This is a genomic window from Acinetobacter rudis (assembly GCF_000829675.1).
In the GTDB taxonomy this organism is placed as follows: Bacteria; Pseudomonadota; Gammaproteobacteria; order Pseudomonadales; family Moraxellaceae; genus Acinetobacter; species Acinetobacter rudis.
In genome coordinates, this window is sequence record NZ_BBRX01000001.1 from 1 (window position 1) to 57,671 (window position 57,671).

52 protein-coding genes and 1 pseudogene (1 of these 53 running past the window's edge) are annotated in these 57,671 nt (G+C 40.3%); 37 read left to right on the forward strand and 16 right to left on the reverse strand.

Features of this window, described 5'->3' with window-relative positions:
- The 6 genes from Aru01_RS00005 to Aru01_RS00030 form a co-directional block, all read left to right on the forward strand.
- A partial coding sequence (locus tag Aru01_RS00005) for an efflux RND transporter periplasmic adaptor subunit (RefSeq protein WP_042111022.1) occupies positions 1-692 on the forward strand: 692 nt, incomplete at its 5' end.
- Positions 689-3,793 (forward strand): efflux RND transporter permease subunit, encoded by a 3,105-nt coding sequence (locus Aru01_RS00010; RefSeq protein WP_016656032.1) that lies wholly within the window; start codon positions 689-691, stop codon positions 3,791-3,793. The genes Aru01_RS00005 and Aru01_RS00010, both read left to right, overlap by 4 nt.
- Positions 3,790-6,927 (forward strand): efflux RND transporter permease subunit, encoded by a 3,138-nt coding sequence (locus Aru01_RS00015; RefSeq protein ID WP_016656033.1) that lies wholly within the window; start codon positions 3,790-3,792, stop codon positions 6,925-6,927. The genes Aru01_RS00010 and Aru01_RS00015 overlap by 4 nt, the downstream gene beginning before the upstream one ends.
- Positions 6,924-8,366 (forward strand): efflux transporter outer membrane subunit, encoded by a 1,443-nt coding sequence (locus Aru01_RS00020; protein WP_016656034.1) that lies wholly within the window; start codon positions 6,924-6,926, stop codon positions 8,364-8,366. Before Aru01_RS00015 ends, Aru01_RS00020 begins: the two co-directional genes overlap by 4 nt.
- Before the next feature lie 201 nt (positions 8,367-8,567).
- Positions 8,568-10,982: a glycerophosphodiester phosphodiesterase family protein gene (locus tag Aru01_RS00025; protein ID WP_016656035.1), complete on the forward strand. Its 2,415-nt coding sequence runs from the start codon at positions 8,568-8,570 to the stop codon at positions 10,980-10,982.
- A 474-nt stretch (positions 10,983-11,456) separates the two neighbouring features.
- A complete protein-coding gene (locus Aru01_RS00030; protein WP_162183591.1) occupies positions 11,457-13,271 on the forward strand; it encodes a glycerophosphodiester phosphodiesterase in 1,815 nt (604 codons plus the stop codon).
- Positions 13,272-13,430: 159 nt separating this feature from the next.
- On the opposite strand, the gene yddG is transcribed toward Aru01_RS00030, so the two are convergent.
- On the reverse strand, positions 13,431-14,315 hold the full coding sequence (yddG, locus tag Aru01_RS00035) for an aromatic amino acid DMT transporter YddG (RefSeq protein WP_040331259.1): 885 nt from the start codon (positions 14,313-14,315) through the stop codon (positions 13,431-13,433).
- 135 nt (positions 14,316-14,450) lie between these two features.
- Complete coding sequence (locus Aru01_RS00040; protein WP_016656038.1) at positions 14,451-15,860, reverse strand: MFS transporter; 1,410 nt, start codon at positions 15,858-15,860, stop codon at positions 14,451-14,453.
- 99 nt (positions 15,861-15,959) lie between these two features.
- Between Aru01_RS00040 and Aru01_RS00045 the strand changes: the two genes are divergently transcribed.
- Positions 15,960-16,604, forward strand: a complete 645-nt coding sequence (locus Aru01_RS00045) for an ArsR/SmtB family transcription factor (protein ID WP_016656039.1) — start codon at positions 15,960-15,962, stop codon at positions 16,602-16,604.
- Positions 16,605-16,668: 64 nt separating this feature from the next.
- Here Aru01_RS00045 and Aru01_RS00050 read toward each other — a convergent pair whose 3' ends face one another.
- The 4 genes from Aru01_RS00050 to Aru01_RS00065 form a co-directional block, all read right to left on the reverse strand.
- Entirely contained in the window at positions 16,669-18,069 is a 1,401-nt protein-coding gene (locus Aru01_RS00050; RefSeq protein WP_016656040.1) for an aminotransferase-like domain-containing protein, read from the reverse strand.
- 76 nt (positions 18,070-18,145) lie between these two features.
- A complete protein-coding gene (locus tag Aru01_RS00055) occupies positions 18,146-18,268 on the reverse strand; it encodes a DUF2474 domain-containing protein (RefSeq protein ID WP_370736874.1) in 123 nt (40 codons plus the stop codon).
- Positions 18,269-18,350: 82 nt separating this feature from the next.
- On the reverse strand, positions 18,351-19,355 hold the full coding sequence (gene cydB, locus Aru01_RS00060) for a cytochrome d ubiquinol oxidase subunit II (protein ID WP_016656042.1): 1,005 nt from the start codon (positions 19,353-19,355) through the stop codon (positions 18,351-18,353).
- On the reverse strand, positions 19,348-20,814 hold the full coding sequence (locus Aru01_RS00065) for a cytochrome ubiquinol oxidase subunit I (protein WP_016656043.1): 1,467 nt from the start codon (positions 20,812-20,814) through the stop codon (positions 19,348-19,350). Before Aru01_RS00065 ends, cydB begins: the two co-directional genes overlap by 8 nt.
- Positions 20,815-21,148: 334 nt before the next feature.
- Between Aru01_RS00065 and Aru01_RS00070 the strand changes: the two genes are divergently transcribed.
- The 3 genes from Aru01_RS00070 to Aru01_RS00080 all read left to right on the forward strand — a co-directional run bounded on the left by Aru01_RS00070 (position 21,149) and on the right by Aru01_RS00080 (position 23,152).
- Positions 21,149-21,976 (forward strand): hypothetical protein, encoded by an 828-nt coding sequence (locus Aru01_RS00070; RefSeq protein WP_016656044.1) that lies wholly within the window; start codon positions 21,149-21,151, stop codon positions 21,974-21,976.
- Positions 21,977-22,091: 115 nt separating this feature from the next.
- Positions 22,092-22,472 (forward strand): CidA/LrgA family protein, encoded by a 381-nt coding sequence (locus tag Aru01_RS00075; RefSeq protein WP_016656045.1) that lies wholly within the window; start codon positions 22,092-22,094, stop codon positions 22,470-22,472.
- Positions 22,466-23,152: an LrgB family protein gene (locus tag Aru01_RS00080; RefSeq protein ID WP_370736875.1), complete on the forward strand. Its 687-nt coding sequence runs from the start codon at positions 22,466-22,468 to the stop codon at positions 23,150-23,152. The genes Aru01_RS00075 and Aru01_RS00080 overlap by 7 nt, the downstream gene beginning before the upstream one ends.
- 92 nt (positions 23,153-23,244) lie before the next feature.
- Here Aru01_RS00080 and Aru01_RS18805 read toward each other — a convergent pair.
- Both Aru01_RS18805 and Aru01_RS18810 read right to left on the reverse strand, forming a co-directional pair.
- A pseudogene (locus Aru01_RS18805) lies at positions 23,245-23,367 on the reverse strand (copper resistance protein CopC); the annotation flags it as partial.
- Positions 23,310-23,630, reverse strand: coding sequence for a copper resistance protein CopC (locus tag Aru01_RS18810; RefSeq protein ID WP_040331200.1), 321 nt, complete (start codon positions 23,628-23,630; stop codon positions 23,310-23,312). The gene Aru01_RS18810 and the pseudogene Aru01_RS18805, both read right to left, overlap by 58 nt.
- Before the next feature lie 250 nt (positions 23,631-23,880).
- Between Aru01_RS18810 and Aru01_RS00095 the strand changes: the two genes are divergently transcribed.
- The 3 genes from Aru01_RS00095 (at position 23,881) to Aru01_RS00105 (ending at position 27,117) form a co-directional block, all read left to right on the forward strand.
- Positions 23,881-26,358: a heavy metal translocating P-type ATPase gene (locus tag Aru01_RS00095; protein WP_016656048.1), complete on the forward strand. Its 2,478-nt coding sequence runs from the start codon at positions 23,881-23,883 to the stop codon at positions 26,356-26,358.
- 40 nt (positions 26,359-26,398) lie between these two features.
- Entirely contained in the window at positions 26,399-26,797 is a 399-nt protein-coding gene (gene cueR, locus Aru01_RS00100) for a Cu(I)-responsive transcriptional regulator (RefSeq protein ID WP_016656049.1), read from the forward strand.
- A gap of 125 nt (positions 26,798-26,922) precedes the next feature.
- Complete coding sequence (locus Aru01_RS00105; protein ID WP_016656050.1) at positions 26,923-27,117, forward strand: heavy-metal-associated domain-containing protein; 195 nt, start codon at positions 26,923-26,925, stop codon at positions 27,115-27,117.
- 126 nt (positions 27,118-27,243) lie between these two features.
- Here the strand turns inward: Aru01_RS00105 and Aru01_RS00110 are convergent, their stop codons facing one another.
- Both Aru01_RS00110 and Aru01_RS00115 read right to left on the reverse strand, forming a co-directional pair.
- Positions 27,244-28,134: a hypothetical protein gene (locus tag Aru01_RS00110; RefSeq protein ID WP_016656051.1), complete on the reverse strand. Its 891-nt coding sequence runs from the start codon at positions 28,132-28,134 to the stop codon at positions 27,244-27,246.
- Between the two features lie 432 nt (positions 28,135-28,566).
- The gene (locus Aru01_RS00115) at positions 28,567-29,919 is read right to left on the reverse strand and encodes an amino acid permease (protein ID WP_016656052.1); all 1,353 of its coding nucleotides are present in this window, start codon (positions 29,917-29,919) and stop codon (positions 28,567-28,569) included.
- 245 nt (positions 29,920-30,164) lie between these two features.
- On the opposite strand from Aru01_RS00115, the gene Aru01_RS00120 reads away from it, so the two are divergent.
- Both Aru01_RS00120 and Aru01_RS00125 read left to right on the forward strand, forming a co-directional pair.
- The gene (locus Aru01_RS00120) at positions 30,165-31,172 is read left to right on the forward strand and encodes an ion transporter (protein WP_016656053.1); all 1,008 of its coding nucleotides are present in this window, start codon (positions 30,165-30,167) and stop codon (positions 31,170-31,172) included.
- 209 nt (positions 31,173-31,381) lie between these two features.
- Entirely contained in the window at positions 31,382-32,299 is a 918-nt protein-coding gene (locus tag Aru01_RS00125) for a LysR family transcriptional regulator (protein ID WP_016656054.1), read from the forward strand.
- Here Aru01_RS00125 and Aru01_RS00130 read toward each other — a convergent pair whose 3' ends face one another.
- Entirely contained in the window at positions 32,300-32,758 is a 459-nt protein-coding gene (locus Aru01_RS00130; RefSeq protein WP_016656055.1) for a DUF441 domain-containing protein, read from the reverse strand. It lies immediately after the preceding gene.
- Positions 32,759-32,941: 183 nt separating this feature from the next.
- Between Aru01_RS00130 and Aru01_RS00135 the strand changes: the two genes are divergently transcribed.
- Positions 32,942-33,661, forward strand: coding sequence for a pseudouridine synthase (locus tag Aru01_RS00135; protein ID WP_040331260.1), 720 nt, complete (start codon positions 32,942-32,944; stop codon positions 33,659-33,661).
- 4 nt (positions 33,662-33,665) lie between these two features.
- Here Aru01_RS00135 and Aru01_RS00140 read toward each other — a convergent pair whose 3' ends face one another.
- The 3 genes from Aru01_RS00140 to Aru01_RS00150 all read right to left on the reverse strand — a co-directional run bounded on the left by Aru01_RS00140 (position 33,666) and on the right by Aru01_RS00150 (position 35,615).
- A complete protein-coding gene (locus Aru01_RS00140) occupies positions 33,666-34,136 on the reverse strand; it encodes a GNAT family N-acetyltransferase (RefSeq protein ID WP_016656057.1) in 471 nt (156 codons plus the stop codon).
- A gap of 138 nt (positions 34,137-34,274) precedes the next feature.
- On the reverse strand, positions 34,275-34,589 hold the full coding sequence (locus tag Aru01_RS00145; RefSeq protein WP_016656058.1) for a type II toxin-antitoxin system RelB/DinJ family antitoxin: 315 nt from the start codon (positions 34,587-34,589) through the stop codon (positions 34,275-34,277).
- 111 nt (positions 34,590-34,700) lie between these two features.
- Complete coding sequence (locus Aru01_RS00150; RefSeq protein ID WP_016656059.1) at positions 34,701-35,615, reverse strand: pseudouridine synthase; 915 nt, start codon at positions 35,613-35,615, stop codon at positions 34,701-34,703.
- Between the two features lie 136 nt (positions 35,616-35,751).
- Between Aru01_RS00150 and tsaE the strand changes: the two genes are divergently transcribed.
- From tsaE to hfq, 4 genes are all read left to right on the forward strand, one after another.
- On the forward strand, positions 35,752-36,219 hold the full coding sequence (gene tsaE / locus Aru01_RS00155; protein ID WP_016656060.1) for a tRNA (adenosine(37)-N6)-threonylcarbamoyltransferase complex ATPase subunit type 1 TsaE: 468 nt from the start codon (positions 35,752-35,754) through the stop codon (positions 36,217-36,219).
- Between the two features lie 54 nt (positions 36,220-36,273).
- Positions 36,274-38,238, forward strand: a complete 1,965-nt coding sequence (mutL, locus tag Aru01_RS00160) for a DNA mismatch repair endonuclease MutL (protein WP_016656061.1) — start codon at positions 36,274-36,276, stop codon at positions 38,236-38,238.
- Between the two features lie 6 nt (positions 38,239-38,244).
- Entirely contained in the window at positions 38,245-39,189 is a 945-nt protein-coding gene (miaA, locus tag Aru01_RS00165) for a tRNA (adenosine(37)-N6)-dimethylallyltransferase MiaA (RefSeq protein ID WP_016656062.1), read from the forward strand.
- Positions 39,190-39,291: 102 nt separating this feature from the next.
- Entirely contained in the window at positions 39,292-39,696 is a 405-nt protein-coding gene (gene hfq / locus Aru01_RS00170) for an RNA chaperone Hfq (protein ID WP_042111025.1), read from the forward strand.
- Positions 39,697-39,852: 156 nt separating this feature from the next.
- Here the strand turns inward: hfq and Aru01_RS00175 are convergent, their stop codons facing one another.
- Both Aru01_RS00175 and Aru01_RS00180 read right to left on the reverse strand, forming a co-directional pair.
- Positions 39,853-41,172, reverse strand: coding sequence for a peptidylprolyl isomerase (locus Aru01_RS00175; RefSeq protein ID WP_016656064.1), 1,320 nt, complete (start codon positions 41,170-41,172; stop codon positions 39,853-39,855).
- Positions 41,172-43,616, reverse strand: a complete 2,445-nt coding sequence (locus tag Aru01_RS00180; RefSeq protein WP_016656065.1) for an LPS-assembly protein LptD — start codon at positions 43,614-43,616, stop codon at positions 41,172-41,174. Before Aru01_RS00180 ends, Aru01_RS00175 begins: the two co-directional genes overlap by 1 nt.
- A gap of 118 nt (positions 43,617-43,734) precedes the next feature.
- Between Aru01_RS00180 and Aru01_RS00185 the strand changes: the two genes are divergently transcribed.
- From Aru01_RS00185 to ung, 17 genes are all read left to right on the forward strand, one after another.
- Entirely contained in the window at positions 43,735-44,751 is a 1,017-nt protein-coding gene (locus Aru01_RS00185; protein ID WP_016656066.1) for an aminoglycoside phosphotransferase family protein, read from the forward strand.
- Positions 44,748-45,437, forward strand: a complete 690-nt coding sequence (murU, locus tag Aru01_RS00190; protein WP_016656067.1) for an N-acetylmuramate alpha-1-phosphate uridylyltransferase MurU — start codon at positions 44,748-44,750, stop codon at positions 45,435-45,437. The genes Aru01_RS00185 and murU overlap by 4 nt, the downstream gene beginning before the upstream one ends.
- A gap of 85 nt (positions 45,438-45,522) precedes the next feature.
- Positions 45,523-46,155 carry a 16S rRNA (guanine(527)-N(7))-methyltransferase RsmG gene (gene rsmG, locus Aru01_RS00195; RefSeq protein WP_016656068.1) on the forward strand — a complete coding sequence of 211 codons (633 nt, stop codon included), beginning with the start codon at positions 45,523-45,525 and terminating at the stop codon, positions 46,153-46,155.
- 24 nt (positions 46,156-46,179) lie between these two features.
- On the forward strand, positions 46,180-46,956 hold the full coding sequence (locus tag Aru01_RS00200) for a ParA family protein (protein ID WP_016656069.1): 777 nt from the start codon (positions 46,180-46,182) through the stop codon (positions 46,954-46,956).
- Position 46,957: 1 nt separating this feature from the next.
- Complete coding sequence (locus tag Aru01_RS00205) at positions 46,958-47,857, forward strand: ParB/RepB/Spo0J family partition protein (RefSeq protein ID WP_016656070.1); 900 nt, start codon at positions 46,958-46,960, stop codon at positions 47,855-47,857.
- Between the two features lie 207 nt (positions 47,858-48,064).
- On the forward strand, positions 48,065-49,795 hold the full coding sequence (gene msbA / locus Aru01_RS00210; protein WP_016656071.1) for a lipid A export permease/ATP-binding protein MsbA: 1,731 nt from the start codon (positions 48,065-48,067) through the stop codon (positions 49,793-49,795).
- Between the two features lie 2 nt (positions 49,796-49,797).
- Entirely contained in the window at positions 49,798-50,808 is a 1,011-nt protein-coding gene (gene lpxK, locus Aru01_RS00215; protein WP_016656072.1) for a tetraacyldisaccharide 4'-kinase, read from the forward strand.
- A 9-nt stretch (positions 50,809-50,817) separates the two neighbouring features.
- Entirely contained in the window at positions 50,818-51,573 is a 756-nt protein-coding gene (kdsB, locus tag Aru01_RS00220) for a 3-deoxy-manno-octulosonate cytidylyltransferase (RefSeq protein ID WP_016656073.1), read from the forward strand.
- Positions 51,574-51,633: 60 nt separating this feature from the next.
- A complete protein-coding gene (locus Aru01_RS00225; RefSeq protein WP_016656074.1) occupies positions 51,634-52,614 on the forward strand; it encodes a DNA polymerase III delta subunit-related protein in 981 nt (326 codons plus the stop codon).
- Between the two features lie 79 nt (positions 52,615-52,693).
- A complete protein-coding gene (locus tag Aru01_RS00230) occupies positions 52,694-53,467 on the forward strand; it encodes a TatD family hydrolase (protein WP_016656075.1) in 774 nt (257 codons plus the stop codon).
- Between the two features lie 42 nt (positions 53,468-53,509).
- Positions 53,510-54,124 carry a TetR/AcrR family transcriptional regulator gene (locus Aru01_RS00235; protein ID WP_016656076.1) on the forward strand — a complete coding sequence of 205 codons (615 nt, stop codon included), beginning with the start codon at positions 53,510-53,512 and terminating at the stop codon, positions 54,122-54,124.
- Between the two features lie 19 nt (positions 54,125-54,143).
- Positions 54,144-54,707: a prepilin-type N-terminal cleavage/methylation domain-containing protein gene (locus Aru01_RS00240; protein WP_016656077.1), complete on the forward strand. Its 564-nt coding sequence runs from the start codon at positions 54,144-54,146 to the stop codon at positions 54,705-54,707.
- Positions 54,694-55,086: a type II secretion system minor pseudopilin GspI gene (gene gspI / locus Aru01_RS00245; RefSeq protein ID WP_016656078.1), complete on the forward strand. Its 393-nt coding sequence runs from the start codon at positions 54,694-54,696 to the stop codon at positions 55,084-55,086. Before Aru01_RS00240 ends, gspI begins: the two co-directional genes overlap by 14 nt.
- Entirely contained in the window at positions 55,083-55,694 is a 612-nt protein-coding gene (gspJ, locus tag Aru01_RS00250) for a type II secretion system minor pseudopilin GspJ (protein ID WP_016656079.1), read from the forward strand. The genes gspI and gspJ overlap by 4 nt, the downstream gene beginning before the upstream one ends.
- A gap of 113 nt (positions 55,695-55,807) precedes the next feature.
- Complete coding sequence (gene gspK, locus Aru01_RS00255) at positions 55,808-56,755, forward strand: type II secretion system minor pseudopilin GspK (protein WP_016656080.1); 948 nt, start codon at positions 55,808-55,810, stop codon at positions 56,753-56,755.
- A gap of 199 nt (positions 56,756-56,954) precedes the next feature.
- Positions 56,955-57,551, forward strand: coding sequence for a 6-pyruvoyl trahydropterin synthase family protein (locus Aru01_RS00260; protein ID WP_016656081.1), 597 nt, complete (start codon positions 56,955-56,957; stop codon positions 57,549-57,551).
- Positions 57,552-57,609: 58 nt separating this feature from the next.
- Positions 57,610-57,671 carry the 5' portion of a uracil-DNA glycosylase gene (gene ung, locus Aru01_RS00265; protein ID WP_016656082.1) on the forward strand. The gene runs 658 nt beyond the window's last position, so only the first 62 of its 720 coding nucleotides appear in the window; the start codon lies at positions 57,610-57,612; its stop codon lies beyond the right edge, outside the window.

Sequence of the window (57,671 nt, forward strand, 5' to 3'; positions counted from 1 at the left end):
CTCAGGTGAAAGCAAATCAGGCTCAAGTGGATAGTGCTCGTTTACAGCTTTCTTACAGTAAGATTTATGCACCGATCAGTGGTCGTGTGGGCTTTAAGCAAAAAGATCCGGGTAACTTGGTACAGGCCAATGAAGCGACAGGACTATTGAGCATCATCCAAGTACGCCCAATCTATGTGAAATTTGCTGTAGCACAGACAGCTTTAGATCAAATTCGTCAGCAGCGAAAACAGCAAAACAATCTAGTGGTCACATTATGGGATCGTGATGACAGTAAACAATTGGCTGTCGGTCAAGTCAGTGCATTAGATAACCAAATTGATGTCAGTACAGGAAGTATCCAAATTAAGGCATTGTTTCCTAATCAAGATGATGCATTATTTCCTAATCAATTTGTCAATGTACGTTTAAATACAGAACACATTGCCAATGCTTTAACCCTCTCTAGTGATGCCATTCAACATGGTGCCAAAGGCAGTTATGTTTATATTATTGATGGCGAAAACAAAGCACAGATTAGAACGTTACAGTTAGGCAAAGTTGCTGCTGGCAACACTCAGATCTTGGCGGGTTTGACTGCAAAGGAGCGTGTAGTACTTGAAGGTGTAGACCGTCTAAGTGAAGGTCAAGAAGTGCAAGTGGTTCAGGATGATCGTAAAACCAGTACACAGGTGACTACTGCATCACTATGAATATTTCCGCTTTCTTTATTAAACGTCCCGTTGCTACAGTCTTATTGACTTTAGCACTCCTGTGCAGTGGTTTGCTGGCGTGGCGTTTGTTGCCTGTTGCAGCCCTGCCACAAGTTGATTATCCCATTATTCAGGTTTATACCGCTCAAGCGGGGGCCAACCCTGATACGGTACAGCGCACCATAACTGCACCTTTAGAACGGGAGTTGGGTAAAATCCCAGGTCTGCGACAGTTATCTTCACTAAGTTCAACGGGCAGTTCAGTGCTCACCTTACAATTTGAATTGCAGGCCGATTTAGGTGTGGTAGAGCAAGAGGTACAGTCTGCATTAACCAGTGCACAAAGCCATCTTCCCCGTGATCTGGCTACGCCGCCAATTTATCGTAAGGTCAATCCTGCCGATGCTCCTGTGATGACATTGGCCGTCAGTTCAGAGAGTTTGGACTTGGCCAATATTTATGATTTGGTTGATACTCGGGTTGCACAAAAACTCTCGCAACTCAGTGGTGTAGGCATGGTGAGTCTAGCGGGTGGGCAACGACCTGCTATGCGAGTACAGCTCAATCCTACAGCCCTGGCTGCACATCAACTAGATGCTGAAATTGTGCGTCAGGTAATACAGTCAAGTAATGCTAATCAGCCCAAAGGTAGTTTTGATGGTGAATATCGTAGCACGATGCTTGATGCAAACGATCAGTTACATCGTATAGAAGATTACGAAAATTTAATCTTACGTTGGCAGGGAAATGCTGCAATTCGTTTAAAAGATGTTGCCAAGGTGAGCCAGAGTAGTGAAAACCGTTATATGGCAGCATGGGCTGATGGCAAACCAGCTATTTTGATTCAGATTCAACGACAACCGAGTGCCAATGTTATTCAAGTGGCAGATCAAGTTAAAGCCATTTTACCTGAGTTACAAAAAAATCTACCCGAAAGTGTCAATATTCGGGTGCTAACAGACCGTACTGAAAGTATTCGAAGTTCTGTAAAAGATGTACAAAAAGAATTACTTTTTGCGATTTGTCTTGTCGTGATGGTGACTTTCTTATTCTTAAAAAGCCTAAGTGGCACACTGATCCCCAGTATTGCTGTACCTCTCTCAATTGTGGGTACTTTATTATTGATGTACGCACTGGGTTTCTCGATCAACAACCTGACATTGATGGCATTGACCATTGCCACAGGCTTTGTTGTTGATGATGCAATCGTGATGCTAGAAAATATTTCAAGGCATCGTGAAGCAGGTGAAAGCATGCTTCAAGCTGCGCTCAAAGGTTCCAAAGAAATTGGCTTTACCCTGATTTCTCTGACGGTATCTTTGATCGCCGTGTTGATTCCACTGTTGTTTATGGGAGATGTGGTTGGGCGTTTATTTCATGAATTTGCCTTAACTTTGGCCGCAGCGATTGCCTTGTCATTGCTTGTTTCTCTGACCTTGACCCCGATGATGTGTGCTTATCTACTGAAAAAAACACCTGACCAATTGGCACAGAATAAACATAACGCATGGTCGAAGTGGAACTTAGATCGATTGATTGAACATTACGCTAAAGCACTGCGTTGGATGTTAGCACGTCAAAAGCTCGGTTTATTCTTGATGTTGTCGAGTCTTGTACTTTCAGGTTGTTTATATTATTGGATTCCTAAGGGGTTTTTCCCAGTACAAGACAGTGGTGTGATTCAGGTGATTACCCAAGCACCTGATGATATTTCATTCCAGGCGATGAGTCAGCGACAACAACGTGTTGCTGAACAGATCTTGACTGATCCAGCAGTTGAAAGTTTATCTTCATATATAGGTGTTGATGCGAGTCAAGCTAAACTCAGTAGTGGTCGTATTCTGGTCAATTTAAAAGCGCATGATCGACGTGAGGATATTGCAAGCGTGATGATACGTTTGCAGCAGCAAGCGCAGTCAATCAGTGGCATACAAGTTTGGATGCAGCCACTTCAAGAGCTGACTTTAGAAGATAAGGTCAGTCGCACGCAATATCAACTGAGTTTGACTGCACCGAATCATGAGTTGCTCAACCATTGGTCGAGTCAGGTGGTGGAAGCTTTAAGTCGCCAGTCGGCCTTAGAACAAGTGAGTGCTGAAGGTGCAGGACAAGCATTACAGGCTTATATTGAAGTCAATCGTGATCTGGCTGCCGCAGCGGGATTGAGCTTGGATCAAATAAGTACGGCATTACACAATCTTTATGCACAAAGACAGATTGCTACGCGTTATACCCAAGCCAATCAATATCAAATCGTGCTTGAGTTTGACCCAGCGTTACAGCAGGGGCTGGACAGTCTTAAAGGAATTTATATTCATAATGCTTCTGGTCAAGCGATCTTATTGTCTACTGTCGCAAAAATAAGTGTCGCACCTGCTGCGATTATGCTTCAGCAACAGGATCAATTTCCTGCTCAAACCTTATCGTTTAATTTAGCACCAGGGGTTGCTTTAGATGATGCCTTGAAAGCAATTAAACAGGTAGAGCAACAGCTAGAATTGCCTGCAACTGTACAGCTACATTTACAAGGTGCTGCGGCTGCTTTTGAAAATTCGATGGCACAAATGTTTTGGTTGATCTTAGCTGCGATTATTACCATGTACATCGTATTGGGTGTTTTATACGAAAGCTTCATTCATCCATTGACCATTTTATCAACACTACCATCTGCTGCCATTGGTGCACTTCTGGCTTTGTATTGGGTCGATCATCCGCTGGATATGATTGCATTAATTGGGATCATCTTGTTGATTGGTCTGGTGAAAAAAAACGGCATCATGATGGTGGATTTTGCCTTGGCTGCTCAGCGTACTCAGGGGCTTAGTCCAGAGCAGGCAGTTTATCAAGCAGCATTAATGCGTTTTAGACCTATTTTAATGACAACCTTAGCTGCTTTAGTGGGCGCGATCCCATTGATGTTAGCCACAGGTGCATCTGCTGAGTTGCGTCAACCTTTGGGTCTGGTCATGGTGGGGGGGTTACTGGTGAGTCAAGTCCTTACCTTGTTTACAACGCCTGTGGTTTATCTGTTTTTTGATCGTTACCAACAACAGAGCACACATGCAGAGGCATTGCAGGATGACTCAGGGGCAGCGCTGTGAATTGGGCGAGTATATTTTTAAAACGTCCTGTAGCCAGTACTCTACTTGCTGTAGCAATGTTACTTTTAGGCGCCTTGGGCTACTGGCGCTTGCCCGTTGCTGCTTTACCACAAGTGGATATACCCACGATTGTGGTGAGAGCCAGTTTGCCTGGGGCAAGTCCAGAGAGTATGTCTGCAACAGTGGCTACACCGCTAGAACGCGCTATGCTGGGAGTTTCTGGTGTAAAAGCGATTAACTCATCGAGTAGTCAAGGCTCGACTCAAGTGGTGCTGCACTTTGCTTTGGATACCGATATTCACGTGGCTGCACGTGAGGTGCAAGCTGCGATAAATGTTGCAGTGCCGCAGCTACCTGCTGCTATGCCAAGCCCGCCGCAAGCTTTTAAAGTGAATCCTAGTCAAAGTCCAATTTTTTATTTGGCGTTGAGTTCTCCGCAGCGTTCGGCTGGTGAATTATATCATTTGGCCACAAAACATATTCAGCCGAATTTAGCACAGGTCAGTGGTGTGGGCGCCGTTGAGCTAGATGGTGCATCTATGCCTGCGGTACGTATTGTACTTAACCCGAATGAGTTATTAGCGCGGGGGATCAGTCTTGAACAAGTTCGACTTGCGGTTAGCCGTAGTCATGGTATTGAACCACTTGGCATCGTTGAACAAGGCCAATTGCGTTGGCAGTTGGCGCTGTCAAATGAACTTGAAAAAGCAGCGGACTTTGCTGATCTTATTATTGTCCATCAAGCCCAAGGTGTGGTCAGATTAAAGGATGTTGCGGAGGTACATGATGCCGTAGAAAACCGATATGTAAGTGGTTTTCATAACGGTAAACCCGCAGTGTTGATTAAAATTAATCGTCAACCTAATGCCAATACAGTTAAAACTATTGATCAGATCAAGGCTCAGCTTCCAGAAGTACAGCAGCATTTACCCGCAGATACTCAGTTAACAATCGTGATGGATGGTGCTGAACTGATTCATAAAAGTTTAGTCGATGCAGGTTTTAGTTTGTTGTATTCGATGCTCTTGGTTCTACTGGTGGTGACCTTAATGTTGGGCCGATTAAAAATGGCGTTGGTGCCAAGCCTCATTATGATCATTACGTTGATCGCAAGTTGCGGCCTGATGTATTTGGCTGGTTTTTCTCTCAATAATCTTTCAATCATGGCCTTAGTATTGGGATTGGCTTTGGTGATTGATGATGCCATTGTGGTTTTAGAAAACATTCAACGTTATCGAGAAAGAGGTTATCGTCCTTTTGTCGCTGCACAACTGGGTATTCGGGAAGTAGGCGCAAGTCTGATCAGTATGAATTTGGTCTTGGTACTGATCTTCGTGACTGTTTTATTTATGGGCGGTGTGATTGAGCGTTTATTCCGCGAGTTTTCGATTAGTCTAATTTTTATCGTGCTTTTGTCTTTATTATTATCGTTTATTTTAACACCAGCTTTGGCGATGCGAAGTTTGGACAAGAACGATGTGGTTGCATCAAACACAGTTGCAAAAAAATCAAGATGGACAGTATTGGCTGGTTTAGGTCAACGTATCTTACAACAGTTAAATCAGCTTTATTTAGCCTCATTGGTGTGGTTGTTTCGCCATGCTTATGTGGTGTTTTTACTGTGGGGGGCAAGTATTGCTGCATCTGTTTATCTTTATCAGACTTTGCCAAAAGAGGTTTTGCCTGAACAAGATAGCGGCCGAATTGAAGGCTTTATCCGTGGTGATGATGGTTTTTCATTTCAACTGATGCAGCCCAAAATTGCGACCTTCACCGCGGAGGTGTTAAAAGACCCAGCGGTTGCAGATATTGTGGGCTTATCTGGCGCTTCGATTGGTAATAGTAATGCTTTTTTTATGCTTAAACTTAAACCCAAAGCTGAACGTGAAGGATTAACAACACAGCAAATTGTTGAAAGAATTAAGAAAAATGCTTCATGGCAAGCTGGTGCAGTTTTTTCAGCACGAGTAGAGCAAGATCTGCGCTTAAATAATCCTTTTGGTAATGCTGATGCTCAAGCCTTTACATTACTACTTCAGTCTGATGATGTGGGACTCTTAAAGACTTGGGCACCGCGTGTGTCTGAGGCAATGAAAAAACGCATAGAACTAGAAGACGTTGAGAGTATTGGAGACGAAGGTATACAACATGTACAACTACAGATAGACCGTGAAGCAGCAAAGCGATTAGGGGTTGATCTACAAGCAGTTGCGAGTGTGCTCAATAATGCTTTTGCCCAACGACAAATTTCTACGATTTATCAAGAAACAGGTCAGTTCCAAGTAGTTATGGAGGTTGATCGACGTTTCAGTGAACATCCAGAGACCCTAGCACAGGTCAAGATACCCAATCAAAATGGTGAACATATTGCTTTGACAGATTTTGCGACTTGGAATTATGCAACCAGTAGTGATCGAGTATATCGACGCAATCAATATGCCGCGACAGGTATTGGTTATGTGGTGAAAAGCGATTTCACTCCAGCAGAGGCTGATACTGCGATTCGAGAAACCTTAGCTGAACTAATGCTACCGAATTCGATATTTGTTAGTACAGATCAAGATACTCAGGCACAGAGCCTGCAGTCCAATATTAGTACAGCGATGTTGCTTTTGGTGGTGCTCATCATGATTTATATCTTACTTGGGGTAAGTTACGAAAGTGTACTGCATCCACTCACCATTTTATCGGCGATTCCTGCTGTGGCCTTCGGTGCTTTATTGGTGTTATGGCTGTTTAATTTGTCATTAAGCCTGATTGCACTATTAGGACTCTTTTTGCTGATGGGGATCGTGGTGAAAAATGCCATCCTCATGGTTGATTTTGCACTGCGTGAACAGCGCCAAGGCAAAAGTGCAATTGCTGCTGCTATGGCCGCAGCAAAACAGCGTTTTCGTCCAATTATGATGACCAATACAGCAGCGATCTTGGCTGCTGTTCCTTTGGCTTTGAGTCAAGGTGAAGGGTCCGAGCTACGACAGCCATTAGGGCTTGTCATCGTGTTTGGCATGCTGTTTGGTTTATGTCTTACACTTTATTTAACACCGTTGATTTATGTCTGCTTGGATCGTATGGGTCAGTATTTAAAGCATTGGCTCATTCGGTTTAAACCGCAGCGAGGGAAAAGCATATGACATTTACACAACGATCATCGTTATCTGATAGATCGACCGCATCTTCATGGTTTCAATTACGGCAGCTGCCACTTTGCGCAGTGCTGTTATTGTTAATGGGATGCCAGTCTGATCGCGTGGTTAAACCAGCAAGTTACACCGCACCAAGTTTAACTTTACCTGAGCGTTATAAATATGCTGAGTTAAATTGGGTAGAGACGTCTAAGGTGAGTTCGACTGCCAGTTCATGGTGGCAGTTATATCAAGATCCTGTGCTCAATCAATTACTACAACGTTTAAATCAAGAAAACTTAGATATTCAACAGGCAGCAGCACGCTATCGACAAGCCTATGCCGTACTTGAACGCGCTGATGCCGAAGTATTACCTAAGTTTAATTTGTCAGCTGACAGCAGCCGAAGCGGGGGCCGTCATATTTCGTCGAGTGAACAGCAAAAAACTGCATTGAGTGTAAGTTGGGTACCTGATGTATGGGGGCGGATTGCCAAAGCAACTGAGGGACAACAAGCCAATGTGGCTGCTTCACAAGCAGATTTAGCCGCTGTGCAATTACAGCAACAACTCCTTGCAGTACAAGCCTATTGGGCAATACGCTTACATGATTTACAGTTGGACGTATTGGCGCAAACTCAAGCCAGTTATCGCCGTTCTGAGCAGATTTTACAGCATCAATATCAGGCAGGTGCTTTAGCTAAGGTTGATTTGGTTCAAGCGCAAAGCCAAACTAAACGTGTAGAAATAGCTATTTTGCAGCAAAAGAAATTGCGCGTTCAACAGGAAAATATTTTAGCAGTTTTAATGGGACAAGCCGTAACTGACTTCCATCTGAGCAAACAAGCCCATCGCTGGAAACTACCGCAGATTCCAACACAATTACCGAGCGTATTATTGGGTCAGCGACCTGATATTATTCATGCTGAACGCCAATTGGCTTATGTACATGCAGAGCTTGGTCTTGCTGAAACGGCGTGGTTGCCCGATGTTCGGATTAGCCTTGATCAACAGCTCAATGGTCAGACTTTAAAGCAATTATTTCAATCACCGAACTTACTCTGGTCAGTGGGCGTTGGGGCAGCAATAAAAGTATTCGATGGTAAGCAACGTCAGGCTGAGATTGATCAGGCACAGGCTCGTTATCAGGAAAAGTTGGCTGGGTATAAACACTCAGTGTTAAATGCTTGGAAAGAAGTGGAAGATGTGTTGTACCAATCTGAAAATTTACGTTTACAAGGCATTTCACAACAACAACTTTTGGATTTAGCATTGGCTAATGAACAGATGGTGTTGCAACGATACCGTGCTGGTTTAGTCAGTTATTTAGAAGTTGTTGCTTCTCAGAACAGTCGCCTTGAGGCAGAGCAGGCTTTATTAGAGTTGGATTATGCAAAAGTCAGTCAAAGTGCACAATTAATTGCTGCGCTGGGAGGACAATGGTCTTAGCACAATGATTGTGTAGATAGAGTTGACTAGCAAATAAAGCCCCCAGAACTGGTTTAAAACAGATCTGGGGTTTTTGCTTAAATTTTGAGAGCTGTATCACGTTTAAGCTTCTCGTCAGAATACTGTAAAAAATCTTAAATATTAATGAAATAGCTTCAACCTATTGTGTAGGGTCATTTAGGCTGAACATAAGATTTGTTTATGAAATATTCGATTTTAGCACTCTCAATTATCAGTGTTTTGACTTTGACTGCATGTAATGACAACGATAGCGACCAAAGTTCAAATCAACCTGAGGTGCCAACTGTACCAGGGGAAGGCACAGACAGCGGTGAAGCCGTGCCTGAAGATGAAGTATTACCAAAACCCAAACAATTATTTGCTGAGAACTTTGAAAACCTGACAGCACTGCCGGCAGGATGGAAAGTCATTGAAAATAATCCTGGCACAGTGCAAGTACGTGATGGAAGTTTATATATTGATGGGCGCAATCATAGTACGCAAATGACTACGGTGATGTTGCCAGAACACACTCAGCAATATACTGACTACCGCGTAGATGTAGAGTTTACTTATTTAAATGCAAATAACAGCGGACGTTGGGGCAGTGTCATCTATCGAGCCAATGCTGCACAGGCAAATACAACCCCCAATCCTTATTATCAATTTGCAATTCGCTCTGCTGCAACTGCGAACAATGGTACTGAGTTTGCTTTACGTGAAAATAATCAATGGAACGTAATGGAAGCAGCACCATATACCGAAGATATTGATCCTAAACGTACTTATACTGCAACGGTGATTGTACAAGGCAATCGTGTACGCCAATATTTAAATGGTGCTTTACTGCATGATGTTGAAATGTCGACACAACAGTTACAAGGCGGGATTGGTTTATCTACTGCTGGTTTAGAAATGCGCGTGGATAGCATTAAAGTGACTGAACAATTAGAGAAGTTACCAAGTATCAATAACGCTGCTGTGAACGTTCAAGATTCAGGTACGCAGGCATCTATTGCTCCAACGATTATTCAAACGGTAACGAATAAAACCAATTTATACGCTGATCGTGCTAGTCAGTGGGCATTTACACTCGATGCCGAGCTCAACTTAATTGATCAAAATGGTCAAAAACACAGTCGCTTGCAACAATTCTTGGCAGACACCCAGCGCCGTACGATTCCATTGCTTACCATTAAAGATGAAGCGACACTCAATGCACTCGCAGCGATTGCTGAAACTTCTGATTTAACTGACATCAGTCTAGGTTCTGATAATGAAGAATTATTACGTAAAGCACATGGCCTTGTACCAAGCGCACGTACAGTATTGGACTTGAGCCAATCCAGCCAATGGGGCAGTAGCCGTGAAGATTTACAGGCGATTGTATTTAAAACCAATCGATCTTTTGCACGTATTGTCATTTTACCTGAACACTTGATTAATAAACCGAATGTTGCCTATCTCCAACAGCGTCTATTGACCGTTTGGGGACAGAGCCAAGCCAATAATATGCAAGCAGCCGCACAAGTTTTGGTGGCTGGTCTAAATGGCGTGCTCACCGAACAGAGTCATTTGTACAATACCGTATTAGCTGCCATGCCACACGCCACCTTATTGCGTAAACCGTTGGTTGTCGGGCATCGTGGTGTACCGAGTTTAGAAGATGAAAATACTTTAGAGGGCGCAAAGAAATCAGTAGAGTTAGGTGCCGATGCAGTTGAAAATGATATTTATATCACCAAAGATAACCACTTGGTGATTATGCATGATGCCACAGTTGATCGTACGACGACCAGCAAAGGTTTGATTGAAGAAATGACATTGGCTGAGGTCAAAGCATTAAAGACCAAAGATAAGGGTTATTCAGTACCCACCATGGCTGAGTTTTTCCAAACTTTTAAAAACAATAAAAATGTCGTACATTTCATCGAGATCAAAAGTAGCAATGAAAAAATTGTGCCGCAGTTGAAAAAGGAGATTGAGCAGTACGGGATTCAAGATCAGGTGGTCACGATTTCATTTGATACTGCTCAAATCAAGCGTATGAAGAATATCTTGCCACAGTATTCAACAGGTTTTCTGACTGGCAATGTACCTAAGACTGATAACATCTTAAAAGATGTGAAAAAACTCATGGGGGTAACGCAGAGCTATGCGTCTACCTTTAACCCAAGTTTTGGCAATCTACGACCAGCTTTACTTGAGTCAGCTAAGCATCGTGGTCTGACGTTCTGGCCGTGGACTTATCGTGATGCGGACAGCTTTAAGCGTCATTATGTTGCAGGTGTCAACGGCTTGACTACAGACTATAGTCAATTTGCCAGTAACTATGTGGTCGATCTTAAAACTGCAACAACAGCCAACTTAAAAGTTGGTCAAGCTTTGCGTTTGCCAAGTACATTGACTACGCAAACAGGGCAGCAATTACAAGCAGATGCAAACCAGCTGATTGTATTGTCAGGTCAGCAAGCGAGTCATCGCAATAGCGGTACGATTAGCTATAAAACAGCAGGAACGGCCTATGTCATTCCTGGTTATAAGTACAATATCGATGGTCAATATGCGTATACGATTTTCACTCAACCCGTGAAAGTAACGGTCACAGCTCCTTAACGTATATTTGATCCTTACCAACATCTCGTTTATAAAACGGGATGTTTGGTGCTTTTATCTACGATAAGTAATGCACAGCTTTAAAATGATGAAATAATCATTTAGACGATCGAGTCAATTTTATAAGAAAAATTAAAAGACAACGTCAGATGAGGGGACGATCATCAGAGAATAGATGAAATCGCATGATCAAAATTGAGTATAAATCAAAGAGCGCATGTGTACTCTTGCTTAACGGCTTAAATTTCTTCATCACCCTTCACCATTAAAAATGTCTTGGCCTGCTCGATCAACATTTTGTTAATTCGTTATCTTTTTTCTGGTTTTGCTTAATTTTCTTATGTATATTTTGAAATACATCACAGTAGTACACTGATTTACTGCTGTTTGTGGACTTTAAGAAGATTTATATAGAGTGGTTTAAAATTCAAAAACATGATTTTCAATAGTAAAATTTCAATTTTAGCACTCTCTTTGACAACACTTTGGGGTTTAAGTGGATGTCATGAAAGCAATGCAAAAAAACCAGCACTTGCACTACCTAATCACGTTGCAGCTTTGGCCGAGACACATATTGAGAAAAAACAGTATGTTTCTGATCAGCCTGTGGTTAGTGTACAAAATGAAAGTATGCCTGTTGCGTTGGCACCAAGTATTGTACAGGTCGTGACAGCAAAAACTGATTTAACAAGCAATGCTGCGAATCAATGGGCATTTTCCTTAGATGCGAAGTTAAACCTGCTGGATCAACAAGGTAAAAAACATGGAACTTTACAGCAGTTTTTAACTGATCCTACACGGCGAACTATTCCATTATTAACGATTAAAAATGAAGAAACACTCAAATCTTTAGTGGCGATCGCCAATGACATTGATCTATCTGATATTAGTCTAAGATCGAGTGATGAGCAGTTACTGCGTAAGATTCATGTCATGTTGCCAAACAGTCGCACTGTATTAGATCTGAGTCAGACCAAGAAACTTGGTGCTGAGCGTCAGGACTTGGCCAATATCTTACATCGAACCAATGCAGCGTATGCTCGTATAGTTATTTTACCCTCATATTTGATTAATAAAGAAAATGTTGCTTTTTTACAGCAGCGCTTACTGAGCGTTTGGGGCGAAAGTCATGCAGGTGGTTTTGCCTTTGCAGCTAAGATTTTAACGGCAGGACTTAATGCAGTGATCACCACTGACAGTGCGCCATATATAGATATATTAGCTGCAATGCCCAATCCAACGTTATTGCGTAAACCTTTATTGATTGGTCATCGAGGTGTTCCAAGTTTAGAAGATGAAAATACTTTAGAAAGTGCAAAAAAAGCAGTTGCTTTAGGTGCCGATATTGTAGAGAACGATATTTATATCACCAAAGATAATCACTTGGTGATTATGCATGATCCAACGGTGGATCGTACAACCAATGGTAAGGGCTTTATTGAACAAATGACCTTGGCTGAGGTGAAAAAACTTTCGACCCATCGCGGCCATCAAGTGCCGACTTTAGCTGAATATTTCCAAACGTTTAAAGACAATAAGCGCATGGTGCACTTTGTTGAAATTAAAAGTGGTAATCCAAACCTAATCACTGAACTTAAAAAAGAGATTGAACAATATTCGATTGAAGATCAGGTTGTGGCTATTTCTTTTAACGTGGCGCAAATAAAACGAATGAAACATCAATTGCCTGGATATACCACTGGTTATTTAACGGGTCATGTGCCTAAAAGTAATGATGTACATACAGATGTGAAAAACTTGATGGAAGTGACACAGCGCCATGCATCTACCTTTAACTCAAGTTATGGCAATATTACGCCGGCCTTACTTGATGTGGCCAAACATCGAGGAATTACTTTTTGGCCTTGGACTTTCCGCGATGAAAAAATCTTTAAAAACTACTACATAACGGGTATTAATGGATTAACAACCGACTATAGTCAGTTTGCATCGAAATATGTCGTTGATATCGCTGCAACTGACGTGAATGAGCGCAAAATACATGTTGGTGAGCCGCTACAGTTTCAACTGCAGTTGACTCAACAAAATGGTGAAACATTACTTGCTGAAGCGAATCAACTGATTTTACTTTCAAGTCAGCAGGCGATTTATCGTGATGCAGATCATATCCGTTATATTGGTCCAGGCACAGCTTATGTTATGCCAGGGTATCGTTATAGTATAGATGGTAGTCATAGTTATACTATTTTTACAGCACCAATTAAGGTCACTGTAAGTGAACCACCGACTGAGGAATTATTGCAAGCAGCCTCTGAAGGCGTACAGTAAAAACTCCCGCTTGGTAAAAAAAGCATAGGTATCTATACATCGTCGTGTGGATACCTATGATATTCATGTTAATTAAGTTTTTTATTGATCATAGTATTTTTCGTATTTATTGAATTTTAATTATTGCTGTATCGAGAGATAAGTTTGAGTTGCTACAGCTTAGGTTTTTGCTTTAGTGGCGATCCAACACAGTAAAGCACCTAAACAGACCATCAGAGCACCTTGCCAAAAACTTAAACCTAAAGATGTATTTAAAATAAAAACTGAAGCGACAGCTGAAAGCACGGGTACAAAGTATGATGCTGCCGCTAACAAGGTTACATTTCCATGCATAATACCAATATTCCAAGCACCATAACCCATACTCATTGCAAATGCTGCTGCGATTAAATAGAGCACTGAGTTAAGCTCGAAGTGTAAAGAAAAATCACCAGCAAAATACCACTTCACCCAAAGCACAATCGAGACCAAGATAAAAAATAAAGTCACCCCATTTTTGCCTTCCGCGCTACGAGCAGTGATCGTACAATAACCAGCCCACAGCAATACCCCCAATAAAGCCAAAAGATAACTTAATGGATTATCTTGAATGTTGAGTAATATACTTTGTAGGTTAAAACCTTGGTCTCCTGCCAATACCCAACAAATTCCGATGAGAGACAAGGCAAGACCTGGTGCAATCAGCCAGTTGACTTTTTGTCGATTAAATAACACAGAAAAAATTATGGTGACGGTTGGCCATAGATAATTCACCATACCAACTTCTATCGCTTGTCGATTGGTCTTTGTATAACCAATAGAGAGTGCAAGACAGATTTCATAACTTACAAATAAAATACTACCCCATACCAGATATTTGATCGGGAAAGATTTGATGGATGTCCAGCCAAATGAGCAGAGTAGAAAAATTGAGGCTAGGCTATAGATTAATGCTGCCCCAGCGACAGGGCCGAAATATTGACTTAATTCCTTAATTAAAGCGACGATCAAACTCCATAACACAATGGCAGTTAAACCGATCCAAGTTGCTTTATTTGTGCTGATTACACCCATGTAATTTGTTCATTATTAAGATTCAATCGCTATAGTAGGTAAATTTAAGCAAAATTAAAAATAACATAATCAAGAAAGTGCAAAAAAGTAGCAGCGTGACACGCATGCTACTTAGATCAAATGGGTTTATTGACTTTTGATTTTTGATGCCAAAAGTAAGGCCAGTACAGGGGTAACTGCAAAAATCGCAAATAGATAAAATGCTGCAGTACGTGCACCTTCAACACCCCCAGGTGATGTTAGACCCGCAATATTCGTGACTATACCCGCAAGTGCTGCTGCGAGTGCTGTTGCGTAGAGTTGAATTGTAGTGATAGATGATGAAGCTAAGGTTTCTTCACCAGATTTTGCAGCTGAAAAAACACGGGTGAGAATATGTGGCCATGCTAAACCAATGCCAAAGCCCACTGCAGCTAAAATAATGCAATATACCAAGATCCCCAATCCATTATCACTCCAGCTTGAGCGAGGACTGAGGATGGCTAAGCAAATTAATGCAACCAGTATGATAAGTGGGCTAAAGCGAACAAATTTATCAATGGTTTTATTACTGCGACCTGCACTAAATATTGCCGCTAAGGTCCAACCACCTGCCATCATGGCTGTCATATAACCTGCGCTTAACGGAGAAAAACCATGAATAATTTGTAGGAAATAGGGAACATAGATTTCGGTGGTGAGTGCAGCAACTAATAAACACATCAGCGCATATAACACACCCAGTTGAGTAGAAAGCGAATATGCACCTGTAGGAAGTAGTTTATGTTCGGCCTTACTATCAATTTTTGCGATGAGAACTGCGAAGACCAATCCTGCCACCATACCTAATATATTCAGTTCTAGTTTTGGCGATAGACTTCCGACTGAAATGGACAATACAGAGAGCACCAAAAGCGTAATGGATACAATGGGGATCTGTTGTGCCGTATTTGATTTTTCAGTAGTTTGTTTGAATTGAGCGTTGACGATAAGGGCTAAAATTAAGCTGACAGGTAATAAGATCCAAAATGCTAAACGCCAGTCTCCCATTTGAGCAAAAATACCACCAATGGCAGGACCAATTAAAGTTGCGATCCCCCACATTGCTGAAACGAGAGCCATTGCACGTGCCCAAAGGTTTTCAGTAAAAACAATACGAATCAGTGCATAACTTAAGGCAAATAATATTCCTCCACCAAAACCTTGTACTACCCGACCAATGAGTAAAAATGGCATGGACTCTGCCAGCGCACATAGGGTAGAACCAATAGAAAATACCAATAAAGCAATGAGATAAGCACTTTTAGGTTGAGTGCTTTGCAGCAATTTTGTTGCGAGTGCTGAGCCTACGATGGAAGCAATCACAAAGAGAGTGGTATTCCATGCATAAAATTGTAAACCACCAATTTCATCAATGATGGTCGGTAATATGGTGGTGACCACATAAATATTAATAGCATGAAGTGCAACACCACCTGCCAGTGCTAAAGACTTGAGTCCATTTGGACCACTAAGCAAGTCTCCCCATGAGGGTTGTACGGCTGACTCCTGTTTCATCTTGGCTCCTATGATCAAACATTCCATTGATTGATGGAATGATAGTGCTGTGCTATATTTTAGGCAACCCATATTTTGTTAATGTGTACATCAATACAAATGAATAAGACGCTTGAATTAAATCATCTTGCCGATATCGCGAAAGCGATTGGACATCCACATCGTCTCGCTTTACTACAACAATTATTTATTCGGGAATATTCGGTTGAAGAGTTATCGGAGCTAACAGAGTTATCCATTACCAATACTTCACAGCATTTACAACATCTGAAAAAGGTGGGTTTAGTTCTTACACGACGTCAAGGTAAAAATATTATTTATCGTATTGGAGATGGGCCAATAGCAAATATTTTGGCGGAGTTACGCAATTTTTTATCTTTTCAAAATAATGAAATCAAGACATTGATCTACAACGGTATTCATTACCCAAAACAACTAGAAGGCGTTTCGATTGCTGAATTGATTGAGAAACTCGAAGACGGTGCTTATTTATTAGATGTACGCTCTAAAGAAGATTACCAAGCAGGACATATTCCCGGTGCTGTAAATATTCCTTGTGAAGAGTTAAATGCACATTTAGCTGAACTACCTAAATCAACGCAAATTATTACTTATTGTGGTGGTCGTTTTTGTGTCTTATCGATTAATGCGGTGGCTTTATTGAAGCAATATGGCTTTGAAGTTTGCCGTGTTCCTGATGGTTTTCCGGGATGGCAAGCTGCTGGATTATCCATTTCATCTTAGGGTTTGAGCAGGCATCCTTGCCAGTGCTAGATATTAAGGTGTAACTTTGCATGCGCTCATTGTGTTATTCCAATTGTTTAATCAGTACAACCAATTGATTGAGCGCTTCTCTTAACTGGTCATTGAGTTCAAACGAACAGTTAATTCGAATGTGATGCTGTTGATCCTCTAGGGTATTAAACAAGATACTGGGTGCAATACCGATGTTTTGTTGAATTAATCCCTCATAAATACTCAAACTATTGATCTGTACAGGAAGCTCAATCCATAGGAAATAACCCGAAGGGTAGTAATGAATCTTACAGCTTGTTGGAAGTTGAGTTTTGAGGTATTGGTAAAACTGTTTTTTATAGCGTTGTAGTGCGCTACGTAACGTTTTTAAATGCTTTTCATAATGACGATGACTTAAATATTCTGTAAGGGCATTTTGAATAAATGAGTTAACCGATAAGGTGCTCATCAACTGTAAATGTTGAATTGATTCGGAGAACTTTCCTGCATGCACCCAACCGATACGAAAACCTGCACCTAAAGTTTTAGAAAAGGAAGAACAGTGTAGTACGAGGTTCTGTTGATCAAAATACTTCATCGGTAAAGGTTTTTTGGAGCCGTAGTAGAGCTCTTCATAGACATCATCCTCAATCAGTTGAATTTGATAGTCGTGAAGTAGTTTGGCTAATCTATATTTATTTTCATCACTTACAGTATAGCCAATCGGATTTTGGCTATTAAGCATGAGTAAACAGACCTTAATCGGGTAGTTTTGCACTGCTTGTTCAAAAGCCTCAAGGTCAATACCATCTTCAGGGTGTTCAGGGATACTGATGACCTTGAGACCCAGACGTTCCGCGGCTTGCCAAGCCCCATAAAATATAGTGGCCTGTAGCAATATATAATCGCCTGGTTGAGTAAGTGCTTGCAGCGAGAGATTCAGTGCGTCTAATCCGCCAGAGGTAATGACTATATCGGACGGGTCCGTTTGTATGCCTTGCATACAGTAACGCTGTGCGATCCACTGTCTGAGTGCAAAATGTCCGGGAGGTAAACTCGGTGTTTGATCATAACTGCGTTTTTGTCGTGCCAGTTGCCCCATGGTTTGAATCAATTTAGGTGAATAAAGCAACTGACTGTCAGGAAAAGCTGAACCGAAAGGAATGATTTGATCAGATTGTGTCGATTTCAAATATTTAAAAACAATTGAGTTAATTTCAATATGATCATTGATGGTTAAGTCGAGTGGATCGGCTGCAGAAGCTTTAGGGCCTGCAACAAAATAACCTGATTTTTCTTTGGAATAGATGAGCCCTTGAGCTTCAAGTGACTGATAGGCGTTCATTACCGTGATCAGGCTAAATCCAGATTGATTGGCTTGTTGACGTAAAGAAGGCAATTTTTCGTGAAATTTCCAAGTGCCATTTTGAATCAGTCGTTTTAAGCTATTGGCCAATTGTTCAGATTTATACATAGAAAATCCACGATCAAATAAATAAAACCTATAGGTCAAATACCTATAGGTCAAGAAGCTGAGTAAAGATTAAAGGTTAATATGCAAAGTACAGCATGATTTTAAATAATCCAGCAATAATCGCTAAACCAACAAAACCGACGATCCATAATAAAACAAACCACTGCATGGAACTCAAATTAAACTGTCGTTTGTGCAACATAGCATCTCCAATTTATTTCATTCATTGCTTGATCTAGAGCAGTAATAAATCTACCACTCTAGATTTAATCGGGTTTAGATCAGTGATAACCACTATCACCAACACGAACTTTATCTCTAAATACCCAGTAACCCATAATGGTATAAGCAATAATAATCGGGATAAAAATTACTGCACCAACGAGGGTAAATTTTAAACTAGATTCTGGTGATGCAGCTTGCCAAATAGTCACTGACGGGGGAATAATCATTGGCCATAAGCTAATCACGAAACCTGTAAATGCTAAGAATACTAAGGCAAGTGTATACAAAAAAGGCTGCACTTCGAGGCGTTTTTTACATGCCGATAGAATCAATGCAACGCAGATTAAAACCAATACGGGTACTGGGCTAAAGTAATACAAGTTTGGCAAACTAAACCAACGCTGCGCAATCTCAGGATGGGTAAATGGAGTATATAAACTCACACCTGCAAAGATAATCAGTAACAGTAGGATTAATTTTGGCATGAGCTGATACATACGTTGTTGCAGCCCAGTTTCAGTTTTTAAAATCAACCAGCCACAACCTAAAGCTGCATACATCACCACCACGCCCAAACCAGTAAATAGACTAAATGGCGTTAACCAGTCAAGTGTGCCGCCACTGTAGATTCCATTTGTAGTTTCAATGCCTTGGATATATGCACCCAGAATCACACCTTGCAAAAAACTCGATACCACAGAACCCCAGATAAAAGCGTGATCCCAAAGATACTTGCTGCGATTCGCTTTAAAACGAAACTCGAAGGCCACACCACGAAAGATCAGCGCAACCACCATGAGCATAATCGGCATATATAATGCAGAAAGCACAGTTGCATAGACCAATGGGAAGGCGGCATATAATCCAGCACCACCAAGCACCATCCAAGTTTCATTACCATCCCAAACAGGAGCAACTGTATTCATCATGACATCACGTTGTTGTTGCTTTTTAATGAATGGAAATAAAATCCCAATCCCTAAGTCAAAACCATCTAAGATGACATAAATCAGTACGCCAAGGCCAATAATACCGACCCAAACCAAAGCTAAATCAATCATGCGGGTTCTCCTTGTGCTGTTTTTGTGTCGGCTTGGTCGTTTCAACATCTTCATGTTCAATAGATTCATCGACAGCACTTAATGGACGACGTGCAGTTTTAAAGCGGTCTGGTAGATCGGTTGCGGGTTCTTGTAAAAATACAGGGCCTGTATGCATGATCTTAAACATATAGTAGATACCCGTACCAAATACTACGGTATACACCAAGACAAAGATAATCAGACTAATTCCAACTTGATCAGCACTTACACTATGCGATAAACCTTCATTGGTTCTTAAGACACCATAGACTAACCACGGTTGACGTCCAACCTCAGTCGTGACCCAACCAGCCAATAGTGCAATATATCCACTCGGCCCCATAATGATCGCAAAGCGGTGGAACCATGAACTGTCATATAAATGGCCCGTCTTTCTCAGCCATAGGGCAAGTAAAGACATACACAGCATAAGTACACCTAGACCAACCATGACTCTGAAACTCCAGAATACAATCGGAACATTAGGACGATCAGCAGCAGGAAAGTCTTTTAATCCAGTCACTTTTCTTTCAAGGCTATGGGTTAAAACGATACTGCCTACATTTGGAATACCGACTTCAAAATTATTGCGTTCGTTTTCCATGTCTGGTAAAGCGAATAATAATAGGGGCATACCATGATCATGATTGGTTTCCCAATGACCTTCGATCGCAGCAAGTTTTGCAGGCTGATGTTTTAGAGTATTTAAACCGTGTAAATCACCGAGCACCACTTGTAAAGTAGAGGTGGCGAGAACCATCCATAAACCTAGTGAAAAGGATTTTTTCACTAATTCATCGCGGCGTCCTTTAAATAAGTGCCAAGCTGCAGTTGCAACGACCAACAGTGATGACACCAAGAAGGCAGCAGTTGCCATATGGGCAAAGCGATAGGCAAAAGATGGGTTAAAGACAATTGCCCACCAGTCTGTTGGGACGATTAAACCATCTACGATGCTAAAGCCTTGAGGGGTCTGCATCCAGCTGTTGGAAGACAAAATCCAAAACATGGAAATACATGTCCCCACTGCAACCATCAGTGTGGCAAAAAAGTGTGCCTTAGGGCTTACTCGGCCCCATCCAAAAAGCATAATGCCAAGAAAACCTGCTTCTAAGAAAAATGCGCTCAATACCTCATAGGTGAGTAAAGGCCCTGTTATACTCCCTGCAATTCGGGAAAACTCACTCCAGTTTGTTCCAAACTGATAGCTCATAACAACGCCTGAAACAACACCCATACCAAATGCAATGGCAAAGATTTTGATCCAGTATTTAAAAAGATCGCGATAGACTGGATTTTGTGTACGTAACCATTTCCATTCTAAAAGCGCAAGAAAACATGCCAAACCAATTGAGGTGGCAGGGAAGATAATATGAAAAGAAACTGTAAAAGCGAATTGAATACGTGCCAATTCTAAGGCGGTTAAACCCAAACTCATGTGCAACTCCCCAAGCTAGTATTTACTGCAGTAGTGAGCACAGTTGTAGAACACTGTCGCTGCTCAATAATCAGTTTTAAACGCGTAGATCGTTTCATCATCACTACCGAGTTAAAATATTATTTAAATAGTGCAGTGCAAAACATGGTTTGAGTAGATACAGAAAATTAGCGAAAATTTATAACAGATTTATAAAAACAGATTCGATCTGTTATATTTTTTTTTACAGTATTTGTTGCTATAACCCCTAAGATTTTTATTGCAGAATAGTCATTCAATCAGTGCATCGTTCAGACAATTGATTAAAAATGGACTGACAATAAAGGGTAAATACATGTTTGTGACGACACAGTTAAATGCTATAGCTGAAATATTAGGCGTGGAGCGTTTTTCCAATTCAATCTACAGTATATTACAGCAGCAATATGTTAATATTGAGGCCACGTTATTGCGTTCAAAAGTATTACGCAATTTCTCCAAAGCCAACACCCATACGATTATTCAAACTGCGATTCCACGGGATCATGCGAGTTTGGCTTATTTGTTTGCACCTTTTGTATTGGCCAATCTCAATCAAAAGGTTATTTACAGTACGCCTGCAACAGCTGCGGTATTAGATGTATTTAATCCATATTATCAGGCTGAAGCAAAACAGTTTAGACAAGATTTTGAAGCATTAGATGCTTTGAATCTGGTGATTGATTTGATGCCAGATGATTTATCTGATGTTGATTTTCTGCATTTGGCTTTGGTGAAAGCGTTATGTCGTTCGGATATTTCCAGTATATTTTTGCTGAGCCCCTTGGAGATTGATCAACAAAAATGTGCAGAACTGGAAAAGTTTTTCCAAATCAAAATCAAGGTATTGTCTACAGCTTCCTTAGATAATCTGCAAATAGATGCACCATTAAATTTTCGTAAGCTGTTATTTAAAAACAAGGACACGTGTTATAGCGAACTTTGTCAGCAGTTTGCCAGACTTAATGCTGAGTTATTGCATGGTTGTGTTGATTATCGTGATCAACAATTACAACACTTGATTGATGATATGTTTTATACAGAGCATATCTATGAAAAACTCTCTGTATATGGTGAATTCATGCAGACCCGTTTGCAAAATCATCTACAGTCAAAACAGCAATCTGTGCAACTCAAAGCATAGTCAGATTTTAATACACGATGAACTGCTTTTTTGTGCTGTAACGTTAACTGCGATAGATGAGTTTGCAAAGGATTTGCATCGGTATTTTATACCGAATTTCAAGGTTTAAAGATAAATGAAGTTCCAACATCATTTGACTGTGCTCAGTCAGCTGGCATTGATTATTCTCGTCTGGGCCGCGGCCGATCTGATTCAAACAACGTTTCAATTACCCATAGCCTCTGGGGTATTGGGATTGTTTTTACTTCTGCTGTTATTACAGTTGAAGTGGATAAAACTGAGTATGGTGGAACAAGGCGCACAGTTTTTACTGCGTAATCTGCTGTTGTTTTTCATTCCTCCAGTTGTTGGGCTTATTCAATATCAAGAGCTTCTTTGGCAGCGTGGCGGACAGTTAGTTTTTGCGATTACTGTGAGTACGATTTGCGTTATGGTGAGTAGTGTATGGAGTATTCAGTGGCTATTGCGTAAATCTACGCAGCAGGCGCAATCATGAATACGATGGGATTATTATTTCTTGCCCTGACCTTGATCCTTTACTTGCTTTGTAAAAAGTTATTTTTACGCACTCAAAAAATTATCCTATCGCCGATTATCTTGGTGTCACTGTTAAGCATTGCAGTTTTGGTGATTTTTGATCGACCATATGCTGAATACCATATGTATAACCAGTATCTGGTCGCGATGTTAGGGCCTGTTACTGTGGCCTTTGCAATCCCAATGTACAACTATCGCGCCGTGATTCAGCAACACTTTAAAGTATTACTGCTGAGCTCATGTATTGCGATGTTTGTTGGCGTATTTAGTAGTTGGTTATTTGCTATTTACTTTGATTTTGACACGGTATTGACCAACAGTTTATTGGCACGCTCCATTTCGATTCCTTTTGCTCTGGCTTTAACTGAGCAAATTGGGGGATCTATTAGCTTGGTTCCTTTATTTACCGTGATTACGGGTTTGGTCGGCATGATTGTGGGTGATTTGGTGTTATTGGCACTGCGCTTTAACCATTATCTTGCTAATGGTGCAGCTTGGGGCAATGCAGCCCATGCGATGGGGATTGCTTGTGCTCAGCAACGGCATCCACAGGAAGCGGTTATTGCTAGTTTGTCGATGATCGTTTCTGGAATTATGATGGTATTATTTGGTCCATTTTTAATTGGTTTGTGTCTGTAGTCATGCGTGTGGTTTGATTTGAGTTCACCATAGTTTTTGGGCTTTAATATTGACTATGGTGAATGCACTGTGTTGTTTGTTCAGTATTTGTTTTATGGTGCAGTTTGATCCACTATAAATTTATATGAACCGTCGATGAGATGTTGATCTTTGCTTTTTAACTTCCAATGTACGTTATAAGTGCCATCTTTAAGGGCAGGGATGTTGAACGTATAGTGTTGTGATGCCGCATGCGTGGCTTAAATTTTAGCGGTATCACATTATGATTGGCATCGTGTAATTCAATTTTTTTTAAAACCGTCTTTTCATTGAAGCTTATAGTGATTTGTTTGGGTGATTTGGCAATTGTGCTTTCAGCCGCAGGTGAGGCACTGACCAATTTACTATGTGCAAAGAGTTGACTACTACTCAGACTAATCATTAGACCAAGTGCTATGCAGGTGTATTTTTTATGTGGCATCAAAATCATTAGAAACATCTCGTTTGAACAGTTAAAAGAAGAAAAATCATTGTCAAAGTTTTCATTTGTCAGCTCAAATTGAATCCTGTGTATTTGTTTTATTGTTTATAACCGCTGAGTGTTTATTTGTTTTTGTAGCATTTAACTTGTTACTTTTGCAGGGTTATGTAAAGAAAAATGCGCAAATATTGAGAAAAGCTTGACCTTACCATGGCGGTAATCTTTAAGCTAATAGCATGATCTTACTCAATGATTTGAGGATAGCCGTATGAGTAATAAATTAGAGCAAAATACACAGTATCAAGACAGTATCCTCATTGAAGGTATGACTTGTGCATCCTGTGTAGGGCGAGTTGAACGTACTTTGAAAAAGGTAGATGGGGTGAGTGCTGTCTCCGTGAATCTTGCGACAGAAACAGCTTTCATTGAGAGTGAGCATGTACTCGATCGCTCTGTCATCGAAGCTGCTGTGAAACGTGCTGGTTTTGCTGTAAAAGCACAGCCTGCAATAGTGCTGCGTGTTGAAGGAATGACCTGTGCTTCATGTGTTGGACGGGTCGAGAAGGCGTTGTCCAAAGTTACAGGTGTGCAGCGTGCACAGGTGAATCTAGCAACAGAGCAAGCGACGATCGAAGCTGCATCTAGTGTCACTACGGATCAGTTGATTCAAGCGGTTGCACGTGCAGGCTATCAAGCGACTTTACTGAGTCAGCAAGATAATACCAGTCACGCAGATAAAAAGGCACAAGAGCAAGCACAATTAAAGCGTGATTTATTTATAGCTGCTGCTTTGGCACTGCCTGTGTTTATTTTGGAAATGGGCTCGCATTTGATCCCAGCCTTTCATCAATTGATCAGTGCGACATTGGGAACACACAATAGTTGGTTGATACAGTTTGTTCTAACCACACTGATTTTAGTTTTTCCTGGTCGACGTTTTTATCAGCACGGTATTCCTGCGTTATTACGTCTAGCACCTGATATGAACTCTTTGGTGGCCGTGGGGACATTTGCGGCATATTGTTATTCGATTGTTGCGACATTTATGCCACAGTTGTTACCCGCTGGTACAGTCAATGTTTATTTTGAAGCAGCGGCGGTTATTGTTGCTCTCATCTTATTGGGCCGCTATTTCGAAGCGAAGGCTAAAGGTCGAACCTCACAGGCAATTCAACATTTATTAGGATTACAGCCTCAAACAGCACGAGTTGAACAAGAGGGCACATTGGTTGAATTACCGATCGCTGAGGTTCGCTCAGGAATGGTCATTGAACTGCGTCCTGGTGAGCGTGTACCTGTTGATGGTGAAGTGCTTTCTGGACAAAGCTATATTGATGAGTCAATGATGACGGGTGAACCACTTGCTGTAGAAAAGACTACAGGAAGTCAGGTTGTTGGTGGAACAGTGAACCAAACAGGGAGTTTGCGTATTCAAGCAACAACCGTGGGTAGTTCATCAGTATTGGCACAAATCATTCGAATGGTTGAACAAGCACAAGGTACTAAACTTCCAATTCAAGCTTTAGTCGATAAGATTACTTTGTGGTTTGTTCCAGCAGTCATGTTATTAGCTTTGCTTACATTTCTAGTTTGGTTGTGGTTTGGTCCTGAGCCTGCTTTAAGTTTTGCTTTAGTGAATGCAGTTGCAGTGCTTATTATTGCCTGTCCATGTGCAATGGGACTCGCGACACCAACCTCAATTATGGTGGGTACAGGCCGTGCTGCTGAACTTGGTGTGTTATTTCGCAAGGGTGATGCACTTCAGGGCTTGAAAAATGCACGTGTAGTTGCTTTAGACAAAACGGGTACCTTAACTGAAGGTAAGCCGAGCTTAAGTGATTTTGAAGTGTTGCAAGGTTTTGACCACGATACAGTATTGGCACAGGTTGCTTCAGTAGAAGCGAAGTCTGAACATCCGATTGCACAGGCAATTGTTGAAGCTGCTACAGCACGTGGTTTGTCATTGCAGCAAGTTGATCATTTTAACTCGATTACAGGGTATGGGATTGAAGCTGAAATTGATGGACATTTAATCCAGATCGGTGCTGACCGATTCATGGAAAAGTTAGGTTTAGACCTGACTCAATTTGCAGATACAGCCAAGCGCTTAGGTAAAGCAGCAAAAACGCCTCTTTATGTAGCTGTAGATCAGCAATTAGCTGCAATTGTTGCTGTAGCAGACCAAATTAAAGACAGTACTTTTAGTGCAATTCGAGAATTACACCGTTTAGGTCTAAGCGTTGCCATGATTACTGGGGATAACAGACACACCGCTGAAGCGATTGCTCAACAGTTGAAGATTGACGATGTTATTGCAGAGGTTTTACCCGAAGGTAAGGTTCAGGCGATTAAGCAACTACAACAGCGTTATGGTTATGTTGCTTATGTTGGTGATGGGATTAATGATGCGCCTGCACTGGCACAAGCAGATGTCGGATTGGCCATAGGTACAGGAACAGATGTTGCGATCGAAGCTGCGGATGTTGTACTGATGTCAGGCAGTTTGGTGGGTATTCCAAATGCGATTGCTTTGAGTCAGGCCACGATGAAAAATATCCAACAAAACTTATTTTGGGCATTTGCTTATAATGTGGCATTAATCCCAATTGCAGCAGGGCTGTTATATCCAAGTTTTGGTATATTACTTTCACCCATCTTCGCTGCTGGCGCAATGGCACTATCTTCGGTATTTGTACTAAGTAATGCTTTAAGATTAAAAGCATTCAAAGCTGTTGAACTCAAATAGTAACTGATCCATTGTAATTTACTCTGACTGGAGGATAAAAATGAATATCGGTCAAGTCGCAAAACATACGGGCATCTCTGCAAAGATGATTCGTTATTATGAAGAGATCGGATTGATTGAGCCAGCACGGCGTTCTGATGCGGGTTATCGGATCTACTCTGGTCAGGATTTAAAAACATTGGCATTTATAAAACATGCGCGTGAATTGGGTTTTTCCTCAGAGCAGATGAAAGAGCTCATATCGTTATGGCGTAATACAGATCGAAGCAGTGCGGAGGTAAAACGTTTAGCCTCCATGCACATTGCAACCTTGAATGCCAAAATTAAAACGATGCAGGATATGGTTAAGGCACTCGAACAGTCAGTTTCGTGCTGCGCGGGCAATGAACATCCTGAATGCAGTATTTTGGATCAATTGGAAAAAGGGATGAGTGCTTAATAAGCAGCTTATTCAACACATAATTTTGATATGAATTATCTCTAACTTAGGCTTGACTCTGTCACTGTGGCAAGGTTTAGCCTAGGAACTGTTAACAACATTATGAATTTATCAGGAGCAACTCCATGCAACTAATTATCGAAAACATGACTTGTGGTGGCTGTGCACGTGGCGTGACTGCAACTATTCAATCCATTGACCCAGAAGCAAAAGTTGATATTGATGTCAGTAAAAAATTAGTTAATCTGACCAGCTCAGCTGATCTTGATCAAATTTTAGTTGCTTTGGCTGAAGACGGTTTTCCAGCAGTACAGCAGTAAGTTGTGCGATCTTTAATATAAATGATCTATTCGGTCATGTGTATTAAACAACAAACCCCAGTTCAATATAAACTTTGACTGGGGTTTTAAAATAAAGAACAAGCAATAAAATAATTTTAAAATAGCTTATTTTTCTGAGTAAAGAACCATCCCCGTTATTGCTTGACCGTCTGAGTAAAATAATTCTTTTTCCAAGCTATTTAAGTGAACTCGATAAACAGATCCTAATAATTCAGAAACATAAATATGTGGCCCATCTAAGACTAATCCAATCGCTTCTTTAAAACCACGAACCAATACCTGATGATCTTTTAGACCACTCGCTGTTATTCTTGCGCAATTTAATGAGTTTCCATCTGGTGGCGCACCTCTATCTGTCCAGTACAATATTCGATTTTGATCATCAATTTCTAGATCAATAGGTTCGGGGAGGTGATTAAGTAATGTCTGAATATTATGGCATGGGCTAGAGTTGCAATAATCCAGATCCGCGCGAAATATACGGCCCATATGACCTTTTACTGTTCCTTTTTGCGTCCAATAAAGATGGCCATTGGCTTTATCTAGTGCAATACCAACACATTGATCTAGCTTATTCTTGGGATATACTCCAGCCTGACCTCGATTAAGTAACGTTTCAAGATGACCACCATCAGTGTCTGCACGATAAATCGCGCCACCCTCACGATCACACCAATACAACTTTTGACTTACCTCATCAAATTTTAATTGCTTAGGTGTATATAATTGCCCATTACCCAATATTTTTTGTTTTTCACTGCCATCTAATTTACTTCTGAAAATAGCACCATCAGCATGTAAAAAGTCTTCTCCATCTCGATTTGGCCCCATATCTGTCCAGTAGAAATAGCCATTGTCGATATCAATCTGTATGCCATCACCATGACCAATGTCGTGAATAATGGTTTCGACTTGAGCCGTGTTGATATTCAATATGACGATCTGTTGCTGAAATGCATCTAAAATAGCCAGTTTCTTATTTTCTATATTAGTCATTGTGGTACTTTCACTTTTTAATATGTAATTCAGATATTAACAATTAAATGTATGTTTAACAGAACTATTTTCTCTACAGAATTTTTTATAATAATGTGGTTTTATTCTATGAATTGTAGCTGTAAATGCGTTAAGTGTAGACTAAACATCTCTGCAAGACTTCCTCCAATAATCAACAGCAAAAAGGCTGATATGAAGAAATATACATAGACAGTATGATGTATGTTTTAGTGTGCTCTCATGTGTCATCAAGAGCCATGCTTTAAAATATAATGAACATCAGTTTATTGCTATGGCATATGGTTTTGATCTTTGGGGGCATATATTTAAGAAACTTGAACAATAAAAAACCCTCAATTAAGTAGAAATTTAACTGAGGGCTAAATATTGCTCTTAAATGATCTATCTAGGTCATTTTCTTACGATGTAGGTTTATTGAGCGTTTTTACGGGTTTTAAAATAATAAGCTGTACCCAAACATAATAACCAAACTGGAATCAAAATCACTGCGATACGCATAGCAGGTGTATTCCACATAATCACTAAAATCCCCATCATAAATACGACACAGATATAGTTAGTCAGTGGATAAGCAATACTTGGAAAAAGCGTGGTTTTTTGCTGTTGAATCATCGATTTTTTAAACTTAATGTGTGTCAAAGACAACATTGTCCAGTTAATTACAATCGCTGAAACCACCAAACTCATCAGTAATTTAAAGGCGTCTTCTGGGAAGATATAGTTGAGGAATACACAGATCGCTGTAACAAAGGCAGAGCATAAAATCGCAGCATAGGGAATGCCACGTTTATTAATTTTGCTGAGTACGCGAGGCGCATTGCCTTGTTCAGCAAGACCCAATAACATACGACTGGTGCCATAACTGGTGCCGTTATAGACTGAAATTGCTGCTGTTAAAACGATAAAGTTCAGTGCTGCTGCAACGCCAACATTACCAAGTGCATCAAAGATCAGCACAAATGGACTACCGCCTTCAGCGATTTGATTCCACGGGTAGAGTGACAATAAGATAAAAATTGTACCGACATAAAATAACAAGACACGATAAACGATTTGATTAATCGCTTTAGGAATCGTTTGAGTTGGATTTTTAGTTTCTGCTGCAGCAATACCGACCAATTCAATTCCCCCGAAAGAGAACATAATAATCGCCATGGCCATAATTAAACCCGTATAGCCATTCGGAAAGAAACCACCAAGTGCCCATAAGTTGGAAACAGAAGCAGCTTCACCAGCACGACCGCTAGCAAGTAAATACGCACCGAAACCGATCATGCCAATAATGGCTAAAATTTTAATGATGGAAAATAAAAATTCCATTTCACCAAAAATTTTGACATGACTTAAGTTAATGATGTTAATAAATATAAAGAAGCCCAGTGCAGAAACCCAATTGGGTATTTCAGGCCACCAGTACTGTACATACAGCCCAATTGCACTCAGTTCTGCCATACAAACCAGAACGTTGAGTACCCAGTAGTTCCAACCTGACATAAAGCCTGCAAAAGGGCTCCAGAATTTGTAGGCAAAAAAGCTAAATGAGCCACTGACGGGTTCTTCGACCACCATTTCACCAAGTTGACGCATCATGAAAAATGCAATGAGGCCTGCGATCGCATAGCCAAGAATGACTGAAGGACCTGCAAGTTTAATGGTCTGGGAAATACCGAGGAAGAGACCAGTTCCGATTGAACCACCTAAAGCAATCAACTGGATATGTCGATTACTTAAACCATGCTTCAATTTACTCTGTTCTGATGACATAAATATACCAATAAGGGTGATACCGCCGAAGCCATATCATTCTAGATACGGGAAAAATCCGACCAATATAATGAATATTGCAACAATAATAAAACGTTATTTTTGAATGGGGAGCGAAACAGGGTTTTTCAGTGTAGATTTCTCAGTTTTAATAGTTCAAAACAAATTTCAAAGTACAGATTCAGATTTGTTAATTTTTTATGATTTATTTACCATAAAGTATATTTTAAATTTTAGTCCACATTATGATTGCACAAACCTGGTTGTTACTTCGAAAGTTTGTTTATGATTATTTACATGACGAGAACAATCAATCAAAGTTGAGCTTAGCCATTAATATGGCACTGATTGTTTTAATTCTTGCCAATGTCTTTGCAGTCATTTTAGAAACAGTCAATAGTATATATTTTGAACATAAACGGTTGTTTGATTGGTTTGAGAATATTTCAATCACTATTTTTACAGCTGAATATTTATTAAGAATGTGGAGTGTGGTAGAAGAGAAACCTGAACAAAGTGCTTGGAAGACACGCTGGCAATGGGTAACCAGTGGTGGTGCGATTATTGATCTGCTTGCGATCTTACCTGCATATATTAACTTCTTTGTACATCTTGATTTACGTATTTTACGTACGCTTCGATTATTACGTCTGCTCAAATTAACCCGCTATTTTACCTCTTTACAGATTTTATTACGTGTCCTTGAGCGCGAGAAAGGTTCATTTCAGGCTGTATTATTTATTTTATCTATACTGATTGTTATGGCTGCTGCTGGGGTTTATATCGTTGAAAATCAGGCACAGCCACATGTTTATAGTTCTATTCCGGCTTCGATGTGGTGGGCGGTAGTCACATTGACCACAGTGGGCTATGGCGATGTAACGCCAATTACACCCTTAGGTAAGTTTTTAGGTGCTTTGATTACGATTTTAGGCTTAGGTCTTGCTGCATTACCAGCGGGTATCTTAGCAACAGGTATTGCCAATGAGTTAGAAGCACGCAAACATGAACTTGAATTAAAATTTCAAACGCTATTACATCATCAAGATATAGATTTGGTCAAAGACCATAAGAAAATTGAAGAAATTCGTAGACAAGTTGGGCTTACAGTTGAACAAACTGAAGATATTATTCGTAAGTTGATACGAGAACAAAAAGAACAAGCATTACAAGCACAACGTCAGCACTATTGTTATTGTCCAAATTGTGGTCATCAATTACCTAAGGAAAGTACACATCAAGGTGACTATTAATATTAACATTTTACAAAGGGTTAAGTATGCCCCAATCAGAGCAGTCTTGTGAATAGGGACGATCATGTATCTATACGCCCTATTTTACTTTGCTGTGATTATAAAGTTAATAATATTCATCTGTTAGAAATATAATTAAAGAGCATTCATCATGAGACAAACTAATTAACTTCATTGTATACTGAGTAAAATTCACACTGACTTGTATTATGTTAGAGATTCGCCATTTAAAAACTTTAGCTGCATTACGAGAACATGGTTCATTGGTTGCGGCAGCTAATGATCTATGTTTAACACCTTCTGCAATTTCACATCAACTTAAAGAGTTAGATCATTGGTATGGGGTAGAGGTGGTAAACCGCCGCAGTCGTCCTGTGACCTTCTCAAATGTTGGTCAACGCTTATTGCAATTGGCAGATGAAGTATTACCTCAGTTTCAGGTTACTCAGTCCGATATTACTCGTATTGTGCATGGACAGACTGGGCGTATTATTTTTTCTTCTGAGTGCCATAGTTGTTTTGATTGGTTAATGCCGTTGCTCAATCAATATCGTCAACAGTATCCCGATGTTGATCTGGATTTTGCTTCAGGTTTCCAAGCTAATCCACATGAGTTGCTGCAAAATGCAGAGTTTGACTTATTAATAACAGCTGATCCGATTGCCATGAAGGGGGTAGAGTATTTCCCTATTTTTGAATATGAATCACGCTTGGTATTATCAAACACGCATACATTAGTTCGTAAGGAACACGTGCTGCTAGAAGATTTGGCCGAAGAAACCTTGATCACTTATCCAGTAGATAAACATCGTCTGGATATTATGGCGCATTTGTTTATACCTGCGAATATTCAACCTAAAAACATACGCACTACAGAGTTAACTCAGATGTTAATTCAATTGGTTGCTAGTGGACGTGGTTTTGCAGCCTTACCAGATTGGGTTGTCTACGAATATGAACAAAAAGGGTGGGTAACCTCACGTCGCTTTGATTGTGTTGCAGCACAGGGTTTAAGACGAACTTTATACGCGGGCTACCGTACTGAAGAAACGCAAAAAAGTTATTTTGAGGGTTTCTTAAAACAACTGGAAAAGTTCTCTCAAAAACGTACAGTGTATTATCAGTGATTAGCTATAACCGATGACCAGTGACAAAATGCCCGCTGCGATCAGCGGGCCTACAGGTACACCACGCAATAAGGCAACACCTGCAACTGTACCAATCAGTAAACCTGCAACAATATTCGGTTGATTGGTCATCAATTTAACACCACGACCACCTAACCATGCAACCGCAACACCCACTAAGATTGCCAGTACCGACTTCCAACTAAAAAAAGATTTTAAAATCGCATCACCTGCGATTCTGCCACTCGCGATAGGGGTAAGTACACCTATTGTGAGGACGATAATCCCTATGTGTAAGGCATAATCTTGTAAATAAGGAAAATAGACCTGTAAAGGCGTCATTCTAAAAATAATCAATACAGCTGCAGCAATGGTAATGGCACTGTTATGGCTCAATACTCCACATGCTAATAATACGATTAATACCATTAGGTTTAGATCTAGACCAGAAAGACTCATAACATACTCATTGCTAAATAGGCGTTTTTTATTATACGAGATCAATATCAATAAAAGGAGTTGATCGAACATAGGCGATTATAAAATAGCCGAGCACTGGCTAAAAGACTGCTTTATGCGTTTGGGACTGTGCCCGTGTGCGTGCTTCGGCTAAAATGAATGAACATGTCTGGTAATCGTCTTATGAATTTAGAGAAAATTTTACAATCCCAAGGTTTTGGTTCAAGAAAGCATTGTCAACAATTGATTAAACAAGGGGCTGTGCTTATTGATGGTGTTGTTGCAAGTAATGCTAAGCAAAATTTAGAGTTGTCTGGTTTAAGTTTTAGTGTATTTGGTCAAGAGTATCAATATCGTGAGCAAGTCTATATTGCTTTACACAAACCGCAGGGTTATGAGTGCTCACATCAAGCAACGCATCATTTGAGTGTATTTGACTTGTTTGATCAAGTTTTATTGCAACGCGGTTTACAGTGTGTAGGGCGATTAGATCAAGATACGACAGGACTACTACTTCTTACTGATGATGGTAAGTTACTACAAGCTTTAACACATCCCAAAAAACATGTGCCTAAGGTCTATCATGTGCATTGTGTAGATCCAGTCACTGAGCAGCAGCTGCTCGGTCTAAGCAATGGTGTAGAGCTGCGCAATGAGCTGGGGGTCTTTGCTGCAACTGATGTGGTTCAGTTGTCAGAATACAGTCTTAAAATGACGATACACCAAGGTGTATATCATCAGGTTAAAAGAATGTTGGCAGCTGTGGGTAACAAAGTGGAGAGCTTACATCGTGCGCAAATGGGCGCTTTGCAACTGACTCATTTGGCATTAGGACAATGGCAGTATCTCAACGACGAGCAAGTTTCCTTATTAAGAGATCCACAAGCGAACCTACAGATTTAGATGATTACTGGGTTATTTGATTGAGTGGACGAGGATTTAAATAGTAGTGATATTCTTGATACTCCGTATCTTTGATAAAGCCCATACTTTCATAGAGTTGATGTGAACGAATATTGTTGAGTTCTGTACGTAGACAGATTTTAAATGCGGCATTGTGGCGGGCAAATAGGATTGCTGTGTCAATAAGCTGCCGCGCAGAACCTTGTCGTCTAAACTGTGGACTTACATAGACATCATCTAAGATGTAGTAGTGCTTACATGCAACTGAAGAGAACCCCAGATATAAAATAACAAAACCAGTGAGTTGCTGGTCCTTGATATGAACAAAGATGACACTTTGTTGATTTTCCAATCTTTGTTTTAAAAATTGATAAGAGAGTTCGGGTTCGGATTGAACCTGATAAAATTGGCGGTATTCATCGAATAATATCGCTAATGCGCTTAAATCATCACTACAGGCACGTCGAACAATCATACTATGCTCCATTTTTGATGCTTATATTGAGGCTGTTCATTTAAATCATGCAATGCAAGTTGAGTAATGAACAGGATCAAAATGGAGTTTAGTAATAAATACGCTGTAAAAACAATCAGTTTATGTAACCAAATTCATTTAGTGCGGTTCTTGTGGCGAGTTATTTTCACCAAGTAATGCGTTGAGTTCAGCAAATAAATCATCGTCATTTTCAAGATCTATATTTTTGTCTTGTGGCTCTAAATCTTGTTTAATCTTTTTCAGCTTCAGCAATTGCTCCATGTTAATACTTTGGTTTTCAATTGCAAAAGGGATGGACTTGGTCAATACAACTTGTTTAAAAAACAGACGTACTGCTTGAGCAGGGGTAATTCCCAGCTGCTTAAATACTGCAAAAGCCTGCTTTTTTTCTTGTGAATCTAGGCGGACTTGATAGACTTCAGTTTTTCTCATTTTTAATCAGACAACACTTCGTTGGATAACATATTCTAAACAAACAACATGTAATTTCAATGTCAAAAACACTAAAAGTGTATTTTTTGTCATTACGTTGAAATTATTTTCCTATATTTCGAGCATTTGTTGACTATAAAAATATTGTGCTTGCTTGCTGATAGGATCTGTAAAGCTAATTTGATGTGCAAGTAATTGCAAAGGTGCTGAAAAATCATCGGCAGCTTGGTGTTGAATGTTTGGATAAAAACGATCGTTACGGATAGGGATACCAAGATGGTTGAGATGTACGCGCAGTTGATGCTGTTTACCTGTTTTAGGTTTTAGTAAATATTTGGCCCAAATAGAATTATGTTCAAGTAACTGTAGCTGTGTTTCAGTATTAGGTTCGCCTTCAACAACACGCATCGTATAGAAAGGGTCTGATTTTTCCATACGTAAAGCTAACCGTAAGGGAAAGTGTAACGTAGGGCGGTAAGCAGCAATGGCATGATAGCTTTTCTCAACTAAACGCTGTGCAAATAATTGTTGATAGCAGCCTCGGGTGGCAGCGCGTTTAGCAAATAACACCACACCTGCAGTTTCACGATCTAAGCGGTGAATTGGACTCAGCTCAGCATTCCCCGTTCGGCGTTTTAAACGAACTAACAGCGTTTCTTGTAAATACTGTCCAGTAGGGCTCATTGTTAAGAAATGTGGTTTATCAACAACTAGCAAATCTTCATTTTCAAATAAGATATTTTCATAAAATGGAACGTGAATTTCATTATCCAAAAAACGATAATAATAAATATGTTGTTCTGCTAAATACGGACTATCGAGTGTCAATGTCCGACCCTGCATATCAATAATCAAACCATCTTGAAAACGTTGTTGCCATTCAGCGGCAGAAATATGTGCAAAGGTATCACAGAGATAAGCAAATAAACTGGATGCGTTATGTGAGAGTCGAGGTAAAAATACCTGACTGGCACTGACGCCATCACGCATAGGTGGTGTAAAACGTAAAGAAGGAGTTGCAGACATAGTTTCGATTCATTGTGCGGTGTGCTAAAGCTTCATCATCGGGTAAATAATCGTACCGTGGCAATGTGCAGTAGCGTAGGTTTTGAAAGTTGCTGGTGCTATTATAATGGCAGTTTAGTTTTATATAGTGAATCCAATGCAATATTCCTTTCAATATCCATTATTAGATGAGCAAAATACGCAGCAACTTGCACAAATTTTAGCTCAATATATGCAGCAAGGCGTTGTGTATTTGATTGGTGATTTGGGGGCAGGTAAAACAACTTTGACACGTTATTGGTTGCAAAGTATAGGGCATCAAGGTGCGGTTAAAAGTCCAACTTATACCTTGGTCGAGCCTTATTCAATCAGAGATCAATCGATTTATCATTTCGATTTATATCGTCTTAATGATCCATATGAACTTGAGTTAATGGGTATTCGAGATTATTTGGATGTCGAAGGTGCATTATTCTTATTTGAATGGCCATCTAAAGGAGGAGATGAGATTCCTGCGGCAGATATGGTTATCGAAATTAATAAGTCAGAAGATGAACAACAGCGTATTGTAAACTTGAGCTTTGATTCAGCTGTTTTGTTAGAAGCTCTGCGCGCAGCTGTATAAATTTGATTGATATTACACTTAAGAATAACAATGGTCTTCTGAAAGGTTAACACTATGAATGAACAGGCATTAAGCCAACGACGTATTCGAAGTCTAGATCCTGCACTTGCCAACCAAATTGCAGCGGGTGAAGTGATTGAACGTCCTGCATCTGTAGTCAAAGAATTAGTTGAAAATGCAATTGACGCTGGCGCTACAGAATTAATCGTCCGTGTTGCACAGGGTGGCAGTACCTTAATTGAGATTATTGATAATGGCCGAGGAATTCATGCTGATGATTTGGCGTTGGCAGTTACTCGTCATGCCACCAGTAAAATTCAAAGTTCAGAAGATCTGCATGCGATTGTTAGTTTAGGTTTTCGCGGTGAAGCATTAGCTTCGATTGCAGCGGTTTCTCGTTTAAGTTTGAGCAGTAGTCAAGATGAAAGTGGTGTAGGCTATCAAGTTGAGATCAATGGTACGGCTATTGATCATCAACAAGTACAGGCGATGGCCATGCAGCGTGGTACGCATGTTCGGGTGCAAGACCTATTCTTTAATGTCCCTGCACGTCGTAAATTTTTAAAAAAGCCAGCGACTGAATTTGGCCATATCGAAGAAATTATTCGTCGTATGGCGCTCACCCATTTCGATATTCGTTTTGTGCTTGAACATAATGATAATATCCGTCTAAATTTGCCTGTTGCAGACAGTGGCGAGCTACGTTTTCAGCGCGTTCAACAACTTATTGGTCGTCAGTTTACCGAAAATGCCTACTGGATCGATGCTGACAGTATCAGCATGCGTTTAAGTGGTTGGTTAGGTCATCCGTCTGACGCACGTCCACAGGCTGACTTGCAGTTCGTCTATGTGAATGGTCGTATTGTTAAAGATAAAACGATATCACATGCCTTACGTATGGCGTATGACGGCATCTTACATGGGCATCAACATGCAGGTTACTTACTGTTTCTTGAAGTTGATCCTGAACAAATAGATGTGAACGTTCATCCAACCAAGCATGAGATCCGCTTTTTAAATCAGCGTGAAGTACATGAGTTTGTTCGACATTATGCTAAAACAACATTGGCGCAATTTCAGACAGCGACCACTGATCTCGCTCAGGCAATGAAAGTTACACCAGAACAGCAAGATGTTACACCGCAGCCGCGTTATCAAAATCAATTTAATTTGCACAGCAGTGACGTGACTCCTGTAGCACAAGTAAATTCAGGCGCTCAAATACAATCAGATCCCGATGTGCTCAATGACTTTACAAGTTCGGAAGGACAAAGCGCCTATAGGCAGCCGTCACAGCATTATCAGGCAGCTGATGGTGGGCAAGCATTACAACAATACCTAACACCACTTAGAGAAGATCCTGTGGTCTCAGGTGTAGTTAAAGCTATTGATCAAGGTGTGCTCAATCAAACAGCCACTGAAAAAGTAGACGAGTTTCCATTGGGGATTGCTATTGCGCAACTGCATGGCATCTATATACTTGCGCAAAACCACGAAGGCCTGATTATCGTCGATATGCATGCTGCGCATGAGCGGATATTGTTGCAACAGATGAAACTTGCTTGGGATAAACCTGAGTTTTGGTCTTCACAGCAGTTGTTGATTCCTAAAGTGATCAGTATTAGTCGTATGCAGGCTGCGCGAGTTGAAGATTTAAAACCGCAGTTATTACGCTTTGGTCTTGAACTTGATGCTTATGGTGAAGAACAAGTTATTGTTCGTGGTGTACCTGCTATTTTGCAAAAAGCTGATTTTAATGTATTAATTGCGCAATTATTGGGTGATCTAGATCCAAATGATGAGGTGCTGGCATTACAGCAAAAACGAGATCAAATTCTGGCTGGAATGGCTTGTCATGGCGCAGTTCGTGCGCATCGGATGTTGAGCTTATCGGAAATGAATGCACTGTTACGTCAAATGGAACAAACCGAATTTGCCAGTCAGTGTAATCATGGTCGTCCGACTTGGCGCGCATTTCCGCTAAGTCAATTAGATAAATTATTTGCACGAGGAGAGTAACGGCGCATGGCAACACAATTGCCCGTAATTAATTTGATGGGGCCAACAGCGAGTGGTAAAACTGCATTGGCATGTGAGCTTTATGCGCGTGGAAATTATGAATTGATTTCCGTCGACTCTGCATTAGTTTATCAGGATATGGATATTGGTACTGCAAAGCCGACCAAGGAAGAACAACAGCTCTATCCCCATCATTTAATAGATATTATTACTCCACTTGAAGTCTATTCGGCTGCCGAGTTTGTGACAGATGCCACGGCATTGATTGATCAGATCCATGCTCGAGGGAAGACGCCTATTTTGGTTGGTGGTACAATGCTCTACTTCAAAGCACTATTGGAAGGGCTTTCTGACCATTTACCTAGCGCAGATATTCATGTGCGTGCGGATATTGAGCAGCAAGCAGCTGAACAGGGGTGGGAGAGTGTTTATGCGGAACTTCAACGTGTAGATCCGCAAGCTGCCATTAAGTTTAAGCCCAGTGATAAGCAACGGATTATTCGTGCATTGGAGGTTTATCGTTTAACTGGTGAGCCAATAACCCAGTTGCAAGCGAAACAAGTGAAGAATCAGCCATATAGTTATGCTTTTCAAAATTATGCATTATTACCAGATCGTGCAGAGTTACACGCAAGGATTGAATTAAGATTGCAAAAAATGTGGAAAATTGGTTTTTTGAATGAGGTCGAGTTTCTTATGGAAAAATACGATCTCAACGATAATCTGCCCGCTGCACGTTCAGTAGGATATCGACAAGCACTGGATTTTTTACAAAAAAGTGACAGAAGCCTAAAAAATAAAGCTGTAATGGAAGAAAAGTCGTTATTTGCGACACGACAATTAGCAAAACGTCAATACACTTGGCTTCGATCTTTGCAACAAACTCATCAATTTAACGTATATTTGTCGATTGAGCAGGCTCAAGAAGACTTGCGAAACTTATACGGATAAAGCAAAATTTACCTACTATCTTATTTATAATTTTTTATAAATTTTTAATTGAAAAATAAAGATAGTTTTTGCGCTGATTTTTTTTAATTTTTGGAGTATAAAATGTCTAAAGGTCAAACTTTACAAGATCCGTTCTTGAATTCTCTCCGTAAAGAACGTATTCCAGTATCAATCTTTCTTGTAAATGGTATTAAATTACAAGGACATATTGAGTCTTTCGATCAATATGTTGTGTTGCTGAAAAACACTGTAAGCCAAATGGTTTACAAACACGCGATCTCTACTGTTGTACCTGCGCGTAACCCACGCCCAGTAGGTGCGGCTGGTGGTTCACAAGCAGCTGGTGGCTTCGGTGGCCAAGGCGGCGGTCAAGGCTTTGGTGGTCAAGGTGGCTTCGGCGGTCAAGGCGGTTTCGGTGGTCAAGGTGGCTTCGGTGCACAACCTTCAAATGGTTTTGAAAACGAAACTAAATTTGAAGACACTCAAGATGATGAAAATAATCGTTAATTGATAATCTATAGATGATATAGATTTTAGATCAATGATAAAAAGGCGCTTAAAGCGCCTTTTTATTTGCCTGCAATGATGTGTTGGCTAGTAAAAAGCTTAAAAAAAAGCTCAATAAATCACGAAATATAGATTTATTGAGCTAATTAGAGTGGATTAAGATTTATTCGCTTTGCGAGGATCTAAGTTTGGATCTTTGATTTCAACATAAGTATTACTACGTAGCTCGCGTAACCAAGCATCAACTTCTGTATCGAATTGACGTTCACCTAGGATCTGTCGTGCCATACGTTGTTGGTATTCATGTGTCATGTCTTGCTGGCGTGTATCAGTCACTTGTAGTACATGCCAACCAAATTGAGTTTGGAAGGGTTCAGTGATTTGATTGACAGCGATATTTTGCATGTGTTGATCAAATTCAGGCACCATCATTCCTGGGCTAACCCAACCTAGGTTACCACCATCTTGAGCCGAACCTGGGTCATTAGAGTAGGTTGCAGCAAGGGTAGAGAAGTCTTCACCTGCTTGTAGGCGTTTATAAATGCTATCGATCATCTGTTTCGCATTATCGGCACTGACAATTTCAGATGTCTTAATCAGAATATGACGTGTTTTATACTGTGGAACGAGTGCTTTTTGCTCATCGCTCTTACGATCAATCAATTTAAGTACATGTACGCCATCTTGAACTGTAATTAACTCACTGGTTTGACCAGGATTAAGTACACTCACGCGAGCAGCAAGTTCTCCTGGAATACCCGAGAGTGCTCTATAGCCCATATCTGCACCTTGTACTTGGATTGAGCCTGTTGAATATTTTTTCTCAATCAGTTTCAGATCACTGGTTTGATTGAGTTCAGTTTTGACTTGTTGAGCAACTTTTTGTAACTCAGCGGCATTTTGTCCACCCGAAACACGTACATGTAGTACATGTGCTTGGCTACCTACAGCAGCTTGACCTTCAGGTGATTTGAGAAAATTCTCTACATCTTGATCACTGATTTTAATACGAGACATCACTTGTTGTTGACGTAAACGTTGGATCAAAAGGTCATTTGCAATACGACTACGCAATAATTCATACGCTCCTGGTGCAATACCATCGAGCTTTTGTTGGAAAGCTTCTAAACTATTTGCCCCTGATTTCTGTGCAACTGACATTACTGCATCATTGAGAGCTTTTTCATCGAGTTTTAAACCGTAACGCTTTACTTGCTCAAGCTGTGCATTTTGTAAAATCAGTTGATTGAGCAATTGAGTACGTAATACATTTTCTGGTGGAATTTCTTTCTTTTGTGCATTCAATTGGTGTAATGCTTCAGCAACACTTTGTTCTAAGTCACTTTGTAAAATAGCACTATTTCCAACTACAGCAACGACTTGATCGTTATATTCAGCAAACACAGGCACAGAAGACGTCATGGCGAGGCTAAGAACTGTGGCTTGAAAAAGCTTTTTTAAATTGTTTGTCTTCATTAATGTGTCCAAGATTGATTAACTTTGTCATAGCCGAGTACACGACTGTTTAGTAATGAACTCAATTTGTTATTGACACCACCTAAACCTTTAAACGTGAGTTCAGCCATGATCGCGCGTTTTGGTTTTGCATCAGGTAATGTAACGTCATCAAGGTCGTTAAAATAAGAACGACCATAAACTGAGATACCCCAGCAACAAGACTCATAATTTACACCGAGCAGATATTCACGTGCAACGTGATTGTCGATGTCATATTGCGCATGGCCCATAATACGCCAGTTGCCTTTAACTGGTTGTACAAATGATGCAACAACTTGATTGTATGCAGCTTGACGATCAGGTAGATAGTCACGGTAAAAATAACCAAAGTTATAAAGGTTACCTTGATTGCCTGTAAAGTAGAACTGTAAATCATGTTGTGCATTATTGCCATCAGACATCCAAGCAGAGTTGGCAGCAACAGTCACATTTTTTGATAATTGACTGGAGAGACTGACAATTGGACCAGTACGTCTAGCCGTGTTGATCTCAGCATTGTCTCTGTCTTTTGTAAGGATGACACGGCGGTCATCAAAGAAAAAGCTTTGTCCCACACCAGCACGCAGGCGTTCTAAACCTGCAGGGTCAACTAAACTATAGCTAATACCAACAGAGGTGAAATTGTTGTCATCGAGTCGGTCATGCCCATAAAAACGGGTTGGGTTAAACAGCTGGTCATAGTTAATTGACGCAGTGGTTGAGTCGAAGTTTGGATTAGTGTCCTGATTTTTATAAGGTGAATATGCGTAAAATACACGGGGACTAATCGTTTGTAAGAACTTACCTTCACGCTCAAAGGTTAATCCTGTATCTAAAGTAAACTGTGGCACAACGACTGAATTGTTCTTGGTGTTTGAATAGTTTCCATTATCTCTGGTGTCCTGATCATACGAAGTATGAATGGAACGCACAGATGCCTCTGGAACAATGAAACCCCACGGATTTCTAAAGTTGTAGCGTGTAGCAAATTGGTTATAGAAACGTACACCACTTGGTTGTGACAATGGTTCTGACGTATCGATATTTTTCTTAAAGTAAGCTGTGTCGTTGTTGTACTCATATTCAAAACCAACTGGATTTCCACCAACATAATTCACAAATAATTGTGGTAGTCGGGCATATGGTCGATCAACCATAGGGATGTTTTTATCCAAGGTTTGGAAATTTTCAACACGAAGTTTTGCACTTAGGCCAGGAAAACCATTGGCGTAATTGAGTTCCCATGCTCTACGCTGGTTTAAGTCAGTTTTAGAGTTAGGGTTGTCATTGAGGTCAGTAAAGAAGTCTTTATCTGAGACATAGTTATAATCGATACTGCTGGACCACTGTGGGTTGATTTTCCAGAAGTGATTTAAGTGTAAGTCCTTACGGTCTTCTTTGTTATAGTCACGATCACCAGGTAAGTAACCCCCCCAAACTTTACCCGCACCAAAATTCTCAGTCATATAGCGAAACTCACCATTTAACATGAGTCCACGATTACTATAGATTTCTGGTCTAAAGGTGAGATCGTAATTAGGCGCAAGGTTCAGGTAGACTGGAGTACTTAACTGAAAGCCACCATGGTTGGTAAAACCAAAAGTTGGCGTGAGTAGACCTGTCGTACGTCGATCATCAATCGGAAAGTTAAAATAAGGTATTGCTAAAATAGGTGTATCTTTAACATAAAACTTGGTATTACGCGTAGTACCACGACCAGTTTCTTGATTGAGTTCAATGCTTTTCGCTTGAATTTTCCAAGTTGGTTTTTGTTCTGGTGGGCATGTTGAATAGCTTGCATCTTCAAATACTACTGTACTTGGAGAGGTGCGTTTAATTTTTTCAGCACTACCATGGGCATGCGTAGCTTCTGAAATATAGAAGCTTTTATTCAATTCGCCAGTTTGTTCTTTTAAGTTGTAGTCAATTTGACTGCTTTGGGTAATGAGTCCGCCCTGAGCAATTTGAACATTTCCCTTTGCTTTAGCAAAAGTTTGAGTTTGATCAATCACCATTTCATTGGCACGAATCAATCGACCTTCCTGATCAATTTCAACGTTTCCGCTCAGTACCGAATCACCCTTGGGATTGTAATAAGCATGATCCGCAGTAATGACTGACGTCGAATCTTTGGCATCAGGTGCTTTGGTCGTTGTTGGAAAAGGTGTCGCCCAGACACCTTGACACCAACGACTAGCGATAGGATCTTGTCCTTGCCCAGCTTCAAGCGTGTCTTTATCGACATAATATTGTTGAAAAAACTGCTGACCAGGATATTGTTCTTGCAATGCAGCATTCAATTGCTCATTGCTGGTATCTGATGAACCAGACGAAGGAGAATCGGCATAGCTGGAAACTGAATGGCCACAGAGTAGGGTCAAAATAGCAGTTGCTAAAGGGTTAAATTTAAACTGTCGCTTCATTTGCTTCCTTAATTAAGTGTGCAATTCGCAATTAATTATTGTGGCATCATAGAGAAAAACTTGATAACTAGCTACACTTAGTGCTTTAAAAATTTAGTCAAATCAGATTTTGCCGCAAATGAATACACAACGTGAACAATTAATCCAACAATGGGTCGCTACTGTACTGAAAACAGAACAGTTTGATATACAATTTTTAGCTGGTGACGCGAGCTTTCGTCGTTACGCACGCATAAATAGCAATAATAAGGTATTTATGTTGATGGATGCACCTCCTGAGAAAGAGGATTGTCATCCTTTTGTGAATATAGATGAGTTTTTTGATCAAAATGGTGTAAGAGTTCCACATATTCATGCCAAAGATTTAGAGCAAGGCTTTTTATTGCTCGAAGATTTTGGTGATGTGTTGTTGTCAACGCTGATTGATCAGCATACCGTTGATGCTTACTATCAGCAGTGTTTTAAGCAATTAGTGCAATTACAATCCATCCCAGCCCAAGAGGTGTTACCCGCTTATTCATATGAAAAGTTGATGAGTGAAATGCAGCTATTGGTCGATTGGATGTTGCCTGCATTAAATGTAGAGACCACGACAGAAGAAGCAGGAATGATTCAAGACAGCTTTGCTTTTTTAGCTCAAGCAGCTTTAGCGCAACCCCAGGTGATTGTGCATCGTGATTTCCATAGCCGTAATTTAATGAAAATTGCCAATGAAGACGTACTTGGGGTGATTGATTTTCAGGATGCAGTCATTGGTGCTGATACCTATGATTTAATCTCTTTGACTCGTGACGCTTATGTGCAGTGGCCAGTAGAAAGAGTGACAGCTTGGTTCCAAGCTTTTTATGATCTTTTACCCGCTACAGCAAAGCAGCAACGTAGTTTCGAACAATTTAAACGTGATGCTGATTTAATGGCGATTCAACGTCATATTAAAATCTTAGGTATTTTTGTGCGTTTATTTGAACGTGATGGTAAGTCAGGCTATTTAAAAGACTTGCCGCGAGTGATGTGGTATCTCAGAACAGAAGCACAACCATATGCTGAGTTGCAAGCATTGCTAGACTTTGTCGAGCAACGTTTAATGCCAGCTTTTACTAAAAAATATGGACACTTTGAGGCGGTAGCTGCATGAAAGCAATGATATTGGCAGCAGGTTTGGGTAATCGTATGCGACCATTGACTTTGCATACACCCAAACCGCTACTTGAAGTGGGTGGGAAACCTTTAATTGTCTGGCATATTGAAAAGCTGCAAGCGATTGGTATTCGTGAGATTGTCATTAACACGGCTTGGCTTGCAGATAAACTGGTTGAGGCTTTAGGTGATGGTGAACGTTTTGGTGTCAAAATTCACTGGTCACATGAAGGCGAAGGCTTAGAAACTGCTGGTGGTATCATTAACGCATTGCCGCTTTTGGGTGATGAGCCCTTTATTTTAGTCAATGGTGATGTTTGGACCACGATGGATTTCGCACCTTTACGAGAGGTGCAACTTGCTGAGCATTTGGCACATCTGGTTTTAGTGACCAATCCCGCTCAACATCCCCAAGGTGACTTCTGTTTGTCTCAGGGGAAAAGTTACTTATTTGAACAAAATAAGTTAGGTGAGCACTTAACCTATAGTGGTGTGGCTGTTTATTCACCTAAAATGTTTGCTGGACTTGAGGCTGGTAAGCGTGCAATGCTGCCTTTGTTTAAGCAAGCGATGCTTGCCGAGCAAATAAGTGCTGAAAAATTGCAAGGAATTTGGGTTGATGTGGGCACACCAGAGCGTTTAGCAGAGCTAGATCGTCAGATTTATGCAGGTGAGCTTGCTTAAATGCATATTAACTCGTCGTTGCTAGGTGTTCCACGCGCTATAAATCGGTATACTCTTACCTAAATTTATAGACTTAGCTCGGCTTATGCATTCTTATTTTTCAGTACTCAAGCGCGATAGCCAGCGTTTGGGGATCGCGCTCAGTGATGATGCGTTGCATGCTTTATTGCGTTATCAGGACGCTTTGTTACTGTGGAACAAAGCGTATAACTTGACAGCAATTCGTGAACCAGAAGAGATGTTGGTAAAACATCTGTTGGATAGTTTGAGTATTTTAAAGGATCTTCCAGAAGGTCGTTTGTTAGATATCGGGACAGGTGGTGGTATGCCTGGAATGATTATTGCACTCACTCAACCTGAACGTGAATGTGTGTTACTCGATTCAAATGGCAAAAAAATTCGTTTCTTAAAACAATTTATTGCAGATCAAAAATTGCAAAATGTGATCGCTGTGCAAACCCGAGTTGAAAATCAAGAAAGTATAAATAACTTAGGCAAGTTCGATGTCATCACCAGTCGTGCTTTTGCTTCTCTTACTGATTTCGTTACCGCAGCTACACCTTATATGCATGCAGAAAGTAAAATTGCAGCAATGAAGGGCTTGGTACCTAACGATGAAATTGAACAGTTGTCGGAGCAGTGGCAATGTCAGACCATTGAACTCAGTGTTCCGCGATTAGATGAACAAAGACATTTACTTGTATTAAAACATATTTAATTATTTATTAGGATCGGGATTACCATGGCTGAAATTATTGCGATCGCCAACCAAAAAGGTGGCGTAGGTAAAACCACTACGGCTGTCAACTTGGCGGCTTCTTTGGCGGTATTGAAAAAAAGAGTGTTGCTGATTGATATGGACCCTCAAGGTAATGCCACCATGGGGTCAGGCGTACAAAAAAATGATTTGCTTTACTCAATAACGGATGTGTTGCTAGGTGAAGTACCGATTAGTACTGCTATTTATCAATCAGAAGTCGGTTATAAAGTTTTAGGCTCAAACCGAGATTTGGCGGGCGTTGAGTTGGCGATTGCGGATCAAGATGGTCGTGAATATATTTTACGCAATGCGCTTGAAGAAGTTGCAGCAAATTTTGATTATATTATCGTTGATTGTGCTCCGAGCTTAAGCTTAATCACCGTTAATGCTTTGGCAGCAGTCAAAGGTGTGATTATACCGATGCAGTGTGAATATTATGCACTTGAAGGTTTGGCAGACTTAACCCAAACCATTGATAAGATCCAGCAAGCATTGAATCCTGATCTTGAGATTGTTGGTGTGGTACGTACGATGTATGACGCACGTAATGCCTTAACACGAGATGTATCAGCAGAACTTGAACAGTATTTTGGTCCTAAGTTGTATGAGACTGTCGTTCCCCGAAATGTACGTCTAGCTGAAGCACCAGCACATGGTTTACCAATTATTTATTTTGAAAAGAGCTCAAAGGGCGCAATTGCATATTTGCACTTGGCTGCCGAACTCTTAAAAAAAGCAAAGAAAGCAAAAGGGAAATAACATGACCATTAAAAAACGAGGATTAGCGAAAGGTCGTGGTTTAGATGCCTTATTAGGTTCAATCCAAAAAGAAAAATTACAGCTTGATGTTAAAGGCTTAGATCAAGGCCAGCTACAGCAAATTGCTGTCGATCAATTAAAACGTGGCACATACCAACCACGTCGCTTTATCCATGAGCAAGATCTACAAGAACTTGCAGCATCGATTAGAAAACATGGAGTTATGCAGCCGATTGTGATTCGTCCAGTCGATGATGTAGAGCGCCCTTATGAAATTATTGCAGGTGAGCGTCGTTGGCGTGCTGCCCAGCTTGCTGGCTTAACTGAAGTTCCAGCAATCGTCCGTGATTTGACTGATCAGGTTGCGATCGCATTGGCGTTGATTGAAAATATTCAGCGTCAAGACTTAAACCCAATTGATCAAGCTTTAGCGTTACAGCGTTTCCATGAAGAGTTTGGCTTAAGTCATCAAGAAATTGCCGATACGGTGGGTAAGGCTAGAACAACGATCAGTAATTTGTTGCGTTTATTGAGTTTGACTGAAGAAGTTAAAATGCTCATGCAAGAAGGCCAAATTGATATGGGTCATGCACGCGCTATTTTAACGATTAAGTCGCAAGATCAAATTAAGATTGCACATATTGTGGTCGAGAAAGGTTTGTCTGTGCGTCAAACTGAGCAATTGGTTCGTGAATGGAATGTGCCAAAAAGTGCGCAGCAAAAAACTAAAGCTTCAGCTGATTTGGAGAGTTTAACCAAACAATTGTCTGAACGTTTTAGCGCTAATGTTAAAATCGATCATAACAAACAGGGCAAAGGCAAATTAGTGATCCATTATCATTCTTTAGATGAGTTGGATGGCATTTTAAATATTTGTTTAGCTGAGTCTAGTGGCGAATAACATTTTCGCGTATTAGATCACTTTGCCAAAATTGCTTGTGAGTTGCAGTTGATGTACTCACAAGCATTGAATTGATAACACAATAATATTGTAGACTTACGCTAATATGTTATCTTTTAGCCGCATCTGCGAAACTTGCTTAGCTGCTGAAGAGCGAGCAAATGAGCAACAATTATACTTTCAGCTCTACCCTGAGGTTATTCACCTGTGAATCAAGATGTTAAAGTTTACTTTCGCCTTCTTGCCTATTTAAAACCTTATTGGGGAGTAGCTATACTCGTCCTCATTGGTTTTAGTCTAAATGCCGCTACTGAAGTTTCGGTTGCAAAACTCATCAAATATATTATCGATGCAATTCAACAAGGTAGCCAAGCTAACTTGGATTGGTTTCCTGTATTGATCGTGGTGTTGATGTTTTTTCGTGGGCTCGGGCTATTTATGGGGGGTTACTACACAGCAGTAATTTCTCGACGTTTAGTTTTTAGTATGCGTCAAGAGGTGTATTCTAAACTGCTCCGTATGCCAGCACAGTACTATTTGGATAACTCAGCAGGTCATATCTCAGCTAAGCTGATGTATAACGTCGAGCAAGTCACAGCTGCATCATCTGAATCCTTAAAAACCATCGTTAAAGATGGTTTGATTACACTGGGTCTATTGGGTTATTTGTTTTATAGCAACTGGCGTTTGACCTTGTTGATCTTTATTTTCTTGCCACTCATTGGGTTATTGGTGCGTAAAGCATCCAAACGAATGCGTAAATTATCCATTCAAGTACAAGATACAATGGGTGATGTAAACCATGTTGTGCAAGAAAGTATCAATGGTCAATCTGTGGTAAAAAGCTTTATTGGTGAAAATAGCGAACAAAAACGCTTTTACGCCTCTTCTGAGGAAAACCTGAAGCGCAGCCTGAAAATGGTCGTTGTACAAAACCTCAATAGTCCATTGGTGCAGTTGATTATTTCAATGGCAATGAGTTTAATTGTTTGGGTTGCACTGCGTCCGCAAATTTTTGGGGATACTTCTGCAGGTGAGTTTGTGGCTTATATTACAGCAGCTGGTTTATTGGGTAAGCCAATTAAAAACTTGACTGATGTAAATGAAAAGTTACAACGCGGGATGGCAGCAGCACATTCTGTTTTTGAATTGCTTGATATGCCTGAAGAAAACAATAGCGGCACACAAAAGCCTCAGTTAAAAGGGCAAATCCGTTTTGATGCTGTCGGTCTAAACTATCAAAATAAAGTGCAAGCAATTAGTAACTTTAGCTTAGATATACAGGCTGGACAGACAGTTGCTTTGGTCGGAAGGTCTGGTGCAGGTAAGACCTCACTGGTCAATATGCTGGTGCGCTTTCAAGAGCCGAGCAGTGGCGAGATTTATTTAGATCAAGTTCCGATCCGTGAGATTGAAATGGCCTGCCTAAGATCACAAGTGGCTATGGTCAATCAACAGGTCGTTTTGTTTGACCGCAGTGTGCGTGACAATATTGCTTATGGGCAGCTTGAAGGTGCTTCAGATGAAGCGATTATTGCCGCAGCGAAAGCAGCTTATGCACATGACTTTATTATGAATCTTCCAGAAGGTTATGATACTCAATTGGGTACACAAGGTTTATCATTGTCAGGTGGTCAGCGTCAGCGTATCGCAATTGCTCGTGCAATTCTGAAAAATGCACCGATTATGATTTTGGATGAAGCCACCAGTGCATTAGACAATGAGTCTGAACACTTTATCCAAAAAGCTTTTGATGATGCCATGCTTGATCAAAGTAGAACCACGATTGTGATCGCACACCGTCTATCTACAATTGAAAATGCAGATTTAATTGTGGTGATGGACCAAGGACAGATTTTGGAGCAGGGTACGCATCAACAACTTTTAGCAAAACATGGTGCTTATTATCAATTGCATCAACGTAATTTCGAGGACTAATTATGTCATTGGCGCAGCAACTACAGGATGCTTGGAATAGACAGGCTGGATGGTTAAAGTTGTTGCGTCCGTTGTCATGTTTATATCGCTTTGGTTTTTTACTCAATAAGCAGTGTTACCGTTGGCAGTTGAAAAAAAGCTATCGTGCACCTGTTCCTGTGATGGTGATCGGCAATATTACAGTTGGTGGGAGTGGTAAAACGCCTTTGCTGATTCAATTGGTGAAACACTTACAGCATCATCAAGTCAAAGTTGCTGTTATCAGTCGTGGTTATGGCGGGAAAGGGCCTTTTCCAGCACGTGTTACTTTAGACTCCCATCCAGATGATGTTGGAGATGAGCCATGTCTCATCGTACAGTCAACAGCTGTTGCGATGGCCGTTGGCCCTAATCGTCAAGCCAGTATTGAAATGTTATTAGCTGAAGATCAATTTGATTTGATTATTTGTGATGATGGCTTGCAACACTGGGCGTTAGAGCGGCAAATTGAATGGATCGTACTTGATCAACAACGCGGTTTGGGAAATGCAAAGTTATTACCAGAAGGTTATCTTCGTGAACCTGTGTCACGCTTGCAAGAAGGTACGGTAATTGAACATGCGATGCAGCCGAGTTCTGAATTAAATATGCATTTACAAGTTGCACAGCCTTATTTACTCAATCCGATTGAAGGCCAGCAAGAAAGTTTTCAATCCAATGAATATTATAATGTTGTGGTAGGTATTGGTTATCCGCAGCGTTTTTACAATACCTTAAGCTCGATTGGTGTTACTCGTTTTCATTGTTTTGAGTTTAAAGACCATCATGAATATGACATTGAAGACATTCACTTCGATGATCAAAGCCCGATTATTACCACTGAAAAAGACGCAGTGAAGCTACTGCCATTACTCAAACAATATCCAGATTATCAGCGTCAAATTTGGGTGGTGCCTGTCGATGCAGTGCTCTCTGACGCATGTTATCAACATTTAGCGCAGCAACTTGCTGCATTGAATATCACTCTCGTCTAAGGTTTTACTATGAAACATATTGTTATTCCTGCGCGCTATGCCAGCTCACGTCTACCAGGCAAGCCACTGTTAGAGATTCATGGTCGTGCCATGATTTTACGTGTAGTCGATCAGGCAAAAAAAGTTGCGGGTTTTGACGATCTGTGTGTGGCAACAGACGATGAGCGTATTGCACAGCTGTGTTTAGCCGAAGGTGTTGATGTGGTGATGACTAGTGCTGATCATCCTTCTGGTACAGATCGTTTGAGTGAGGTGGCAAAAATTAAAGGCTGGCATGCAGATGATATTATCGTTAATGTGCAAGGTGATGAGCCGTTATTGCCTGCAGATTTAGTGTGTCAGGTTGCAGCACTGTTAGAAGAAAAATCGGATTGCAGCATGTCTACACTGTGCGAGCCAATCGTTGCAATGGATGAGTTTTTGCGTCCAAGTATTGTGAAGGTCGTGATGACTCAGCACAATCAAGCCTTGTATTTTAGTCGTGCTAGCATCCCTCATGAACGTGATGCTGCTATTGATGCAAGTGTGCCACAGCATGCATATCGACACCTTGGTCTGTATGCATATCGTGTTGGCCTGCTACAACAGTATGTAACTTGGCAGCGCGGTACTCTGGAGCAACTGGAAAACCTAGAGCAATTGCGTGTCTTAGAAAATGGGCATCGTATTGCCATTGCGGTTGCGGAAGCTCAATTGCCACCAGGTGTGGACACAGCAGAAGATCTGGAACGTCTTAATCAGATGCCGTTGAGTATGTTTGAATAATGCACATTTTTTCATTGAGCAGTTTATCTCTACGAGCATGCTATTGTGAGTAGTATTTGTATGGACAATCCGGCACGTGTCATTTACCCATGGCAACAGACATTATGGGCAACGCTGACAGAGCGTTTTCCAAATATTGGACATGGGTTGTTATTTTATGGCAAGTCTGGCTGTGGTAAGCATGCTTTTGTTGAGGCCTTTGTTGCTTGGGTGTTGTGCAACAATAAGCAAGCCCAGTCTGCTTGTGGTCAATGCAGCAGCTGTGTGTGGTTAAAATCAGATACCCACCCAAACTATGTCTATGTGTCGACAGACGAAGACAATAAAAAGCACAATGCCAAGATCAAGATAGAGAAAATTCGTGAACTTCTACCATTTGTACAACAAACAGTAGATGGTTGGCGGGTGATCGTGATTGATCCTGCAGAAGCGTTGAATATTGCATCTTCAAATGCTTTATTAAAGACATTGGAAGAACCCGGTGAGCGAGTCATGATTATTCTCATGGCTGAGCACTTTTTAAAGTTACCAGCAACGATTCGTAGTCGTATGCAACATTTTGCTTTGGATCGTATCGATAGCAAGATTGCTCATGAGTATTTGTTGACTCAAATATCTACAGAGCAACAACAGCATGTTGATTTGCTTTTAGGCTTGTCCAATCAAATGCCACTTAAAGCAGTTGAATTACTCAATAGTGCTTGGTTTGTTCAGCGCCAGTCATTTGTTCAAGATTGGCAAAAACTGGTGGTCAATAAAAATATGCCCATGCTTTTGGCTACAAAGTGGAATAAAGAACTGAATACAGTTGATTTTCTGCAAATGTTTGAGTATCTATTAGCCGATATACTGGCCTTGAAAATGCAGCAATGGGTAAAAAATAGCGATATTGATCTGAGCGTATTGGCAGAACAATACAGTTTAGAAAATTTATTTACCTTGTATGATCAACTTATTCAGGCCAAACTGCTATTACAGCAAAATGTGCAAAGTAATTTAATTATTGATGAATTATTTGTGACTTTAATGAATGTTTCATAACAAACCTGCATGATAGCTATTGCTCATTAAGTGCTGATGTTGTTGTGTTTTTAAATGAAAGTTAAAGAAAGGAAGTTTTGTGTTTTTTGATACGCATTGTCACTTAACTATGTTAAACCTTGAACCCTATGAAGGTAGCGTAGATGCAGCTTTAGCCGCAGCACGTGAAAATGGTGTTTCTGGTTTTATGGGGATTTCAGTCAGCCTAGATGATCATATTGCCCTAGCTGAAATTGCTGCCCGTCATGCAGATGTCGGCTATAGTGTTGGGGTACATCCTTGCGAAGACGATGCAATGATGAAAATGGCCACTGTAGAGCGTCTGGTTGAGTTGGGGCAAGCTGAGAAAGTCTGGGCAATCGGTGAGACTGGTTTAGATTATTATCATAGCTGTGATTTTGTTGAGGAACAAAAGCGCTGTTTTGCCCGTCATATTCATGCCTCACAGCAGTTAAAAAAACCTGTTGTTGTACATACTCGAGCAGCCAAGCAAGACACTATAGATATCATACGTGCAGAAAAATCTACGCATGGTATTTTGCATTGTTTTACTGAAGATTGGGAAACTGCTAAAGCGGTGCTGGACTGTGGTTATTATATTTCTTTTTCAGGCATTGTATCTTTTAAAAATGCACAAGACCTTCGAGATGTTGCAAAGCAAGTACCTCTAGATCGCCTTTTAATTGAAACAGATAGCCCATATCTGGCACCTATGCCATATCGTGGTAAAAATAATGAGCCTAAATATGTTCCTTATGTGGCAAAAGCATTGAGTGATGTTTATGATATAAGCCTTGAGGAAATTGGGCGAATTACTACGCAAAATTTTAACAACTTATTAGATCTTAAATAAATCGATTGTGGTTTGATCGAAGAGGTATTTGAGCGCGTGAAGATGGATCGTCAAGCTCAGTTTAGAGCAAGAGAAACTTTGATTTTTGAGGTGGCAGAGCGTTTGCTGCTAGAGAACGGTGAGCTGGGCATGACTTTGGATGCACTAGCGGCTGAATTGGATCTGGCAAAAGGTACATTGTATAAACACTTTCAAAGTAAAGACGAGCTATATCTGCTATTGATCATTCGTAATGAGCAGATGTTGCTTGAGATGCTTAAAAATTCAGAGACACTGTTTGCTGAGCAGTTGGCATTCTTTATGTTGCATCATTTACATCATCCTGATCAGATCGTGATGTTCCATCAAATTGAGGAGCGGTTGTCGACTACAGCACAAGGTTTACACGATCTGTTTTATCAACTCTATCAAATCCGTAAACAACGTTTACGTTTGATCATTCGTCTGACAGAGCAGTACTTAGAGTCGATTCAAAGTAGCATGTCAGTACGTGATTATTTAGCTGCGATTTGGTCAATCACTCATGGTGGCGCAGCAATTCTTAATTCAAGTTTCTACCAGCGCTATTTAGGTGAACGAGATAGTTTAAGAGTTGCTTTGATCGAACAAGCACTAAATTTACCCAAACAATCTTGTCTTGCAGATGCGATGACATAGGCCTTTACGCAGATCACACATGAACCACCTAGGCAAACGATACTCAGGTTTTACTCTTGTTGAAGTGATGGTGGTCATTGTGATTATGGGGATTTTAATGTCATTAGTGATGCTCAATATCGATGGCATGGATATGCGTAAAGCAATGCAACAGCGCGAGTTGTTAATTTTAGATCTGAAAAAAATTAACCGTGAAGCAAATGATCAGGCACGGGTATATGCCTTACGTATCGATCGTGAAACAGATGTACATGCATTTCAGTATCATGTGATCGAATATTATAAACCGCAGCCTCCCTTACAGACACCTTCGATGAGTTTAACTCAGCAAGATCCATGGCGAGAATTAAAACAATTTCCAGTACGTGAGTTACCCGCTAAAGTCTCATTTCGAGTTGAAAATCAAGAGCAAGACTACGCTCAAGCAAATAACACTGATCTACTCGGTGAACGCGCTCCACAAATTATTTGGTTTGGTAATGGTGAGGCGAAACCTGTCCATATTCAAATGTACTATGCCAATCAGGCAATAGGCGCTCCAATTCAAATTGATTATTTGGGAAAAGTTGATGCAGCGTCCTAATAGGGGCTTTACCCTAATTGAAGTCGTAGTGGCTTTGGCTATTTTTGCTGTTTCTGCTATGGCTTTAACTAAGATTGCTATGCAATATACGCAAGCCACTGCAAATGCGATCTTAAGAACTAAGGCGCAGTTTGTAGCTCAAAATGAAATTGCATTAATGCAGATTAATCGTGAACGTTTAACTGGAACTCAAACTAAACAAATTGATTCACAGGGTTTAAGTTGGCAAGTCGATAAAAAAGCTGAAGCGACAATTAGCCCGAATGTTCAACGAATTGACATACAAATCAGTTTATATAATCCAGAATTAGCGAAAGTTGAATCGGGCATCACTTCAGTGGTGTTTTTTAATTATCCAGATATTGCCAAGAGTCCATGAAAAAAAACGGTTTCACTTTAGTTGAGTTGCTGGTGGCAATTGCTATTTTTGCAATCTTGTCTGCATTAGGTTGGCAAACCTTTGATCATATCGTGAAAATCAAAGAGCGTAATGCGACACATGAAGAAAACCTAGCGCAACTACAAGAGGCTTATCAGCAAATTCAACGTGATAGTTTGCAAATAGCAGCAGTCGTTGCGGGGAATACTGAGAAGCCTCAAGCGGCGTTGGTGTTGCAAAATCAAAATCTGAGTTTTAGTAAATCTGGTGTAATTGATCCATTGCAGCAAAAGAAAGCACCGACAGAACGAATTGAATATCAGTATAACGCGCAAGATAAAAAACTGTATCGACTAAAATATACCTATATTCATAGTGCACGTGATCAACAGCCAGTATCGAGTGTGTTGTTAAGTCGAGTGGATCAATTACAGATCAATGTATTGAATCCAACAGCCTTAGATCATTGGCCAGATATGATTGATCCCAATGATCAGCTTGCTTTACGTCGTTTACCACGAGGGTTAAGTATTAAATTTAGTATTGATGATGTTGAATATGAATGGATCTTTGATCTACTCAATACTGATTTTATTGCTACGCCATAATAATAAGGATGAATCATGCAAGCTTCTGAACAGTGCCAGTGTACGTATGTTACAACAGCGTATACAGTAGTAAGGGTTTAAGTCATGAAAATTGACACGATTGAGTATTTGTCATGAAGCAGCAGCGAGGAATTGCTTTAATTACCATTTTAGTTATGGTTGCCCTAGCTACGATCGTTGCAGCAACAATCGTTAAGCGTCAATATCTGACAGCTGATAATACCGCTTATATGATGCGACAAAATCAAGCCCTGCAATATAACAAAAGTGCTGAATATTTTTTATCAGAACTTCTAGTACAAGATGCAAAAAATAGCCCGAAGGCAGATTATTTACAGGAGACTTGGGCACAACCATTACCTCCATTTCCTGTTGATGATGGCATTATTTCAGCCCAGCTAGAGGATCTGTCTGGTAAATTTAACTTAAATAGTCTGTTAAAAAATGCCAATGAGCCAAATGAGAATACACGTAAAGTGTTTGAAAACTTATTGGTACGTGTGGGCTTGCCAGCACAGCTCAGTCAGGCAGTATTGGATTGGCAAGATGCTGATGATTTAACCAGTGGTGCGATGGGGGCAGAAAGCCAATATTATTTAAGCGCAGGTCTTGCCTATACACCACCAAATCGTATGTTTAATGATATCGAAGAATTAAAAATGGTGCGTGGCTTTGAAGGACAAAACTATGACCGTATTGCACCCTATATTGCCGCTCTTCCTGCAATAGAAACTAAAATAAATATCAATACTGCACCTGCTCTGGTTTTGGCGAGTCTGGATGAAAAATTAGATGTCAATTCAGTGCAGCAAGCTTTGCAAAGTAAACAAGCCAAGTTTGAGCACTTTTCTAGTGTTGCTAATTTACTTGAGCAAGATGTATTTACACAGCTATCCCCAGAAAGTAAGACACTGGCGAACAATATTTTTGATGTTAAATCTTCATACTTTAAAGCAAAAATTGAAGTGCAGCTTGCTGAGCGTAAACGTCAAATGAATAGCTTTTTATATCGTAAAAATGATCATGTCTATGTTTATGCCCGTAATCTCGTGCCATTTTAACAGAGCGCTATTTGATCACTACAATATATGTAGCCTATAAATTTGATTTTTAATCAAACAGTGATAATATTTTTGCGTTAAAAATATACTTATGACTGTGGACTTTCGTAGAATGGACAAGGGTTTTTAAATTTTATACGAATTAATGATGATTTTGATCTATAATCATTTTTATTGGTGTTTAAGATATATTTGACACATGCTCATCCGCAAATTATTTAAATTTGAAAATGCACATATTGTACGTAACTGTACATCGGATCGTTGTAAGTATTCGATTCATGGGCATAGTTACAAAGTTGAATTATTGCTGAAAGCATCCAAGCTTGATCATGGTCAAATGGTTTATGATTTCGGTTTGCTCAAGGGCATGATTAAAGAGCTAATTGATAGTTTTGATCATGCGATTTGTTTTTGGCAACAAGACGACATGACCTATATCGAAGCCTGTAAGACTTTTAGTGCACGTTGGATCGCCTTGCCTGTATCACCTTCAGCTGAGCAACTCTCCAGAGTTTTATTTTTTCTGGTGCAACAGCTATTACAGGCTACTGTGACAAAAAATGGGGAAGGTGATGTTGAAGTATATTCGGTGATTGTGCATGAAACTGATACGGGTTATGCACAAAGTTTTATTGAAGACATCGAAAATATTCAAATGGGTATTTTGTCGTTAGATCAGATCCATTTTTCAGATCAGGTCATGGCTGAATGGACTGACTCGAATATGTATCAAAAATTGCAAAATGGCCTGCAATTTATTAATCCAGAAGTGGAATTACAAGTTAAACTTTAAGTCATGAGATTATGATTTAATTGAGTATATTGATTAGGGAATTAAGGATAAAAGATCAATGAGTGTAAACTTTACTGAACAGGAACAAGCAAAACTTGATCAGGTTCGCTTGGATCCCAG

Excerpts from the sequence above, each read along its gene's own strand:
- Aru01_RS00010 (WP_016656032.1), top strand. The coding sequence starts at position 689 with ATGAATATTTCCGCTTTCTTTATTAAACGTCCCGTTGCTACAGTCTTA.
- Aru01_RS00020 (WP_016656034.1), top strand. The coding sequence starts at position 6,924 with ATGACATTTACACAACGATCATCGTTATCTGATAGATCGACCGCATCT.
- Aru01_RS00025 (WP_016656035.1), top strand. The coding sequence starts at position 8,568 with ATGAAATATTCGATTTTAGCACTCTCAATTATCAGTGTTTTGACTTTG.
- Aru01_RS00040 (WP_016656038.1), bottom strand. The coding sequence starts at position 15,860 with ATGAAACAGGAGTCAGCCGTACAACCCTCATGGGGAGACTTGCTTAGT.
- Aru01_RS00045 (WP_016656039.1), top strand. The coding sequence starts at position 15,960 with ATGAATAAGACGCTTGAATTAAATCATCTTGCCGATATCGCGAAAGCG.
- Aru01_RS00050 (WP_016656040.1), bottom strand. The coding sequence starts at position 18,069 with ATGTATAAATCTGAACAATTGGCCAATAGCTTAAAACGACTGATTCAA.
- cydB (WP_016656042.1), bottom strand. The coding sequence starts at position 19,355 with ATGATTGATTTAGCTTTGGTTTGGGTCGGTATTATTGGCCTTGGCGTA.
- Aru01_RS00065 (WP_016656043.1), bottom strand. The coding sequence starts at position 20,814 with ATGAGTTTGGGTTTAACCGCCTTAGAATTGGCACGTATTCAATTCGCT.
- Aru01_RS00070 (WP_016656044.1), top strand. The coding sequence starts at position 21,149 with ATGTTTGTGACGACACAGTTAAATGCTATAGCTGAAATATTAGGCGTG.
- Aru01_RS00075 (WP_016656045.1), top strand. The coding sequence starts at position 22,092 with ATGAAGTTCCAACATCATTTGACTGTGCTCAGTCAGCTGGCATTGATT.
- Aru01_RS18810 (WP_040331200.1), bottom strand. The coding sequence starts at position 23,630 with ATGTTTCTAATGATTTTGATGCCACATAAAAAATACACCTGCATAGCA.
- Aru01_RS00095 (WP_016656048.1), top strand. The coding sequence starts at position 23,881 with ATGAGTAATAAATTAGAGCAAAATACACAGTATCAAGACAGTATCCTC.
- cueR (WP_016656049.1), top strand. The coding sequence starts at position 26,399 with ATGAATATCGGTCAAGTCGCAAAACATACGGGCATCTCTGCAAAGATG.
- Aru01_RS00105 (WP_016656050.1), top strand. The coding sequence starts at position 26,923 with ATGCAACTAATTATCGAAAACATGACTTGTGGTGGCTGTGCACGTGGC.
- Aru01_RS00110 (WP_016656051.1), bottom strand. The coding sequence starts at position 28,134 with ATGACTAATATAGAAAATAAGAAACTGGCTATTTTAGATGCATTTCAG.
- Aru01_RS00115 (WP_016656052.1), bottom strand. The coding sequence starts at position 29,919 with ATGTCATCAGAACAGAGTAAATTGAAGCATGGTTTAAGTAATCGACAT.
- Aru01_RS00120 (WP_016656053.1), top strand. The coding sequence starts at position 30,165 with ATGATTGCACAAACCTGGTTGTTACTTCGAAAGTTTGTTTATGATTAT.
- Aru01_RS00125 (WP_016656054.1), top strand. The coding sequence starts at position 31,382 with ATGTTAGAGATTCGCCATTTAAAAACTTTAGCTGCATTACGAGAACAT.
- Aru01_RS00130 (WP_016656055.1), bottom strand. The coding sequence starts at position 32,758 with ATGAGTCTTTCTGGTCTAGATCTAAACCTAATGGTATTAATCGTATTA.
- Aru01_RS00135 (WP_040331260.1), top strand. The coding sequence starts at position 32,942 with ATGAATTTAGAGAAAATTTTACAATCCCAAGGTTTTGGTTCAAGAAAG.
- Aru01_RS00140 (WP_016656057.1), bottom strand. The coding sequence starts at position 34,136 with ATGATTGTTCGACGTGCCTGTAGTGATGATTTAAGCGCATTAGCGATA.
- Aru01_RS00145 (WP_016656058.1), bottom strand. The coding sequence starts at position 34,589 with ATGAGAAAAACTGAAGTCTATCAAGTCCGCCTAGATTCACAAGAAAAA.
- Aru01_RS00150 (WP_016656059.1), bottom strand. The coding sequence starts at position 35,615 with ATGTCTGCAACTCCTTCTTTACGTTTTACACCACCTATGCGTGATGGC.
- tsaE (WP_016656060.1), top strand. The coding sequence starts at position 35,752 with ATGCAATATTCCTTTCAATATCCATTATTAGATGAGCAAAATACGCAG.
- mutL (WP_016656061.1), top strand. The coding sequence starts at position 36,274 with ATGAATGAACAGGCATTAAGCCAACGACGTATTCGAAGTCTAGATCCT.
- miaA (WP_016656062.1), top strand. The coding sequence starts at position 38,245 with ATGGCAACACAATTGCCCGTAATTAATTTGATGGGGCCAACAGCGAGT.
- hfq (WP_042111025.1), top strand. The coding sequence starts at position 39,292 with ATGTCTAAAGGTCAAACTTTACAAGATCCGTTCTTGAATTCTCTCCGT.
- Aru01_RS00175 (WP_016656064.1), bottom strand. The coding sequence starts at position 41,172 with ATGAAGACAAACAATTTAAAAAAGCTTTTTCAAGCCACAGTTCTTAGC.
- Aru01_RS00180 (WP_016656065.1), bottom strand. The coding sequence starts at position 43,616 with ATGAAGCGACAGTTTAAATTTAACCCTTTAGCAACTGCTATTTTGACC.
- Aru01_RS00185 (WP_016656066.1), top strand. The coding sequence starts at position 43,735 with ATGAATACACAACGTGAACAATTAATCCAACAATGGGTCGCTACTGTA.
- murU (WP_016656067.1), top strand. The coding sequence starts at position 44,748 with ATGAAAGCAATGATATTGGCAGCAGGTTTGGGTAATCGTATGCGACCA.
- rsmG (WP_016656068.1), top strand. The coding sequence starts at position 45,523 with ATGCATTCTTATTTTTCAGTACTCAAGCGCGATAGCCAGCGTTTGGGG.
- Aru01_RS00200 (WP_016656069.1), top strand. The coding sequence starts at position 46,180 with ATGGCTGAAATTATTGCGATCGCCAACCAAAAAGGTGGCGTAGGTAAA.
- Aru01_RS00205 (WP_016656070.1), top strand. The coding sequence starts at position 46,958 with ATGACCATTAAAAAACGAGGATTAGCGAAAGGTCGTGGTTTAGATGCC.
- lpxK (WP_016656072.1), top strand. The coding sequence starts at position 49,798 with ATGTCATTGGCGCAGCAACTACAGGATGCTTGGAATAGACAGGCTGGA.
- kdsB (WP_016656073.1), top strand. The coding sequence starts at position 50,818 with ATGAAACATATTGTTATTCCTGCGCGCTATGCCAGCTCACGTCTACCA.
- Aru01_RS00225 (WP_016656074.1), top strand. The coding sequence starts at position 51,634 with ATGGACAATCCGGCACGTGTCATTTACCCATGGCAACAGACATTATGG.
- Aru01_RS00235 (WP_016656076.1), top strand. The coding sequence starts at position 53,510 with ATGGATCGTCAAGCTCAGTTTAGAGCAAGAGAAACTTTGATTTTTGAG.
- Aru01_RS00240 (WP_016656077.1), top strand. The coding sequence starts at position 54,144 with ATGAACCACCTAGGCAAACGATACTCAGGTTTTACTCTTGTTGAAGTG.
- gspI (WP_016656078.1), top strand. The coding sequence starts at position 54,694 with ATGCAGCGTCCTAATAGGGGCTTTACCCTAATTGAAGTCGTAGTGGCT.
- gspJ (WP_016656079.1), top strand. The coding sequence starts at position 55,083 with ATGAAAAAAAACGGTTTCACTTTAGTTGAGTTGCTGGTGGCAATTGCT.
- gspK (WP_016656080.1), top strand. The coding sequence starts at position 55,808 with ATGAAGCAGCAGCGAGGAATTGCTTTAATTACCATTTTAGTTATGGTT.
- Aru01_RS00260 (WP_016656081.1), top strand. The coding sequence starts at position 56,955 with ATGCTCATCCGCAAATTATTTAAATTTGAAAATGCACATATTGTACGT.